This is a genomic window from Shewanella sp. 125m-1 (assembly GCF_052977065.1).
The window spans coordinates 115,343-173,013 of the sequence record NZ_JBRILT010000004.1 but is presented as its reverse complement, the minus strand read 5'-3'; the positions used below and the strand labels follow the sequence as shown (position 1 = coordinate 173,013).

Sequence of the window (57,671 nt, the reverse complement as noted above, 5' to 3'; positions counted from 1 at the left end):
TACGTTAAAATTAACAGTGATATTTGTGCCCATTACCGTCACGGCAATGAAGGCTGTACTCGTTGTTTGAACTTCTGTCCCGCCGATGCGATTACTAGCGTAGGGAAGATGATCGAAATTGATCCTTACCTTTGTCACGGTGCTGGTAGTTGTACTAATGCTTGCCCAACAGGTGCTATTAGTTATGACTTGCCAACGCCGCAAGCTATGCATACCTACCTGAATAAGCTGGTGACGAACTTCCGCTCCCAAGCACAAATTGCTCCAGTGATCCTATTTCATGATATGGGTAAGGGCGAAGAGGCGATAACTGAAGCCCTCGCGGGTGAAATCATCCCGATTGCAATGGAGGAGATCACCGTTGCGAGCATGGACCATTGGTTGTCAGCATTAGCATGGGGTGCGCGTCAGGTATTAATCCTGCAAACGGATGCGACTGCGCCAACATTAACTCAAATGCTTAATGGTGAATTAGCGCTAGCCAACGACATTCTTGATGAAATGGGGCAACCGCGACGCGTGAGCCTTATCACCGAGGCTCATCTTAACGAAGCCGGTGCTAAAGAGCTTTCAGAGTTGCTTATTACCAGTGCAAGCTGGCCAGTGATAGTGCCTGCTGAGTTTGTGGCAACCACTAAGCGTGAAACCATTTACAACGCAATCGATCATCTAAATGAACAGGCTGCATCTGTCGATACGTGTTTGTCACAGAGCAACCTGCCATACGGTCAAGTCAGTGTTAACACTGAAAACTGTACCTTGTGTATGTCTTGTGTGGCGACCTGTCCAACGATGGCATTGACCGATGGCGGTGATCGACCAGCGCTTTATTTTGTTGAGCAAGATTGTGTGCAGTGTGGTTTGTGTGAAACAGCATGCCCTGAGAAAGTTATCAGCTTAACGTCTCAGGTTAATTTTGATAAAGCTGCGCGTCAGGAGCGTAAAACCCTGCATGAGGAAGCTCCCTTCGAATGTATTACTTGCGGCGAACCGTTCGCAACACAATCCATGGTGAAGCGGATGTTAGAAGTGGTAGGAACCCACAGTGCCTTCAGTGCCAACACAGAGCGTTTAAAAATGTGTGGTGACTGTCGAGTAAAAGACATGTTTGAAGACATTCTTCAAGATCCTGAAAAGCAACTGCGATAAGAGTTTAGCCATGACCGAATTAGTAAGAGAAGTTTCAGAAAACGATCAGTTAAGAGCCGATATTTATCAGTTGTTTGCTGCGCTATTACGTCGTCAACCTAGCCCTGAACTCCTTGAGTTCTTAGCGGGTTTAGAAATTGATGCTGATGACGATAGCGACATGACTAAGGCTTGGGTTGGACTTAAATTGGCTGCTCAGCAGTTTAGTTCAGAACAGCTTGAAGATGAGTATTTCAGCGTATTCCTCGGTGTGGGCTGTGGTGAGATCCTACCTTATGGTAGCTGGTTCATGACTGGTTCACTAATGGACAAGCCATTAGCGCTGCTACGTAATGACCTGATGCAGCTTGGTTTTGAGCGTGAAGAAGACGTTAAAGAGCCTGAAGATCATGTGGCAGCACTTTGCGAAGTGATGGGCACCTTGATCTTAGAAGCGCCAGGTTACCGTCAGCTAGCTTTCTACCAACGCCATATGGGCAGCTGGATTGAGCGTTTTTGCGATAACTTAGCTAAAGCGCCAAGTGCGGCGTTTTATGCAACCGTTGCTCAGCTTGCTAAAGCATTTTTCGTTCTCGAAGCGAAAGAGTTTGAACAGTTAAGTTTGAATATTCCGGTTAACTGCCCAGGCAGTGAAGCAGAATCTTCTGAAAAGATTGAGCCTTCTACCAATGAGCTAGCGTCTTAATCGCTATCGGTAGAGGTTTGGATTTATGTCAGTTCAGTGCTTGGGCTCAATTTTGACTCAGCCTGAGCTGACATAGACAAAAACAGGGATTCTTCTCAGCAAGAAGCCCACAAGAACTGGATAGAGCGTTTAAACATAAGCAATTTATCTTAATTTTAGTAAATCTAAGGAGACACTATGAAGAAGCAAGCTTCCGACATGGGCCGTCGTCAACTGCTAAAGGCATTGGCTATCGGCGGTGCGGCTGGCGCAGTTGCAACTGCAAGTGGACAAGCTCTTGCCGCAGAACCTGAAATCGCACCTATTGCGGAAAAAGGTATTGGTTATCAAGAGTCTGACCATGTTCGTAGTTATTACGACACATTGCGCAGTAACTAATTAAAGGAGAGTGTGATGCGATTAACCCGCAAAGCAGACCAAGCTGTCAAAAGCAATAAGCCAGTCTTAGGTCTAAACCGTCGCCAATTCCTCAAGTCCGCAAGCCTCGCGACAGGCGGTATTGCAGCGGCATCTATGCTTGGCGCAGGAATGATGCGTAAAGCAGAAGCTAAATTTATCCCCCACGATGTTCCCACCGAAACTAAACGTACTATCTGTTCTCACTGCTCTGTAGGCTGTGGCGTTTATGCCGGCGTTCAAAACGGTGTATGGACAACTCAGGAGCCAGCATTTGATCACCCATTTAATGCGGGTGGACACTGTGCAAAAGGTGCCGCGCTTCGTGAGCATGGCCATGGTGAAAAGCGTCTGAAATACCCTATGAAGCTAGAAGGCGGTAAGTGGAAGCGTCTTTCATGGGATCAAGCGATTGAAGAAGTGGGCCAACACGCACTAGATATTCGTAAAGAATCGGGTGCAGACTCTGTATTCTTCATGGGTAGTGCAAAGTTCTCTAACGAACAAGCTTATATGTACCGCAAATTTGCGGCAATGTGGGGCACCAACAATGTCGACCACTCTGCACGTATTTGTCACTCTACCACTGTAGCCGGTGTTGCAAACACTTGGGGCTATGGTGCGCAAACTAACTCTTTTAACGATATTCGCAATGCGAAGGCGATGATGTTCATCGGCTCAAACCCTTGTGAAGCTCACCCCGTTGCTATGCAACATATTTTGATTGGTAAAGAGCGCGGCGCAAAAATTATTGTTGTCGACCCTCGTTTCACCCGAACTGCAGCTAAGTCTGATGAGTTCGTGCATATTCGTCCAGGTACGGATATTCCTTTCATTTATGGTCTGTTATGGCACATCTTCGAAAATGGTTGGGAAGACCAAACCTTTATCGACCAGCGTGTTTACGGCATGGAACGTATTCGCGAAGAGGTGAAGAAGTATCACCCTGCTGAAGTTGCTAATATTGTTGGTGCAACCGAAGAGCAAATGCGTCGCGTCGCTAAGTTACTTGCTGAAACTAAGCCAGGCACTATCGTTTGGTGTATGGGTGGTACTCAGCATCACGTGGGTAATGCCAACACTCGTGCATATTGTATCTTACAGCTAGCCCTAGGTAACATGGGTGTATCTGGTGGCGGTACTAACATTTTCCGTGGCCACGATAACGTACAGGGTGCAACTGACATGGGTCTGTTGTTCGATACTCTACCGGGTTATTACGGTCTAAAAACAGGTTCTTGGAAGCATTGGTGTAACGTCTGGGATTTAGATTATGAGTGGGTGAAGGGCCGCTTCGACCCTGAGCCACGTTTAGGTCAAGATCCAATGACTTCGACGGGGATCCCGTGTTCACGTTGGCACGATGGTGTACTTGAAGACAAGTCTAAGATTGCTCAGAAAGATAACATCCACATGGCATTCTTCTGGGGGCAGTCAGTTAACACTGAAACCCGTGGTCGTGAAGTCCGTGAAGCACTGAACAAAATGAAAACCGTGGTTGTTGTGGATCCATTCCCAACGATGGCAGGTGTTATGCACGAGCGTACCGATGGCGTGTATCTACTGCCTGCATGTACTCAGTTTGAAACCTATGGTTCGGTATCGGCTTCAAACCGTTCGTTGCAATGGCGTACCAAGGTTATTGAACCGCTCTTTGAGTCTAAGCCTGATCACGAGATCATGTACAAGCTCGCCAAGAAATGGGGCATTGAAAAAGAGTTCTGTAAGCATATCAAAGTGAACGGTGATGAGCCGTTGATTGAAGATATGACGCGTGAGTTCAACAGAGGTATGTGGACCATTGGTTACACAGGCCAAAGCCCTGAGCGTTTGAAGATGCACCAAGAAAACTGGGGCACTTTCGATATCAAATCGCTTGAAGCACCGGGTGGCCCAGCTAAGGGAGAAACCTATGGTTTACCTTGGCCATGTTGGGGTACGCCAGAGTTTAAGCACCCAGGTACTCAGATCCTGTATCGCACCGGTCGCGAAGTGATGAATGGTGGCGGTAACTTCCGCGCCCGTTATGGTGTTGAGCATGACGGCGTTAACATCTTGGCTGAAGGCTCTTACTCTAAGGGCAGTGAAATCAAAGATGGTTACCCTGAGTTTACCGACAAGATGCTCAAGCAGCTTGGTTGGTGGGATGATCTGACAGCAGAGGAGAAAGTCTCTGCTGAAGGTAAAAACTGGAAGACCGATATTTCTGGTGGTATTCAGCGAGTAGCGATTAAGCATGGCTGTATTCCTTACGGTAATGCGAAAGCACGTTGTATTGTTTGGAACTTCCCTGATGATATCCCACTGCACCGTGAGCCGTTATATACGCCTCGTCGTGACTTAGTGGCTAAGTATCCAACGTACGAAGACCGTATGGTTGCACGTCTGCCTACCCTGTATAAGACTATTCAGGAGAAGGACTTCGCTAAAGATTTCCCACTTATTATTACGACTGGACGTTTGGTCGAATATGAAGGTGGTGGTGAAGAAACGCGTTCGAATCCATGGCTTGCTGAACTTCAGCAAGAGATGTTTATCGAGATCAATCCAGCTGATGCAGCCGATCGCGGTATTCGTAATAATGACACAGTGTTTGTTCATAGCCCTGAAGGTGCGAAAATCACCGTTAAGGCCATGGTCATTCCACGAGTTGTACCAGGTGAATGCTTCATGCCATATCATTTCGCGGGTGTATTTGAAGGTAAGAGCCTAGAGAAGAACTACCCAGAAGGAACGGTTCCTTACGTTATTGGCGAAGCTGCTAATACCGTAATGACCTATGGATATGATGTTGTGACACAGATGCAAGAGACGAAAGCGAGCTTGTGTCAGGTCAGTAAAGCCTAATTAACTTGATGAGGAGATAAGCCATTATGGCAGTCATGAAATTCTTATGTGACACCAAACGCTGCATCGAGTGTAACGGTTGCGTCACAGCATGTAAAAACGCCAATGCTTCTGCTATTGGGTGGGGGATTCAACGTCGTCGCGTGGTTACGCTCAATGACGGTGAGCCGGGTGAAGCATCAATCTCAGTGGCATGTATGCACTGTACCGATGCACCTTGTATGGCAGTTTGTCCTGCAGATTGCTTCTATCGCACTGATGAAGGCATCGTCTTACACAACAAAGAAACCTGTATCGGTTGTGGTTACTGTTTCTATGCATGTCCTTTTGGAGCGCCTCAGTTCCCTAAGAAGGATGCATTTGGTAGTCGCGGCAAGATGGATAAATGTACCTTCTGCGCGGGTGGTCCTGTGCCCGATTTCTCTGAAGAAGAGCAGAAATTATACGGTGCGAACCGTATTGCAGAAGGGAAACTACCTTTATGTGCAGAGTTTTGTTCGACTAAGTCACTACTTGCGGGGGATGCTTTAGTCATTTCTAACATCTTCCGTGAACGTTCTGCCGCACGAGGTGCACCAGAAGCGCTTTGGGGTTATACCCCAACCACTGGCTAGTCTGGCTGAATAGGGCTGCAAGCCTTGGCTTGCGGTCCAATAAAGGAGTGAATATGTTTATGAAATCACTGCGCAGCCTGTTTGCACTGCTAGTTATTCCATTGGTACTTTCAATGGGGTTAGGGCTTAGCGCTTCTGCAATGGCAGCGGATGGTCAAACGAATCAGCAAAAAGTTGCAACCAATGACGTCGATCTTTGGCGTGCCGTTAAGGCTGGTGATTCGGGTTACACCACTGCAAAAGGTATTGAGACTGGTGTTCTAATTAACGTTGTAGGTAATGAGGGCGAAATCGTTCGCAATAAGTACTTAACCCCTGTGATGGGTATTACTGTTGTTGGCGTATTTGCAGCATTTCTATTTTTCTATTTAGTGAACGGCCCTTCTAAATTGAGTAAAGGCTTTTCAGGAAAAATGGTTCTACGTTGGTCTAAGGCAGATCTCTGGATCCACTGGGTATTAGCGACGTCTTGTTTGGCGCTAATCTTCACGGGTCTAAATATCATGCTGGGTAAACACGTATTACAACCTTATATCGGTGAAGGCCTGTGGGCTGCACTGATTTATGGTAGTAAGACAATACACGACTGGGTTGGACCGATATTTATCGTGTCTTGGGTCTTGTGTGTTGTTAAGTGGATGCCGATGCAGACCTTCAAGATGTATGACTTAAAATGGTTCCTCGTAGTTGGTGGTTACATCAACTTTGGCCCATTTAAAGGTAAGCATCCTGACAGTGGATTTGCTAACGCTGGTGAGAAAATGTGGTTTTGGAGCTTAACTCTTTTCGGTTTATTTATCGCCGCATCTGGGTTAATGCTTGTATTACCAGGTTTAGATTTACCACGTGAAGCCTCGATGGCCGCGTTATTAATCCACTCTATCAGCGCGATTATTATTATCGCATTTACTATCGTGCATATCTGGATGGCAACGGTATTAAGTGAAGGTGGTATGGAGTGTATGGTATCGGGCTATTGCGATGAAAACTGGGCAATCCAACATCACAATGTTTGGTACGATGAAATGAAAGATGGTAATAGTATCGTTTATAAAGACTAACGCTAGATCCATTATCATATGAAAAATGCCTCGACTTAGTCGGGGCATTTTTTTTGCTGTCTACTTCTGCGTTGAATGAGTTTGCCAAACACATTCTGAGTCGTTCACTTTTCTATACTGATGGATTTTAATTCGGACGGGTTAGACAAAATGCGATTGTAACGACTTTTGTTTAACGCCCGTTTTCCCCCATTTAGCAAAGTGCGTCAGCGATAGGATTGGGAGGGGTTGTTTTAAAAGGTAAAAGTTTTACTGCAGTGGTTAAGAGATATTAACGTTTTGTGTATGGACAGATTTGTAGTCTGTCTTTATTGCCGAACCCGCTAATGATTTCTTGTCTTAAATAGTCAGTTTAGTACAAATAACCAGCACCAAGGGCTATATATGTTAATAGTTGCTATTTAGCTTATATATCGGCTTTAAAGTACTGTAGTTGCTAAATTTTTGTTAACTGTTTTATTGCCGTAACTGCGGATTTATTAGTGCTCTATACCGTCTTTAGTTCTGTAAACATGCGCTGCTTAACACTTCCGGTAAAATTTGTCCCAAAGTAGAAATTTAACCAGATTCAGATCAATTTTTCCTGACATAAAATTCTTTATATTACGCAGGTGATTTGAATGGATACCTTTAATAAGTAAACACTTTTTACAATGTTGATCACTTTATTTACAAATGATTCAGTTGAAGTGTATGCCGTCCAATTTTTAAACGTATCTTAAGTTTTTATAACCAGAGTATTCCTTTCTACCAGGAGTAAAAATGAAGAAGCAACAGCCTGATCTGAACCGCAGATCTTTGCTGAAAGCACTGACCATTGGTGGCACTGCAAGTGTTGCTATCGCCGCTACGGGCGTGAGTGTTGCTCAAGCAAGTGAAAGTAAAGTCAGCTCGAACAATGACAATGGCTATCATGAAACTGCGCATATACGCAGTTATTACAATAGCTTACGCGGCTAGTTTAGGAGAATTTAAGCGATGAAGTTAACTCGCAAATCCAACGCGGCATCTACGGTAGAGAAAAAGTCTCTAGGTATTAGCCGTCGTCAGTTTATGAAGCAAGCTGGTATCACCTCTGGTGGTATTGCTGCGGCTTCTTTGTTGGGTACAGGCATGATGCGCAAAGCAGAAGCCAAAGATATCCCACATGATGTACCAACTGAAATCAAACGTACTGTATGTAGTGCGTGTGCGGTAGGTTGTGGTCTTTACGCAGAAGTTCAAAATGGCGTATGGACAGGTCAAGAGCCTGCTTTCGATCACCCATTCAACGCGGGCGGTCACTGTGCTAAAGGTGCTGCACTTCGTGAACACGGTCACGGTGAAAAGCGTCTTAAGTATCCAATGAAGCTTGTTGATGGCAAGTGGAAGAAAATCTCTTGGGAGCAGGCTTTCAACGAAGTTGGCGACCAAATGCAGACCATTCGTAAAGAATCAGGTCCAGACTCTGTTTACTTTATGGGTAGCGCTAAGTTCTCGAACGAAGGCTGTTACATGTATCGTAAATTTGCGGCTATGTGGGGCACGAATAACGTCGACCACTCAGCACGTATTTGTCACTCTACCACGGTAGCCGGTGTTGCTAACACTTGGGGTTACGGTGCGCAAACTAACTCTTTCAACGATATCCAGAATGCAAACGCAATCTTCTTCATCGGGGCAAACCCTGCTGAAGCGCATCCTGTTGCAATGCAGCATATCTTGATCGCTAAAGAGAAAAACAACGCTAAATTAATCGTTGTTGATCCACGCTTCTCTCGTACAGCAGCTCACTCTGATCTTCACTGTGCACTGCGTCCAGGTACGGATATCCCATTCATTTACGGTATGCTTTGGCACATCTTTGAAAATGGTTGGGAAGATAAGACGTTCATTAAAGAGCGTGTATTTGAGATGGAAAGCATTCGCGCTGAAGCGAAGAAGTTCCCACCAAAAGAAGTTACAGACATCACTGGATGTAGCGAAGAAGAAGTTTACCAAGCCGCTAAGCTTATGGCCGACAACCGTCCTGGCACTGTAGTTTGGTGTATGGGTGGTACTCAGCATCACGTGGGTAACGCGAACACTCGTGCATACTGTATCCTTCAGCTAGCCCTAGGTAACATGGGTGTATCTGGTGGCGGTACTAACATTTTCCGTGGTCACGATAACGTTCAGGGTGCGACTGACTTAGGTCTATTGTTCGACAACCTTCCTGGTTATTACGGTTTGACTTCAGGCGCATGGGATCACTGGACTAACGTTTGGGAACTAGATCCTAGCTGGGTTAAAGGTCGTTTCGATCAAAACTCATACTTAGGTCGTGTTCCGATGAACACACCTGGTATTCCTTGTTCACGTTGGCACGACGGTGTTTTAGAAACACCTGAAAAGCTAGCTCAGAAAGATCGTGTTCGCATGGCATTTTTCTGGGGTCAATCAGTTAACACTGAAACGCGTCAGCGCGACGTACGTGATGCATTAGACAAGATGGACACTGTTGTTGTTGTGGATCCATTCCCAACTATGGCGGGTGTTATGCACCGTCGTAAGAATGGTGTTTACCTATTGCCTGCTGCAACTCAGTTTGAAACTGAAGGTTCAGTATCTAACTCTGGCCGTAGCCAGCAGTGGCGCGAAAAGGTTATCGAGCCATTATTCGAATCTAAGACCGACCTTGAGATCATGTACCGTCTATCTCAAAAGCTTGGTTTTGCTAACGAATATACTAAGCGTATCGCTAAAGATGCCAACGACGTTCTTGTTATCGAAGACATCACTCGCGAAATTAACCGCGGTATGTGGACGATTGGTATGTCTGGTCAAAGCCCAGAGCGTATTAAAGAGCACACAATGAACTGGGGTACCTTCAGCAACAAGACTCTTGAAGCTGCTGGCGGTCCTGCTAAAGGCGAAACTTATGGTCTACCTTGGCCATGTTGGGGTACGCCAGAGCAGAAGCATCCTGGTACACAGATCCTTTATAACACAAGCAAACATGTTCTAGACGGCGGTGGTAACTTCCGTGCACGTTATGGTGTTGAGTATAAAGGCGAAAACATCTTGGCTGACGGTAGCTTCTCTAAAGGCGCTGAAATCCAAGACGGTTACCCAGAATTCTCTGCCGCTATGCTTAAGCAGCTTGGCTGGTGGGATGAACTGACTGCTGACGAAAAAGCGCAAGCAGAAGGTAAAAACTGGAAGACCGATCTATCTGGCGGTATCGTTCGCGTAGCGATGAAGCACGGTTGTATCCCATACGGTAACGCTAAAGCGCGTTGTATCGTTTGGACATTCCCAGACCAAGTGCCTGTTCACCGTGAGCCGTTATACACGCCTCGTCGTGATCTTGTGTCTAAGTACCCAACTTATGACGATATGCAAGTTCATCGTTTACCAACTCTGTACAAGTCAATCCAAGAGGTGGACAACACAGATAAGTACCCACTAGGTCTGACTTCTGGTCGTCTAGTTGAGTATGAAGGTGGTGGTGAAGAGTCGCGTTCAAACCCATGGTTGGCTGAACTTCAACAAGAGATGTTTGTTGAAATCAGTCCTGCTGATGCTGCTGACCGTAACATTCAAGACGGTGACACAGTATGGCTAGAAGGTGCTGAAGGCGGTCGCATTAAGATTAAGGCTATGGTCACTCCACGCGTTAAGCCTGGTGTAACTTGGATGCCTTACCACTTTGCGGGTGTCATGGAAGGTGAAAGCTTAGCGCCTAACTATCCAGAAGGTACTGTTCCTTACGTTATCGGTGAATCTTGTAACACTGCAATGACTTATGGTTATGACCCTGTGACTCAGATGCAGGAAACCAAGGCAACGCTGTGTCAGATCACTAAAGCGTAATAGCAGAATTAGCTAGGAGAATTGCCAGAATGGCTACAATGAAATTTTTATGTGATACCAAGCGCTGCATCGAGTGTAACGGTTGTGTCACAGCATGTAAGAACGAAAACGACTCTGCTCTAGAGTGGGGTATTCAACGTCGTCGCGTTGTGACTATCAATGATGGTGAGAGAGGCGAAGCGTCTATCTCAGTAGCATGTATGCACTGTAGTGATGCACCTTGTATGGCTGTTTGCCCTGCAAACTGTTTCTACAAGACTGAAGATGGCATCGTATTGCACGACAAAGATACTTGTATCGGTTGTGGTTACTGCCTATATGCTTGCCCATTTGGTGCTCCTCAGTTCCCTCAAGGCGGCGCTTTCGGTGCTCGCGGTAAGATGGACAAGTGTACTTTCTGTGCCGGTGGCCCAGAAGAGAACTTCTCTGAAGCAGAGCGTCAGAAATACGGTGCAAACCGAATTGCTGAAGGCAAGCTACCTATGTGTGCTGAGTTGTGTGCAACTAAAGCGCTACTTGCGGGTGATGCTGAGATTGTTTCTTCAATCTTCCGTGAGCGTGTTGCATACCGTGGTTCTAAAAACGCAGCTTGGGGTTAATCAACTTAGGTTGACTAACATCCAACATACCCTGAGTGGTTCATTGACTTGAACCACTTAGTGGTAACAGAGGACGTATTATGAACAAATGGTTAAAACACATAGGCGTGGCAATTGCACTGTTTTTCAGTGTGTCAGTATTTGCCAATGCTTCAGACAAACTAGGTGACACTGTTGATATCAACAACGGCCAAGTTTGGGCTCAGCTTAAAGCTGGCGAAGAAGGTCGTACAACATCAACAAGCGAGTTTCACGGTCAAGCAATCAACACGTATGACTTACGTGTTTTAGAGCTACGTAGTGATATTCTTGCTCCAGCATTAATGGCTGCCCTTTTCGGTATGATCATTATTTTTGTTCTGTTTATCAAAGTGAATGGCATTTCTAAGCTTCACGGTGGTTACTCAGGCAAGCTGGTTTACCGTTGGTCTAAGTTTGACGTATCAATTCACTGGTTAGGTGCTATTCCTTGCCTGCTATTGATCCTGACAGGCTTAACGCTACTTGCTGGTCGTTATTTCGTCCAGCCGTACATCGGTGAAGGCCTATGGGCTGGTATGGTAAACGCTGCTAAGCAAGTTCACGACATCATGGCGATCCCGTTCATGTTGGGGTGGGCGCTTATGGTTACGCTATGGGCTAAAAATCAGATGCCTAAGATGTACGACATTAAGTGGATGATGGTTGTTGGTGGTTACATCAATTTCGGTCCATTTAAAGGTAAGCATCCAGACGCTGGTTTTGCTAACGCGGGTGAGAAATTATGGTTCTGGGCATTCGCTGCCTTTGGGCTACTGATTTCTGCATCAGGTATGTTATTGCTATTCCCGAACTGGTTCGAGCCTAGCCGTACATTAAGCCTAATTGCGTTAGTACTTCACTCTGTCAGTGCTATCATCATTACTGCTTTCTCAATCGTGCATATCTTTATGGCAACGGTTATGTCTGAAGGTGGTATGGAGTGTATGGTTTCTGGTTACTGTGATGAAACTTGGGCAAGCCAACACCACAATCTTTGGTTCGATGAAATCAAAGAGAACGGTACGCTTAAGTACAAAGAGTAATCCTCTTTATGCTTAACGCCTAAACACCCTAGCTATTCGTAGCTGGGGTGTTTTTATATTAAGTACTCGTCGTACAATTTATGCGCAATCGCTAAAGTATGATCTGCTTAACAAAAAAAACTACATTTCATTGATAGGAAACGCTAAGTTATAACCTAATCACGTTTTATGCTCATTTAACGTGCTAATTTTGTTCACCTCAATTGCATTCCAATTTCCGATTCTTTTGTCATTAGCATTCTTCTTATAGGAACTTTTATGTCTTCAATTATTTTGCCTGGAACTGCTCAACCCTATAGCGCCAATATCACCACGCCTAACTGGATGATTAGCGGTATGGAGAAAGTCATGCAGTTTTATGTTGATCGCAATTTAAGACTGGACACCGTTTCGGCTGAAATGATGCCAAACCCAATTGAGGGTAAGAAGTACATGCTTTATGCGCATGTGCCTTTCTGTCACACCTTGTGTTCATTCTGCACCTTCCACCGCTTCCTATTTAAAGAAGATAAGGCACGCGCCTATTTTATCTCTCTGCGTAAAGAGATGGATATGGTTAAAGCGTTAGGCTATGACTTCGAGTCTATGTATATCGGTGGCGGTACCACAACCGTATTAGAAGATGAGCTTGCCCGTACCATCGAGCACGCAAAGAAGTTGTTCCCAAGTATAAAAGAAGTGTCGTGTGAATCAGATCCACAGCACTTAGATAGCCCAGGCTTTAAACAGCTAGAAGGCTTGGTCGATCGTATGTCGATCGGGGTGCAGAGCTTTAATGATGATATCCTCGCGATGACAGACCGTCTTGATAAGTTCGGTTCTGGACAAGAGACTTTCGATAAGATTATGGCGGCTAAAGAGCTGTTTCCGATCATTAACGTCGATCTTATTTTTGGCTTCCGTGGCCAGACCGATGAGGTGATCCAGCATGACTTGGATATGGCCTCTCGTTTGGACCCTCGCCAAATTACGACTTATCCGCTGATGATTACTCACCAAACACGTAAGAGTGTCAAAGGTAAGTTAGCAGCCCCCCATGGTGATATGGCGCGTCAGTATCGTCAAATCCTGAATAGCTTGAATGGTCAATATAACCAGTTATCAGCTTGGGCGTTTGGTAAGGCGAATAACGAAGGCTTTGATGAATACGTTATCGATTATGATGAGTATCTAGGTGTCGGTTCAGGTTCATTTAGTTTCTTAAATGACACGCTTTATGTGAATACATTCTCACTCAGAAATTACCAAGAACGCATTGCTGATGGTCGTATGGGTGTTGATCAACAGAAGAATTATGGTCGTAAGGAAGTGATGCAATATCGTTTCTTACTCGGTATGTTCTCTGGCCGTTTATCGCGTAAATATTTCCGCGATACTTTTGGTGTAAATCTTGATACCGCTCTGTTTAAAGAGATGACATCGATGAAAGCCATCGGTGCGATTAAGAACGACCCAACTGACCCTGATAAGTTGATTGTGACCGATAACGGTAAGATGATGGGCTTACTGATGATGAAAGAGTTCTATTCAGGTATGGATAACGTACGAGCTCAGTTGCGCAAGCCGCTGAAAGCCTGCGACATGTAAACAATCTCGCGAGTCCCGTTATATGCGGTTCAGCAACAAAAAAGGGTGAAGCTATATAGCTTCACCCTTTTTTTCTATAAGGTACTGTAACTTCTTAATATCTTCTTTGATCTGCAAAACATAGTCATCGGTGTACTGCAGTTGTTCAAATTCACATAAACACGCTTGATAACGAGCAAGCTGTGCTTCAGGTGTCGTCCCAAATTCCATTTGGTCGTGGATGCCAATAATTGAGTCCATTCAACTATCCTGTAAGTAGGCTTACCAATATCATAAATCGTAAATTTGATTTGCATAGCGCAGTATCAACTCAGATACGATAAGGGTAGCTTATACCCAGTGAATTACTCTGTATGGAGTGGATTTTTTTCAATAAGTTACCCGTAAATTGAAAAAACAGGGCTAAAGCCACTGGCTATAAGCTCTCACATTAGTTTAAGAGATCGCTTACATCACTGGTAATAAAAGCATTACAGAGGCTTTGTTTGTTGATTTCTTGGCCAGAGCTTGGAACCCTGAATAAAATCTCTTACTATCGAGTGAACTCTTGCTTATATCGAGCTGTTATGGCGAATATCTTGTTGGTAGCAAACCTCAACTGCGATCGTATTTTTAACCTAAATCAACCTATCAAGCCCGGTGGGCGATTCCATTATCAAGATGGTGGTCAGCGCTTAGGTGGCGGCGGAGCTAACACGGGCATAGGTTTAGTGTGGGCGGGTAACCAAGTCACCCTTGTCACCGAGGTGGGCCGTGATGATGTTGGTGATTGGTTGATAGCCGAAGCCAGTACTCAGGGGATTAACTGCAGCTTGATCCAGCGCCGCGCGGGTAATACTTGTGAGATGCTACTGATGATGACGCCGGATGGTGAGCGAACCATTATCCGGCCTGAGCGACCTAAGTTTGAATTACCATTACCACCGAACTGGCAAAATATTGATGCCCTTTATATTAACTCTTCAAGCGAAGGGGCGGTGAGTTGGGCCAAAACTGCAATGCAGCATTGTTGGGTCGTCGCCCAACTGGCTAAAGATCAACGTCCGCGCCCATGCCACGTATTAATCGCATCCTTAAGTGATATGCAGGGCCGTTGTGATGGAGATCTTTGGCATTTTGCAACATCGATAGCGGGTGACAATCTCAAATATTTTGTGGTTACCGACGGCGAAAACGGGGCGATCTTATATAGCGCAGCAGAGCCTGTAACGATTGCGGCAGTCCCGAGTAACGTTGTGGATACAACTGGTGCAGGCGATGCCTACGCGGCAGGGCTGATTCACGCCTTAGTGAGTCATAAAGATATTATCGAATCGATGCAAGAGGCCGCTATTTGGTCCGGCTTTGCAGTGGCGTGTCATAGCTCTATTCCTGGAAAAGGCTTAAAGCAATATCTCACTGAAGCGCCATGAGCTTGTCATATTGGTGTCATGTCACAGTCATCAATTCAGCCTAGAATTGGTATTGAATCATCTCTGAACGTAACTTTTTCACTTCCTTTTGCCCTGTCACTGCGACAGGGCTTTCTTTTTCTAGCCTCTATCAAATCGCTATAAAAAGACTAAAAGTCGATGCGAGCCCATGGGTTTTCAGTTACGATTGAGAAAATTTAACAAATAGTTAACGCTGGCTAGGTTTTATTGACTGTGGCTTTAGATGTTAAGCAAGGACGGTTTATGGGCGATAGGTTTTTTAACGATAAGAAACGCTTTATATGGATTTTATCCTTATTGTTATTAGTTGCCTTCGTGGTGACCAGTGGGATCAGTTATCAAGTCGCCCACGATTCACTCAGTGAACAGGTTAAAGATAATAACCTGCCACTGACCAGTGACAATATCTACTCTGAAATTCAACAAGATCTGCTTAGGCCTATCTTTATCTCGTCATTGATGGCGCAAGATACTTTTGTTCGTGATTGGACCCTTAACCAAGAAAAGAATCCAGAAAAACTTATTCGCTATTTGAAAGAGATCCAAGAGAAGTACGGCACAGTCACTAGCTTTTTTGTTTCCGAAGCCTCACGTAAGTATTACCACTCAAGTGGCGTGCTCAAACAGATTAAAGATATTGATCCTGAGGATGCTTGGTATTTTAGAGTTCGCTCTCTACCTGAATCTGAACATTTTGAGGTCAATATTGATCCCGATTCAGCAGATCTAAATCGAACCGTTATTTACGTTAACTATAAGGTGTTTGACTTTGAAGGTAACTTTATCGGCGTGACAGGGGTAGGGTTAGCGGTTGAAAGTGTAAAGCATCTCATCGAGCTCTATCAGACTCGTTATAATCGCAGCGTATATTTTAGTGACAGGCAAGGCAACATTACTCTGCAGAGTGAGCAGTATAGTGGCGCGTCGACGCTGCAAACGAGTCCTGGGCTTGAAAAGCTTGCAACAAGAATACTGACCAGCCCAAGCACCGCATTTTCGTATCAAAAAGATGGCAACACCATCTTCCTTAATAGCCGTTTAGTGCCGGAGTTTAAGTGGTACTTAATTGTGGAACAGAATGAGGCGCGGGGAGAGCAAAAGCTGTTAACCACCTTTTGGATAAATATTGGTTTAAGTTTGTTGGTGACTATTGGGATCCTGATAATCGCCAATATGACTCTGGGGAAGTATCAACGTAAGTTGGAATTGATGGCATCAACCGACAAGCTCACTGGCGCGGCTAATCGACAAGCTTTTGAAGAACATTTTGCTCATTCATTGGCAAGATCAGTGCTTGATAATAGGCCGATATCGCTATTATTAGTCGATATCGATCATTTCAAACAGGTCAACGACTCTTACGGACATAATATTGGTGACTTGGTTATCCAAACCGTTAGCCATATGCTCAAAAGTCAGCTTAAAGAGGATGACTTGTTGTGTCGTTGGGGCGGCGAGGAGTTTTTAATCTTGCTGCCTAATAGCAGTTTAAGCCAGAGTAGTGAGCTAGCCGAAAAGATAAGACAGCAGGTGGCTGAGCGACTATTACGCGTCAATGGTTGTGAAATCAATGTCACCTTGAGTTGTGGTGCTGCGCAGCACCGGGCAACAGAAAATGCCGAAGACCTGATTAATCGTGTCGATATCGCGCTCTATCAAGCCAAAGAGCAAGGACGTAATCGAGTCGTGCTGTCTTATTAGCGCGTGCCCTAGGCTACAGAAATGTGGGGGGTCTTCTATTGCTTAGCTCTGGGGGCCTCAGCCTAAATTAAGTTACTGCATCTTTTGCTGACGATGTTAGGATAGTTCAAGTTTTTCAGCAGAGTAGATATTAATGGCACCTCAAACATTAGTGGAGCAGATCTCAGGCTTATACCAGGGTGAAGTCATCGTTGGGCTAGGTAGCGTGACCTCTGGGATTAATCACAAGCGCCGTGCGGTTCAATTGCAAGTCGGTATCCAAGGCGTTGCCGGAGATGCTCAGGCCGATGTTAAGCACCATGGTGGACTCGATCGAGTGTTGCATCATTTCCCTCGGGAGCATTATGGTCAGTATCGTCGCTGGGACATGATGGCGAGCTTTAAAGATGCCCCAGCTATGGGGGAGAATATCAGTACTGTTGGCTTAGATGAAACCGAGGTGAATATTGGCGATATCATCAAAATCGGTGAGGTCGAACTGCAAGTAACTCAGCCGCGCTCTCCCTGTTTTAAGCTCAATTTACAGTTTGGTCATAATGAGTTTGCTTTGGCGATGCAGCAAAGTGGACGATGTGGTTGGTTTTACCGAGTATTAAAGCCCGGCACGGTTGTTGAAACCGATACCATCGAGCGGATTAAGCGCTTAACGGATATCAGTGTGGCAGAGGCTATGCATATCTATTTCTTGCCAGAATTTAACGCAGAGCAATATCAACGTTTGCTTGATTGCGAAGGTTTAGCGGCTGCCTGGGTCAATAGTTTACAGCGACGAATAGAGAACAATGCCATCGAAGATTGGCAAATGCGCCTGTATGGCCCACAAACTCCTTAAGGCTTTATCTGATAAGGGGCTAACTAATGGCCACAATTAATGCAAGGAGTGGTGTGTATGACGCAAGATGAAAAAAATATGGGGATTATTGTACAGGTTGCTAGTTTTTCTGGTTACCTTGTCCCGTTTGGCAGTATTTTAGGGCCCTTAATCGTTTGGTTAATGAAACGTGATGAGTTTCCTCTGGTTGAGAGCTGCGGTCGTAACTGTTTAAACTTTAAAATCAGTATGCTTATCTATGTCACTGTGAGTGCCATTTTGATGTTGGTGGGTATTGGTTTTATTCTCATTGCGCTATTCGCAATAGCCGATATCGTCTTTACTATTATCGCGATAATTAAAGCAAGCGAGGGTGAGAGTTATAAATATCCGCTGACGATTAACTTCATTAAGCCTAGGGTTTATTAATTTCTTTACCGCCTAGGTAAGATACCTTAAACAAAAATGCCTATTGGAAATATCCGATAGGCATTTTATTTGGCTCTTTATTTAGTTCTGCAATCAAACTATATATTGGATGCTACATATTAGGGTAGTTTGGTCCACCGCCACCCTCAGGGGTTACCCAGGTGATATTTTGGCTTGGATCTTTAATGTCGCAGGTCTTGCAGTGAATGCAGTTCTGAGCGTTGATAACAAACTTCTTCTCACCTGCTTCTTCGACAATTTCATACACGCCAGCAGGGCAGTATCGCTGGGCAGGCTCATCAAATTTAACCAGGTTCACATCAATTGGAATACGAACATCTTTTAAACGTAGATGACATAACTGATCTTCTTCATGGAAGGTATTTGAGAGATACACTGAAGAAAGCTTATCAAAACTTAACTTACCGTCCGGCTTAGGATAATCAATTTTGCTGTATGCACTCGACTCTGCCATCTGCGCATAATCAGGTTTCTCGTCCCTTAGGGTGATAGGCAGCTTACCGCCAAACCAGTTTTGGTCGACAAAGTTAAATGCACCGCCAAGATAGGTACCAAATTTATGCATAGCTGGGCCAAAATTACGGGAAGAATATAGCTCCTCTTTAAGCCAGCTTTTATCAAGTCTGTCTTGTAAGCAATCGAGATCTTTACCCGCTTCAACCCCAGCCATCATGGCCTGTGCTAGTGTTTCAGCAGCTAGCATGCCGCTCTTCATTGCGGTATGAGTGCCTTTGATCTTAGCAAAGTTGAGTGTGCCAGCATCACAACCGATAATCATACCGCCCGGGAAGGTCAGTTTAGGGAGTGAGTTTAAACCACCTTTAGTGATAGCTCTTGCGCCGTATGCAACACGCTCACCACCGGTTAGCGTTTGAGCGATAACTGGGTGAGTCTTATAACGCTGGAATTCATCGAACGGACTTAAATGTGGATTCTTATAGTTAAGGTCGACAATTAAGCCCACTGCAATCTGATTATCTTCCATATGATACATAAAGCCGCCGCCAGAGGCGCCTTCAGTTAATGGCCAGCCGCCAGTGTGCACCACTTTACCGAGCTCATGTTGCTCGCTGGGTACGGTCCAGATCTCTTTAAAGCCTAGACCGTAATGTTGTGGGGTTTTGCCATTGTCGAGGTGGTACTTGTCGATGAGCTGTTTACCTAAGTGACCACGACAGCCTTCAGCAAATACGGTGTATTTGGCGTGCAGCTCCATGCCTGGCTCATAGCCATCTTTGGGCTGACCGTCTTCGCCAACACCCATGTCACCAATTTGAATGCCTTTAACGCTGCCATCCTCGTTGAACAGCAACTCGCTTGCAGGGAAACCAGGGAAGACTTCGACACCTAACTCTTCAGCACGCTCAGCTAACCAACGGCATAGGTTGCCGACGCTGATGATGTAGTTACCTTGGTTGTGCATGGTTTTTGGTACAAACGCATTTGGCATGGCTCGCGCGTCGATTGGCGAGTTAAGCATGTGAATTTCATCATGGGTGACAGCGGTAAGTAGAGGGGCATTTTTATCGCGCCAATCGTTAAATAGCTCATCAAGTACTTTGGGTTCGAATACTGCGCCAGATAAAATGTGCGCACCCACTTCGGAGCCTTTTTCGACTACGCAGACGGTTAGCTCTTGGCCACTATCTTGAGATATTTGCATTAAACGACATGCTGCAGCTAATCCCGAGGGACCCGCCCCCACGATTACAACATCGAATTCCATCGATTCGCGTTCCATCAGATCACCTTTCCTTCTTTCTCCCCCGATGACAATAGCGCTAATTGAGTCAACAACACTATAAACGGGTGTTTTAATGTTTTAGTTCACCTTACCTGAAAATCGCTCAAGGGCACAGTGTTTCCACGATAACAGTGCAGATATTTTAAGCAGCTCATTGCATGATCGTTGTCACAAAATCTTTGCATTTGGTGCTTTTGGCCAGCAATTCTGGCTCTTGGGGTATGGTTTGTCACAGAAATACGCCTATAATCAAGGTTGACGGTTCTCCGAGCTTCTTACCCTACGTCGAGACAGATACGGGTTTTTAGCCGTGGCAATAACGCCACCGGGGTGAGAAAAGAAATGCTCTCACCTCCCCTTACTTGGAAAGGTGATCATGTCCCAACTACAAGACAACTTTGGTCGACGGTTTCATTATTTACGTATGTCAGTCACTGACGTATGTAACTTTAAGTGTACGTATTGCCTCCCCGATGGCTACCGCCCAGACGGTAAGCCTAAATTTCTCGATCTCAACGAAATCGAACATTTAGTCTCGGCTTTTTCAAAAGTCGGAACTCAGAAGATCCGTATCACAGGTGGCGAGCCATCTTTGCGAAGAGACTTCACTGATATTATTCGTATCGTTAAAGATAACGATAAGATTAATACCATTGCGACTACGACAAACGGTTATCGCTTAGCTAAGCATGCCCAAGAATGGTATGACGCAGGGCTAAGACGCATCAATATTTCGGTCGATAGTTTAGACCCGAAAATGTTCTACCAGATCACTGGTGAGAATAAGTTTGATGAAGTGATGCGTGGTGTGGATGCTGCTCTAGAAGCGGGCTTTGAGCGGGTGAAGATCAATGCGGTATTACTTAAAGGTCTTAATGATAAAGACTTACCGCGCTTCTTGCATTGGATTAAAAACACGCCTATTGATTTGCGTTTTATTGAGCTAATGGAAACGGGCTTAGGTCACGACTATTTCAAGGCGCATCATCTAGCGGGTAACGATATCAAGTTGCAGCTTGAGCAGGCGGGTTGGCAGTTTGATACGCCAGCGGTTGACGATGGCCCAGCGCAAAACTTCAGTCACCAAGATTACCAAGGTCGTATTGGGCTTATCATGCCTTATGCGAAAAATTTCTGTGCCAGTTGTAACCGTTTGCGGGTATCGGCCAAAGGCAAATTACACCTTTGCTTGTTCACAGAAAACGGTGTCGATCTGCGTGATTTACTGCAAACACCAGATCAACAAGCTGAATTAATAGAGCGCTTACACGGTCAACTTGCGCAGAAGAAAGAAACGCACTTCTTGCATGACGGCATCACTGGTGTGACACAGCACCTCGCTTCTATTGGTGGCTAATTAAATTCTGATCTGACGCAACTTAGTTGCGTCAGAAGCTAGGTATAATCGTCGCTAGACTCTGATAAATAAGAGACCATAATGGGACACTGCACTCCAAGCCAATTTACGGCGCTAAACATTGCTGTTTTAACCTTATCTGACACCCGTGATTTTGAATCTGATACATCAGGTGCTTTTCTTGAAAGCGCACTGTTAGCGGCGGGGCATAAGCTTGCCGAACGCCAGATTATCAAAGATGATAAATACCAAATTCGTTCGGTGCTTTCTCAATGGATTGCATCCGATAACGTACAGGTGATTATCACCACGGGGGGCACCGGTTTTACCGATAGAGATAATACCCCTGAAGCGGTAAAGCCGTTATTCGATAGAGATATCGAAGGCTTTGGTGAGCTCTTCCGTCATATCACTTATACCGAGCTTGGCACCTCGACAGTGCAGTCGCGTGCCTTAGGTGGCATTGCCAATAAAACTGCGGTTTTCTGTCTTCCTGGCTCAACAGGTGCCTGCAAGACTGGCTGGAATAAGCTGATTAAAGAACAACTTGATGCAACTCATCGTCCTTGTAACTTTGTGATGCATGTGAAAAAAATCACCGAATAAGCCTCACTAGAGGCCAATGTTACGGTACTCTTTTTGATTCATATTCTATGACCCATATTTTATAAAAGGCGTAAACCCAATGACCAATGCTTTTACCCATATCAATGCAGATGGTAATGCTCACATGGTAGATGTGACAGATAAGTCTGTTACCGAGCGAGAAGCACGAGCTGAAGCCTATATTGAAATGGCGAGTGAAACCTTAGAGATGATCATGAGCGGCAGTCATCACAAGGGTGATGTGTTTGCTACCGCACGTATTGCGGGCATACAAGCGGCGAAGAAGACCTCTGATCTTATTCCACTTTGTCATCCGCTGATGCTGACCAAAGTTGAAGTTGAACTAGAAGCGCAACCTGAGCATAACCGCGTGTGGATCCGCAGTCTTTGTAAGCTTTCGGGCAAAACAGGGGTTGAAATGGAGGCGCTTACAGCCGCTTCGGTTGCGGCGCTGACTATCTACGATATGTGTAAAGCGGTGCAAAAAGATATGGTGATTTCTCAGGTGCGTTTGACTGAGAAACGTGGCGGTAAGTCTGGGCACTTTAAGGTATAGAGACCAATATGATTAACGTATTATTTTTTGCACAAGTTAGAGAACTACTTGGCACCGCTGGCGTAAAAGTTGAAGCCAGTGAGCACACGCAAACCGCTGAAGGTCTACGTGCAACGCTAGCCGCTACCGACGATAAATGGGCCAAAGTGTTGGCGTCTGACAAGCTATTGGTGGCTGTAAACCAAACCATTAGCCAGTGGGATGCGGCGATTGTAGATGGTGATGAAGTGGCATTCTTCCCACCGGTTACCGGAGGTTAATATGATCCGTGTTCAGACCCAGGACTTTAATGTTCCAGAGGAATACCACTTAATCAGTCAAGACAATAGCGATGGCGCCGTGGTGACTTTTGTCGGTAAAGTACGTGACTTTAACGATGGCAGTGCGGTGACCGATCTCACCCTTGAGCATTACCCAGGCATGACCGAAGCGGTATTGAACCAGATTGAAGCGCAGGCGCGTGAGCGTTGGCCGCTCAATAACGTCACGATTATTCACCGCGTGGGTGCTATGGCGCTGGGTGAGCAGATTGTCTTTATCGGCGTAACCAGTGCTCATCGAAAGGCAGCTTTTGCTGCTTGTGAGTTCTTGATTGATTTTCTTAAGACCAAAGCGCCGTTTTGGAAATTAGAAGCCGGTGACAAAGGCGCTAACTGGGTAGAGGCCCGTGACGCCGATGAACAAGCTGCAAAAATGTGGGATAAAAAAGCGTAGCAAACGCTTTAGCAAGGAGATCGGCTCAATGAAGTTTAGGGTTATGGTGCTTGCTCTATTGCTGCCATTTTTAGCAATAAGCAAAGGTGCGCTAGCAGCACAAGATGTGCCCGCGATAGCGGCTGCATCGAGTATTAAGTTTGCACTGGATGATATCGCTAAGCAATTTACTCAAGAGACTGGCCGTAAAGTCAGGATCTCCTATGGCTCTTCTGGCAATTTTGTTGCGCAGATTAGGCATGGTGCTCCCTTTGAGCTGTTCCTTTCTGCTGATGAGCGTTATATCAAACAGCTAGCCAAAGCTAAGCAGACGCTCGATGACGGGGTGATATACGCAGTGGGTCAACTCGCCATTGCAGCGCCTAAGTCATCGCCACTAACGCTTGACCCTAACTTAGAGGGGCTTAAGCAGTTGCTGGCTGCAAATAAGCTTAAACGCTTCGCCATCGCTAATCCTGACCATGCTCCCTACGGTGAGCGCGCCAAAGAAGTGTTGCAAAAGCTGGGACTTTGGCAACCGATTCAACCCTATCTGGTGTTTGGCGAAAACGTGTCTCAAGCGGCACAGTTTGCACTTAGTGGTGCCACTCAAGGTGGCTTAGTTGCCTTGTCGCTAGCCTCGGCGGAACGTTTTAAGGCGCGTGCAAATTATGTGGTTATCCCACAAGAATATTATACGCCATTGGATCAGCGCATGGTGCTAACCCTAAAAGCGGGTGAAACTGCCAAACTATTTTATAGCTACCTGCTGTCTGAACCCGCTCAGGATATCTTTGCCGATTACGGCTTTGCGAGAGCGACACAGTAATGGATTGGGAAGCGCTATTGCTATCAATTAAGCTCAGTAGTGTCACTGTACTGATCTTGATCCCACTGGCGATTCTAGCGGGACGTTTTTTGGCTTATCGACATTTTCCCGGTAAGTCCTGGGTAGAAGCCTTAGTCATGGTGCCGCTGGTGTTGCCACCTACGGTTATTGGTTATTACTTGCTGGTGGGGCTTGGCAGTGAGTCTTGGCTAGGTCGCATGCTAGAGCAACTGCTTGGGCATCAGCTGGTATTTCACTTCTCTGGCTTAGTCGTAGCCTCCATCTTAGTCAATATCCCCTTTGCTATTCAGCCTATTCAGCGCGCATTTGAAGCCGTGCCTGAAGATGTGCGTGATGCGGCTGCCTGCTGCGGTATGAGTCGCTTTAAAGTGCTGTTCAAGATTGAGCTTCCTATGGTGTGGCCGGGCGTATTAACGGCTATAGTGTTGTGCTTCTCCCATGTGCTGGGTGAGTTTGGCGTGGTGCTGATGATGGGCGGTAATATTGCCGGTGAAACCAAAACCATTGCTATCTCTATCTACGACAGCGTGCAGGCATTTGATTTTGCCAGTGCGGGTAATATGTCGCTGGTATTACTGCTGTTTGCGATAACGGTATTGGCATTGACCACGAGTTTGTCGCGTCGTGTTGGAGGCCAGCATGTCGCAAACCGTCGCTGATCTATATTGCCGCATTAAACAGACCAAACATATTAAGTTAGATGCCGAGTTCAGCTGTAAGGCTGGAGAGGTCTTGGCCGTTGTTGGTCCCTCAGGAGGCGGTAAGTCGACGCTACTGCGGATGATAGCAGGTCTGACTCAGCCAGAAGATGGCGAGATCTGTTACGGTGATAAGCAGTGGTTTAATCGCCAGCAGAGCATACAGCTAACGCCGCAGCAACGTCACTTAGGTTATGTACCACAACATTTTGGACTGTTCCCTAATTTAACCGCGTTAGAGAACGTGGTGGCAGCGCTGGACCATATACCTAAAGCCGAGCGTGAAGCGCGGGCAAAAGATTGGCTTGAGCGAGTGAACTTACATGGTTTACCCGACAGACTGCCTGCGCACCTTTCTGGCGGACAACGTCAAAGGGTGGCACTGGCTAGAGCATTGGCGCGAGAGCCGTCAGTATTACTACTCGATGAACCTTTCTCGGCAGTTGACAGAGAAACCCGTGAGCGTCTTTATCTGGAGCTCGCTAGGCTTAAAGAGCAGTTAGCGATTCCGGTGATAATGGTGACCCATGATCTGAATGAGGCGATGTTATTAGCTGACAGCATGATTTTGATTAGCCAAGGAAAAATGTTGCAGCAAGGCAGGCCACGTGAGGTATTAACTCGTCCACGCGATGAAGCCGTTGCCAAACAGATGGGCCTGCGTAACATCTTCGACGCCGATGTGATTGCGCAAGAAGCGGAGCGACAGATCACCTGGCTTAAGTTTGGTGAGCACCTCATTGCGAGTACCTATTTTGAAAGCTTAGATGTCGGTGCTAAAGTCCGCTGGGTGATCCCCAATCAAGGCGTGCGTTTCAATTCGATTAAAAAAGGCCGTTTGTGCCGTAGCTTCAATAAACTGGATATTACTATCGACTCGATGTTGATCATGGGGGAGACAGTGCGAGTGCTGGCAAGTGTCGTTGGCGTGCAGCATAAAATTCATGCCGAAGTACCACTACATTTAGCACAAAAGTTAGCCCTAAGCGTCGGCACGCAAACAACGGTGGCGCTAAAATCTGAGTTAATCCATATACTGGAAAAGTAACTTATTTTCAGACAATTTAGCCAAGTTAGATTCGGCTTCACGCATATGATCAAAGTTTAATCTTTGCACCATCTAGATGTTATATAGCGTGTCATATCATGTGCTCCTACATGTAAGAGGAGTATTATGTTATGTCAAAAAAATTAACGGGTTTAATCATGTTGTCTGCAGTGTTAACCCTTCCTGCTATGGCCGCATATAATGGTCCAGGTCCAGTAAGTCAGATTAAAACCGCTTCTGACGCAGCGACAGCAAAAGACGATACTCCTGTAGAGCTGACAGGCTATTTAGTGCAAAGCCTAGGCGATGAAAAGTACCTTTTCCGTGATGACAGCGGTAATGTCGAAGTTGAAATCGATAATAAGCTGCTGCGTGACATCGAAGTTTCTAGCGACTCGAAAGTGAAGCTTGTCGGTGAAGTTGATGATGAGTGGAGCGGTATTGAAATAGAAATTGACAGCATACGTCTGATTTCTGAATAATCCTTTATTGAAAGTGGTTTAGCGTTTATTTTTCGGAGGAGCCATGGCTCGCTGGCTAATTGGTTTATTGTTAGTTTCTGGTAGTTCGTTTGCTGGACAAGGCTTGTATTCATTGCTGTCTACGGGAGATTATCCCTCGCCTACAGAAATGGTGCAGAAGCTTGAACAGCAACATGTGGGCGTGATCTCTGAATTTGAAGCGAATATCGAACATGGTGAATTGGTTTATGAATTCAAGATGATCGATCAGCAAGCTAACACCATTACAGAATATGAATATCGAGCCATAGATGGCAGCTTAAAAGAGCGCGAAGTCGGCCGTATTAAAAAAGACGATAACGATGAGCTTGCGGGTGTGGTTATGCTGCAGGAAAATGGTTTATCGCTATCTGATATGCTTACCCTAGTCGGTAAAGAAACCAGCGGCTACATTGTCAAAGCTGAAGTCGACAACGATCTAGGTATTAGCTATATAGAATTAGAAATTCTTGATATTGATGGTAAACGTCAGTTAGCCTTCGATATTGAAAATAAACAATTATTACCACTGCTCAAATGGGACTAAAACATGAAAATACTCATGGTTGAAGATGACGCGACTACCATCGATTATGTCGTTAAGGGATTTGTTGAGCAAGGGCACAATATAGAAACAGCAACAGACGGTCACCAAGGCTTATTGCTGGCTACCAGCATGAAGTACGACTTGATCATTTTAGATCGTATGTTGCCACAGCTCGATGGGCTAAAACTGTTAGCTGCGCTGCGCGCGACCGGCAGTCAAACACCTGTGTTGATCTTGTCTGCACTCAGTCATGTTGATGAGCGAGTCAAAGGGTTGCGAGCGGGTGGCGATGACTACATGACTAAGCCGTTTGCTTTCTCTGAGTTGTTGGTTCGTGCTGAAAAATTAATGCAACGTGGTGAATCTCAGCCCACTATTACCGACTTGACTGTTGGTCCGCTTAGCATCGAGCTGCTGACACGCAAAGTGACCTTAGATGGACAAGAGATCATGCTGCAGCCAAAAGAATTCCAGTTACTTAAGTACCTGATGGAGCATGTAAACCAAGTGATCAGTCGCACGCTACTGTTTGAAGCGGTGTGGGATTACCATTTCGATCCACGTACCAATGTTATCGACGTGCATATTGCTAAGCTAAGACGTAAGTTTGAAGAGCTTGGTCATGGCGAATTAATCGAAACTGTTCGAGGTGCCGGATATCGGTTACGCCAAGGGCATTAAGCCCTATCAGAGTAGTGCCTGGCGCATTACCATCATTTTCTCAGCCCTAGTAACGGTCATTATTGGCACCTTGTTACTGGGCATGTATCGCCAGCTGATAAATGAACAAGAGCATCAGCTGGACTTACATCTAGATGCAGAAAAGACCCGTTACCAACAGATGGCGTTAACACTTGATAGGCGCAGTTTTGCGACTCAGGTGCGCGGTGCCGACCCTAAAGTTGCCCTGATTGTTTGGCGTGACTCCCTCGATCTGGTTGGTTCGCTAAGTATGATCCCCAAAGATATGCCTATGCTTCCCGAGAAACGTGAGTTTCCGGTATTTACCGGTGGGCCCGAAAAGCTGCATATCTTAACGGGTGGCATGGTGATGACTCGCTATGGCCCTATGCTCATCGCAACCCGTGTCGACCAGCTTGGCGCGTTAATCGACAAATTCACTAATGCGGCAATTACCGCACTGATGCTGACCGTAGTGCTAACGCTAGCACTGGGCTATCTATTTTCTAAAGCTATTTTACGCCGCCTAGTACAGTACAACCGCTTGAGTAAGCGGATTGAGCGGGGACAATATTCGACTCGATTACCAGTGAGCTGGCGTCAAGATGAGTTTGATATGCTGGCACGCCAATTTAATGGGGTACTCGATGCCCTAGAGAAGAACTTAGCGGCAGTGCGTGGGGTTACCGATAATATCGCCCACGATCTGCGTACGCCCTTGTCTCACCTACGTATTGGGCTTGAGCAGTTACCGAGTAAGCCAGAGGCTGAGCTTGCTGAAAGTTGCGCTATTCTCACTGAAGAACTCGATCATTGTTTGGCGACGTTCGACGCCATGTTGTCATTAACACGCATCGAAGAGGGGCAGCAAACACTCGAACTGCAAGATGTTAGCTTAATTAATATCAGCCAAGATCTATTTGAAATGGCCGATGCGATGGCCGAGTTTAACGGTCAGTCGTTGAAGCTCAGCACGGGTGAAGAGTTTCAGGTCAGTGGCGACAAGTATCTATTATTTCAGGCACTGTTTAACTTGGTCGATAACGCGATTAAATATTCGGGTGAGGGCGCTGAAATTAGCATTTCTCAGAACCGTAATGTTATTTCAATTCAAGATAATGGCCCCGGGATCCCTGAGACTTCTCGTGAGAAGGTATTCGAGCGCTTAGTGCGGTTAGATCCGAGTCGTCACCATAAAGGCACGGGCTTAGGTTTATCTATGGTGAAGGCGATTCTGTCGCGTCATAATGCTAAAATAGCCTTAACCGATAATCAGCCTGGTCTAAAGGTTATTATTACGTTTTAATCTTTGCGCTAGCCGAGCTACTGCCAATTCCTGGAAATCTCAATCTATGTATCAAGTCATTGCCGATGAACGCGACTTTATTGTTATTAATAAGTCCGCCGAGGTGCATTTCCATAGCCAAGACGGTAGCGCTGGCGTAGTTGCTCAAGCCGAGGCCGATCTTGGGATTAAGCTCTACGCCGTCCATCGACTCGATACCATGACCTCTGGGCTTATTATCCTTGCTAAATCTAGTGCTGCTGCGGCTGAGTTTACTCGCATGTTTTCAACGCATTTAGTGCAAAAGTATTATCTCGCACTGGCAAAGGGAAAGCCTAAAAAGAAGCAAGGCTGGGTGATTGGTGACATGGCCAAATCTCGTCGTAGCATGCATAAACTCCTTCGCACGACAGACAACCCGGCAATTACCCAGTTCTTTTCTCATTCTATTGCAGAGGGCGATCGTTTGTATCTGCTCAAGCCCCATAGTGGTAAAACGCATCAACTTAGAGTCGCACTCGCTAGCATAGGTGTGCCTATCTTAGGCGATAGTCTTTACGGCGGAGCGGATGCTGATAGGGGCTATCTGCATGCTTACTGCCTGCAGTTCGATTACTTAGGTGTGCAGTATCAATATATTGCAGCACCAACCTCCGGAGAGTTCTTCCAACAGTCCGCAGTCAGTGCGCAACTTAACGTTTGGCAGCAGCCTCATGATTTATCTTGGCCTAAGCTAAAGAAAAGCTAGATGCGTTAGCACGTTTTTATTTATGTTTCGTCTTGTGGGTTTAAGTGTCAATAATCGGTAAGTATTGTGGCTTATATTGGCTTTTGCATTCACAATTCAGGCGATAACGAGTAGGATAGTGCCCCTAAAAAGTCCTTATCATTGGGCTATGAATTTTATGGTCGCTCATATCACTGAGTGACAATACTAAGGGTAGACTTAAACGTGCATAAGCGAGCCATATATCCTGGAACATTTGACCCAGTTACCAATGGTCATGCCGATCTTATTGAGCGTGCCGCCAATTTATTTGAGCACGTGATTATTGGCATTGCGGCGAATCCCTCTAAACAGCCTAGATTTACCCTTGCAGAGCGTGTCGATTTATTAAAAATAGTCACGGCTCACCTCGATAACGTCGAGGTGGTCGGCTTTAGTGGCTTATTAGTGGATTTTGCAAAGGAACAAAATGCTAGCGTCTTGGTCAGAGGATTGCGCGCGGTTTCTGATTTCGAATATGAATTTCAGCTAGCCAATATGAATCGTCGTTTGAGTCCTGATCTTGAAAGCGTGTTTTTAACACCTAGCGAGGAAAACTCGTTTATTTCATCGAGCTTAGTCAAAGAGGTTGCGCTTCATGGTGGCGATGTGAGCCAGTTTGTTCACGCTGAAGTCGCAAATGCATTAACGGTTAAGGCTAAATAGTTGTCCATGCTTAAATTTATTAAAATATCTGCCATTCAGCTTTTATCGGTATTAGCACTGGTTTACTCAAGTGTTAGCATTGCAGCACCTTGGGTCGACACCTCAGATATCTACCTTAGAGCCGATATTCAAGCGCTAGCCGATGCGGGTGTGATTACGGTTCCGGTTAATACCTATCCATTAATGTGGTCAGGTATTGGGGCGGATCTAGCAAACACTGAGCCATCAACGCTCACACCTGCATTAATCGATGCCTATTCGCGGGTGAATTATTACTACCGTAATGCGGTCGATAATCGCGGTAATACCAGTATTAAACTGGCCGCAGCGAGCGATCCCGCCCGTTTTCAACACTTTGGTTCCGATTACCGTGAGCAGGGTGAACTGGGTGCATCTTACGAATATGTAGGCGAGAGATTTGCGTATAAGCTCTCTGCCTCAGCCAATTACAAGCCGAGTGATGACGAAGAGTTTCGTTTTGATGACTCTTATCTTGCCATGGCTCTGGGTAACTGGATGTTTACCTTTGGCGCCGTTGAACAGTGGTGGGGGCCGGGATTTGACTCGGCGCTGCATAAGTCGAATAACGCTAGGCCGATGCCGTCGTTAATGCTGAGCCGTAATAATGCACAGGCTTTCGAGACGCCTTGGTTATCTTGGCTCGGCCCTTGGACCTTTACCGCAGGCATTAGTCGATTTGAAGAGGAGCGCTATGCTCCTAATGCACTGTTATGGAATTTCCGAGGCTCGATTCGCCCCTTTAGACAACTTGAAATGGGGCTGTCGTGGACCACTCAATTTTGTGGTGATGGTCAAGAGTGTACTTGGGACAGCGCCTTTAAATCGATAACGGGTCAGCGCGATTGCCGTGCAGATAACGTCGATGAAGTGGGCTGTAGTAACTATGGCAACCAGATGGCCGGATACGACATCCGCTTTAGCGATACTTGGTACAATGTGCCGTTTGGTGTGTATTACGAAAGAACCTGTGAAGATGCTAAAAGCTCTGCACCATGGGATATCGTCGATTGTGGTTCAATGTTCGGTGCCGATACGCGTTTTAACTTAGATGGTCAGCAGTATAAGTTGTTCCTCGAGTACACAGATACTATGGTGTTCTGCGGTGAAGATGAAAATGCCTTTAACTGTTTCTATGAGCATTCAACCTATAGAAGTGGTTCACGTTATTACGGCCGCGCATTGGGTAGCACCTATGACAGTGACGCTAATGTGTATGTTTTAGGCTTAATCGGTCAGTTTGCTGATAGCAAAGGTTTTACCTCGTTACTGCGTTATGCTCAGCTTAATAAAGATGGTAAAAGCCCTAGCCACGGATGGGCACCACAGCCGAAAAAAGAGGACTTATTGATGCTGGAGTTGAGCTATCGCATGCCATTTTGGCATGGCATGATGAGTGTGGGTGGCACTGTGTCTCAATCAGAATTTGAGGTGCAAGACAACGAAACCAATGCCACCGTATTTGGTACATACGAGTACAAATTCTAGATGATTAAATAGAGCCAACGCCAAAAGCGTTGGCTTTTTAGTATTTAAAGCAGATGAGGTTGGCACTGCAAAGATGCAGCTTGTACTGATCTCTATCGAGCCTACTAACTAAAAATTACATAATAGTGGGTTAAAGTACGTTTTTATTTTTAAATCTTTATCTTTTTCTGTAGGTTACAGCAGAAGCTTAATCAGTTTCTGTATAGAGAGGTTTGGTGAGGATCATAGAGGAAAGCCTGAATTTCCCAGTGCTCGCCGATAGTGAATACACCTCTTTGGTAGTGGTTTCAGTCAAAGATTGAACAGGGCTAAGTTTAGCTCTAACAACTTTTTTGGAGTACATATTTTGATTTCAGTCGTTATCCCAGCAAAAGACGAGCAAGCTAATATCGGTCCCTTAGTCGAAGAGATCCATCGAGCCCTAAAAGATAAAACGCCTTTTGAAGTGATAGTTGTTGATGACGGCAGCAGTGATGATACTTTTGGTGAGTTGCTGCGCACCGGCGAGCGACTCGGTTGTGCGACGAAAGCAATTCGTCATCAAAAAAGCACCGGCCAAAGTACCGCGCTGCATACTGGCGTACAAAACGCCAGTGGAGACATCATTGCCACCTTAGATGCCGATGGTCAAAATGATCCAGCCGATATTCCCGCGATGTTAGATCTTATTCCCACCATGACCCATAGTGATTTTTGTATCGCCGGTTACCGTAAAAACCGTAAAGATACCGCCTGGAAACGCTTTCAGTCTCGTGTCGCCAATAAAATTCGCGACGCCCTACTCGGTGACGGCGTGCCAGATACTGGTTGTGGTTTAAAAGTCTTTCCAAAAGCCAGCTTTTTAAAGCTGCCATATTTCGATCATATGCACCGCTATATACCTGCGCTTATTCGTCGTCATGGCGGTGAGATAAAAGTCTCGGTAGTCAATCACAGAGACCGCATGGAAGGTGAGTCAAAGTACACCGCATGGAACCGTGTGTGGGTGGGCATTGTCGATATCATGGGTGTGATGTGGCTTAACCGCAGAACGCGTTTACCCAATGTAGTTAAAACTGAGACCACACAGGTCAAGTAGTAATGAAACGCTTAGCTAAAACATTATTCGTTATCGCAATACTGATATTGCTGATGTTTGCTGCCCAGCAAGGTCTATTTGAACACCTAACCGATAGTAACTGGGTGGCTAACTACGTAGAAAGTAATGGCAACAGCGCCTTGGCGGTACTGTTTGTGATGGGAGCGGCATTCACCAGTGTTGGTGGGCCTCGTCAGGTCATCGCTTTTGTATTGGGCTTTGCCTTAGGCGGCGTTTATGGTGCATTACTGGCCACATTGTCTGCACTGCTCGGTTGCGTGATCACCTTCTACTTTGCCCGGTTAACCTTCAGAAGCAGCCTTAAGAAACGCTTCAAAGATAAACTGTTTCGTTTCGAGAGGTTGATCATTCATCGTACTTTCTTGAAGGTACTGATGATTCGATTGTTACCTATTGGCAGTAACGCTTTAACCAACTTATTTGCAGGCACGACTCATGTGAGTGCGTGGAAATTTTTTGCCGGTAGCGGTATAGGTTACCTGCCGCAGATGCTTATCTTTAGTTTTGCAGGTGCAGGCATTGGCCTGTCAGACCACAACAACTTAATCATTAGTATTGTGCTGTTTATTTTCTCCTCTCTGATCGGTGCATACCTGTATAAAACGCGCTTGCGTAAACAGGTAGATGAAATTGTCACCGATGAATAATAAGTTTTAATAACTAGTTTTAACAACTGGCTTTAACAACAAGGTCTAATAAAATGGTATTGAAATCGCTACAACAACGATTCAATAGTGATGACTATTATCAAGTGCTGAGCATGCTGCTGCTGTTTGCAGCAGTGATTTTGCTTGTCGGCATTGGCTGGCGTTCGCCTTGGCCTGCTGATGAACCCCGTTTTGCCGAAGTCGCCAGAGAGATGGTGGATTCAGGTCAATGGTTTTTCCCCCAGCGCGGAGGGGAGTTTTACCCTGATAAACCGCCCGTATTTATGTGGGCAATCGCGCTGTTTTATGGCTTGACAGGCAGCTTAAAAGTCGCCTTCTTGCTACCCAATGCATTAGCAGGGTTTTTAACACTATTCCTCGTTTATGACCTAGGTTCAAGACTGTGGAATGTACGTGTCGGCCGTAATGCCGCTCTGCTGTTGATGTTGGCACCGCAGTTTTTAATTCAGAGTAAAAACGCGCAAATCGATGCCATGGTGATGTGTTGGATCACCTTGGGCTGTTATGGTTTGTTGCGTCACTTTATGACGGGGCCCCATTGGCGCTGGTATTTTGCTGGCTGGGCATTTATGGGGCTAGGGGTTATTACCAAAGGTGTGGGTTTCTTACCACTACTTATGCTGATCCCGATTATCGCTTATGCGCTGATCCAAAAAGATCTATTTAAAGGCCGCCTTAAATGGTGGTGCCTGGCAGGGCCATTGGCCATGTTGGCGGTGATTGCCTGTTGGCTGGTGCCTATGGTGCTGATTGTTCAAAGCCAAGGCACCCCGGAGCTAATTCAGTATCAAAACAATATTTTGTTTAAGCAAACCGGTGAGCGATACGTTAATGCTTGGCACCATATTGAGCCTTGGTATTACTTCTTGATGAGTGTGATACCTGTAATGTGGTTCCCGTTGCCGCTATTGATAGTGGCTCACTGGCAACGCTTTGTCGCCAAGGTTAAAGCCGAGCCTACCATTGCCATATTGTTGGTCTGGGTGGTACTCGTAATCGTGTTCTTCAGTATCAGTCCGGGTAAGCGAGGCGTGTATATCTTGCCTGCACTGCCAATGCTCGCACTCGCGTTATCGGCGATTATTACAGGTACAGAGCCTAAGCGTTGGTTTGAGTGGGGCCTAACAGGCTTACTTTGGTTGCTTGGCTTAGTGTTTACCACAGCGGGTATTTTGGCGCTAATTCATCATCCCGTCGTTGTTAAGGCGATGGCCGATTATTCGGCTGACTTAACGCATATGGGCTATCTGTTGCTGACGGTTGGTTTTATCTGGTTTGCTGTGCTCATTACGCTGCGCCGCTCACAAGCCATGGTGAGAATGGGGATTAGCCTAGCGCTGACATGGATTGTGATGAGCACATGGGGTTATAGCATTTTAGAGCCTATGCGTACGCCGCAAGCCTTAATGGCTAACGCTGCTAAGGCGATAGGCCCAGATGGTCAACTTGGCTTAGTTAAATTTAAAGAACAGTTTATCTTGTTCTCTCCTGTTGATATTACCCACTTTAGCTACCTTGCCCCGCTTGAGCAGCAAGAGCGAAATGCATGGCAGTGGATGCATGAAGGCGATAAGCGCTTTATCTTAGTCGGCGATCATCAACAGCTTAACTGTTTTGATTTTACTGGTGCGAAAAGCATGGGCGTCGCTCATCGCGATGATTGGGTATTGTTAAGCAAAGATAATTTGCTACCGACATGCGCCGAGCCAGATAGACGTTATCAGTATTTCACCCCGACGCCAGGGCGGTGGATGGATTGATCTTTGGTTCTAGGTCCTAGGAAAGACAGGTCCTAGGATTTAGAGCCTAGGTCCTAGGAAAAGCTGAGACGGTTTAAATAAGGTCCTAGGATTTAGAGCTTAGTTCCTAGGTTCTAGGAAAAGCAGGTCCTAGGATTTAGAGCTTAGTTCCTAGGTTCTAGGAAAAGCTGAGACGGTTCAAGCGAAGACGGAAAAGCCGGGAAAGTATGTTCTCTATATGTAGGTTGGGCTTTAGCCCATCAATTCTGTTTTATATAGGATTTGTCGGCATAAATGCCGACCTACGGAAAGGCTAAGACGGTTTAAAAAGGTCCTAGGAAAAGCTAAGACGGTACAAGTCAAGATGGAAAAGCCGTAAAAGCTAAGCAAAGCTAAAGCTACGGTTTTGGCTTTTGCATTTGCTTTTCCTCGCAGGGCGCAGCCCGTCCTAGAACCTAGGTCCTAGAAGTGAGCTTGCGAACGCTCTCGTACCTTCTTATAAAGCTTTTGGCAAAGGCTACAGAAAACCGTCGCCCGCTGGCCAAGCTTTATTTCACTCAGCATATGTCCGCACTGAGTGCAGGTCTCGCCGCCACGCCCATAAACATGCAGCTTTTGCGCAAAGTAGCCCGGTTTGCCATCGGCATTAGTAAAGTCTTTTAAAGTCGTACCACCTTGCTCTATCGCCCTTGCCAAGATCTGTTTCACTTCGCTAACCAAAATAGTAATACGCTCTGCATCGACTTTGCCAGCTTCAGTCTGTGGATGAATGCCTGCGGCAAACAGCGCCTCATTCGCGTAAATATTACCCACGCCAACCACGATATGATTGTCCATTAAACACAGTTTTATGGCCTTTTTCTTATTGGCCAAGGCTGCAAGTAGGTAGGGGGCATTAAAAGCATCAGTGAGTGGTTCAGGGCCCAGTTTTGATAATAACGGGTGAGCTTGTTCAGGCAGTTCACACCATAGCCAAGCACCAAAGCGCCTTGGGTCATTAAAGCGCAGGGCTTTACCGCTCGCGAGCACCAGATCAATATGATCATGCTTTTCCACTGGCGTGGAGGCGGGCAGAATACGAAGGCTACCCGACATGCCTAAATGCACTATGGTGGTTCCCGCATCCGTATCAATCAGCAGATACTTAGCACGGCGGCGTACATTACGAATGGTCTGGCCGATAATCTGCTTAGCAATGTCGGGGACTGGCCATCTAAGTGAAGGGTTACGGATGATTAAGTCAGTCACTTCATTACCAATAAGGTAAGGCGATACACCTTGCCTGGTGACTTCAACTTCGGGGAGTTCCGGCATGTATTCTCTCTTTTATGGTTATTTAGTGATGGCTTGAATTTCGCGATACGACGAACTTACTTTACGTTCAGGATTCGAGCCTATATTACGCACTTAGATTGCTAGCCTAAATTACTAGCTTAGTTTGCTTGAGCACGAACAATAGGGATTAAGCTTTCACGTAAACTTGCTGGGATCTGATACCAATTCCCAGCAGGTGACTTTAGCAAGCCTTGCTCACTAAATAAAATCCACAGCTGTGCATCAATCAGGTCATCGACCTGGATCACCAACTCTATAGGCTCGCCTGAAGTTTCAGGATTATCGGTGAGTGCCGAGATATGCACTTGTTCCCACGCATTAGACCACTCTAAACAGTTGAGCACTTCGCTGCTACATTGCCAACCAGACTGGCGTTTTTGCAGCCAAAGCTCACCGTATTGTAACTGGGATAGCGGCGCAGCTTTGTCGAAGAGTGCCTGAGTCTGCAGTGGCGTTATTTTGCTGTTATCGTCAATGACGGTAAGCACTGAAATCATCAAAATAGATGCGAGGATGATGATGGTGTTCCACTTTTTTCGAGAGAAAGCCATGTTGGGAATTCAGCTTTTTGTTTTATTTAGGGGATCTGATAAGTGTATCTGCAAGTGGGTGGAACCACAAATTATGCTAACGGTGGGTGTACCGTCATTTACCACTTTTTGGTGCATCAGGCTGCACCTGACTTTTAAGTTAGACTGCGTCTAACTATTAAATCAATCAAGCTTCGCTTGATAAAAGTCGTGAGCTTCCAGCTCACACTCGGCCAAGAGGGGATCAACAGCAATCCCCTCTTGGATCGCCCCTGCCGCCCCGACGAAGTTACATGCATTAGATACGGGCCTCGTACTTATTCGAAATAGCCTAACGCTTCCGATGGGACATCTGATGTGAATGGATTCACAAATGCCGTGAAGGCATGAATGCCTAGGAACGGCCTGTCCCGCGAAAGCTATGCCCACATCCGTGGGGGCATTACGACTATTTCTTCAACGTATTTCGGCAACTTCGATGGGGAAATAGTGGTTTCTGCTTGTTAATCTATTTCATTTTTTTCGATGGATAGTCGCTTAATAAACATGAAATCAGCGACCTAGCTGATACTTGCAGAGAACAATCATGTTACCTAAAGAAATTGCTCAATTGGCTGTGCAGAAGCTAAATAAGAAGTTATCTAACGAAATTTTTTTGATTATTCAGAATGACCGTGAATTAATGCAGGCTTACCTAAAAGCTGTTGAGGCGAATGGTGTTGAATCGGTAAACCAGCAAATTGGTAAAGAGATTAAAGCGTCTTACCAATTGGTTAATATCAATAAGCGGGAAGATGATCCGTCTTGTACTTTGATTAAGAGTCATCAGATGTTTGAGTAGCGAGACTCTTGCTCGTTTTTGCTTAATCTATCAGGCTACGCCTGACCTCTAAGTTAGACTTCGTCTAACAATTAAAGTCGTGAGCTTCCAGCTCACACACGGCCAAAAGGGGATCAACAGCAATCCCCTCTTGGATCACCCCTGCCGCCCCGACGAAGTTACATGCATTAGATACGGGCCTCATGCTTCAATAAAAATCGCCTAACGGCTCAGATGGGACATCCATGTCCCGCTGAGCCTGAACCATCATCCATGATGGCTCCACGGCATTTTCATTTCCGTATTTCGGCAACTCCGATGGGGAGTTGGCGTTTTCTGTAACCTTTGAGTCGTTGTTGGTCTTGCAGTGTCTTTGTTTTTTCTTTGTCTTTTTATAGGTCTAACGCAGAGGTTGAAAGGTTGTGCTTTTCGAACCCAGTGCAGATGCGGCCGTGACCGTCCATGACATGGACGTCATGGTCGAGCTTCCATGGATGGACTTGCAGCGTGTCGCGGCAGTGTCTGCACATACGCTGACCGCAGGTCATTGGAACCACAGATGGTGGATTTCAAGCTGCGCTTGATAAAGGTCGTGGTGCTTCGCTTCACATTGGTAGTGCATCAGGCTGCGCCTGACTTCTAAGTTAGACTTCGTCTAACAATTAACGTCGTGGGATTCCATCCCACACCCGGGCAAGGAGGACTGCTCGTCCTTATCCTCCTTGCATCCACCATGACGCCCCGACGAAGTTGTTGATCCTCATACTCCAATAAAAATCGCCTAACGGCTCAGATGGGACATCCATGTCCCGCTGAGCCTGAACCATCATCCATGATGGCTCCACGGCATTTTCATTTCCGTATTTCGGCAACTCCGATGGGGATCTAGTGTTTTCTGTAACTACAGGTGAGCCTCTTGGTTTTTTGTTTTTATATTGAGAACTCAGAACTGAAAGTTTCCAGCTTTTCTAACCCGGTGTAGATGCGGCTGAGGCCGTCGAAAACATGGATGTTTTCGTTGAGCGGTCAGGGATGACGACAAGCGAGCCTCAGAAGTATCTGCACATACGCCTGCTGCAGGCAATTGGTTACATCAAATTCAGGCTGAGAGTAATGACGATATGAGGTCATTGATAGTCCAGGTTAAGCTACTGTAATCGTAATTTAAAAAGATTTTAAGATGTATCTGTTATGAGGCTATTAATATTATTCTATATTTTAAAACAATAGGTTATATTCTTTAAACGTATTTTGTTTAGACGCAAAAGTAGTACTCGAAAAGTGAGACGAGATAACAACACTATTCAATTTATTGTTCAATAAGATCTTAAGTTTCCCCAAGGATATATATGGAATTTATCATTGAGTTTATTTCGAAAGTTCCTAATGTAATTTGGAGCGCAATAATTGCTTCTGTTCTCACATTATTAGGTGTTTTATGGACAAATAGAGGTAATGAAAAAAGACAAACCTCTTTACTTGAGCATGAACAACGAAAGTATCAATCTGAACAAAAACTAGCTTTAAAGAAAGAGGTTTTTTTAAACGTAGCAAGATCTTTTGCTGATGTTCTTGGGGGCGTCCCCAAATTAATGAATTTGGATTTCACACAAAAAGACATTGAAATTCAATTGTCTGAACATAGTGGAATTGTTGCCAAGTCCTATTTAGTCGCTAAAGAAGACTCAGTTGCAGCTATTTTAGATTATTCAGCTGAAACGGCTGAATCTTTACTCAAGTTAATGAAAAGTAGAACGTTGGTTTTAGACCACAGCAAAGCAATTGAAATATATCAATCAACTATCGATACCGCTAACGAAGAGAAAGATAGACTAATTTCGATAATGAAAGAGCTCAATCTTCAAGGAAATAATAATCAGGCAACTTTTGATTACTTACAGAAGAGTTATGAAGCACAAGAAATTATTGTTAGGCGGAGCAAAGACAGTCAAAAAGAGCAGGAAGAAATACTAAAGCCTTTATATATGGCATTCGCAAAAGAGTGCATTAGCGAGCATAGTCGCCTTTTATCATTGTTGCCTCCTATGGCAATAGCCCTTAGAGCCGAACTTGAAAATGACCAAAACTCTCAAACATTTGTTGATGCATTAAACAATAATATTCACAGAATGAATGTGGCGTTTGACAGCCTATTTGAGAGTAAATAAGCCAACCAAAGTTTTTCGTTAGCCCCATAACTACGTAATGTGACTTTAAAAACAAAACCCGACATTGCGTCGGGTTTTTTGTGTCTAACGTATAGCTAACTCCAAGCTAATAGTCAAACTATGTGGCTGCAGAAAACATCAAACCACCAACAAGCGAAAACTAACTGTTCAAGCAACAGTTAACCGCCCGTTGCATTCATAAACCGCAGGATCTGGGTTTCGCCGTTGGGGTCAAAATGGTGTTCCTTGGGCTTGTGTTGGATGCCGTCTAGAATCGCTACTTTAAGCTTTTCGATGTCACCGGGGAACTCGCGTACAATCGCTTTTAAGTCGACCGAGTTTTCGTTGCCTAAGCAGAGTAACAGTTTGCCCTCTACGGTGACGCGGACGCGGTTACATTCGTGGCAAAAGTTGTTGCTGTGTGGCGAGATAAAACCTACGTGGATGTCGCTGCCGGGCATGGTGAAGTAACGCGCAGGTCCACCTGTACGGCGGTTTGAGGCGATAAGCGGGTAACGCTCGGTGATAATGTCCTGGATCTCTTTACTGCTGCAATGGCGGCTGCGCTTGCGCTCGTCGATAACGCCAAGCGGCATCTCTTCGATAAAGGCGATATCTAGGTCTCGCTCGCGGCAAAACTCGATTAAATCTAAGACTTCATCATCGTTTTGACCACGCAAAATCACCGCGTTGATCTTAATCTTTTTAAAGCCCGCTGCAATGGCGGCGTCGATACCCGCGATAACGCGGTCAACTTTGCCGTTACGGGTCAGCGTGGTAAACAGATCCGGCTTTAGCGTATCTAGGCTGATGTTGAGTCGGTTTAACCCTGAATCATGCATCTCTGCCGCGAAGCGGGTTAAACGCGAGCCGTTGGTTGTCATCGACAACTCTTCAAGCCCAGGTAACTTACCTAATAGCTTCACTAGCTGATCGCAGTCGGTGCGCACTAACGGCTCACCGCCGGTTAAGCGGATTTTCTTTACGCCAAGTTCGGTAAAAGCTTGGGCAACCCAAGCTAATTCTTCCAGACTTAACACATGCTCTCTGCCTAAAAAGCAGGGATCTTCGCTCATGCAATACACGCAGCGAAAATCACAGCGATCAGTGACTGATAGGCGCAGGTATTCTACCGTGCGACCAAAAGTGTCAACGATTAAACTCATACTAACTACCTACATGACCTCTATAGAAGGTCGGCAAAAGGTTGAATATAAACTGTGTCACCTGGATTTAACTGGTCATCTTTCTCGCCTATTACGATGAGACAGTTTCCTTTTACCATTGAGCTAAGCATCCCTGAGCCCTGAGCACCTGTTGTGGTTACATGTAACTTGCCGTCAGCAGCTAAATGATAGATGCCGCGGGTAAACTCTGTTCGGCCAGTACGGCTGCGCAGCGGTTTGTCGGTAATCGCGGGTACCATAGCCGGTGCCCAGTTTTGCTCGCCTGCAAGCTTACGAATTGCTGGCTGTACAAATTGTAAGAACGACACCATTACTGCTACTGGGTTACCCGGTAAACCGAAGAATAAGCTATCGTCGATTTGGCCAAAGGCTAGTGGGCGACCCGGACGCATATTGATGCGCCAGAAGTTAATTTGTCCGACCTGTTCAAGTACGGTTTTAATATAATCGGCGTCGCCGACTGATACACCGCCTGAACTGATCACAATATCTGCCTGCGCGGCGCCATCTTTTAACGCTTGCGCCAGTGCCGCTTCTGAATCTTGAATAATGCCTAAATCGATCACTTCACAACCTAGCTTTTTCGCCATCGACTTGATGGTGTAGCGGTTAGAATCGAATATGCAGTTAGCCTTTAATGGCTCCCCTGGCTGGCAAACTTCATCGCCAGTTGAGAACACGGCAACTTTTGGACGTTTAAATACCGGTAACTCACCAAAGCCAAGTGAGGCGAGTAAACCTTGCTCTGCAGCGTGCAAGCGAGTGTGGGCTGCAAGGGCTGTTGCACCTTGAGCAATGTCTTCACCCGCTTGGCGTACGTGCTGGCCTAGGCTCATTTCACCTTCAAAACGCACTTCGCCATCTTGCTCGTTGGCAAGCTCGCGTAGCTGAATCGTGTCTGCTCCTGCTGGCAATGGTGCGCCTGTCATAATGCGCACGGCTTCGCCAGCGGCAATGGTGCCGTTGTAAGCGTGGCCAGCCATCACTTCGCCAACCATCTTGTACGCTGCGCTGCTGTCATCACTCAGTTTAAAGGCGTAACCGTCCATTGCTGAGTTGGTGTGCTGTGGCACATCGACAGGTGAAATGGCGTCGCTTGCAAGGATACGGTTCTCTAGTTCATCAAGCTCAACCGCTTCTGTTGCGGTTACCGGCTTAACGTAAGATAAAATCTTATCGATACCTTGTCGCACTGACAGCGTGCTGCTGTTATCTAACTCGCAGCCACAGGTTGGCGCCATCGGCAAATCAACCGGGCATGGCTTCCATGCGGCAATGTACTCACCCACATAGTCAGCGATTTGCTCAATATTATTGATGTCTAAGCGGCGTAGTTCGCTGGGTAATTCTGTGTCATCACAGCAGGCAATGGCTTGAATATTATCATCATTGGTATGGATGAAAGGCTTGCCATGAGCGGCGCGGTGCAGTTCAATTTTAGGCAGTTCGAGCTTTTTAAAACCTTCAACGAGGACGATATCAACCTTGTCGGCTTCAATCTGTTTCAGCAAATGTGGTAGCTCAGGGTCGCCGTCTTTGGCGTCTTCAGTCATTAACGCCCAGCGTACATGAGAGGCAACCAGCATCTGCTTTGCGCCTGCTTTGCGCATTTCATAGCTGTCTTTACCTGGAATATCGACGTCGAAGTTATGATGAGCATGCTTAATGACTGCGAGTCGCACACCTCGGCGATTAAGCTCAGGGATTAATTGCTTTAACAATGTGGTCTTGCCTGTGCCACTGTAGGCGCAGAATCCGAGTACAGGAATCGATAACGGATTAGTAAAAGGTATGCTCATTTACACCTCTAGTGATTTTTTTCATTAGCTATGGCTTCACCTAGCTGCTGTTTTTGTTCTGGTGTGTTCACGTTTACAAATGCATTTGGCTGATCTGAAAACTCGGTGACCACATAGTGATGCTTGGCGTACCAAAAATCGATTTTGCGTTCGCCAGCATCTAAAAATGCTTTCATGGATGCACGTAAACTTGGCTTGAGCAGCATGACGACAGGTTGCTCGCGTTTACCGTCACTCGCCACAGCGAGCTCGGCATCTTCAGCCGTTAATTTCGCTAGCATTCTAGCGACTAAATCTGTTGGTAACAGTGGGCAATCGCAAGGAACGACCAGTAAATATTCTGCATCGGTATTGCTCATTGCGGTGATCATGCCAGCTAGTGGGCCTAAATAGCCGCTATCTTGGTCACTGATCACTTTAAAACCAAACTCAGAATAACGGTTTTGGTTTCGATTTGCGTTGATCAGGATCTCCTTAACTTGAGGTTTTATCCGATCAATAGCATGTTTAATCATCGGCTGATTTTCTAGCTCGACTAAACCTTTGTCGTTTCCACCCATGCGTCTGGCCATACCGCCAGCAAGGATTACTGCATCAACTCGTGCTGTCATCACTGTTACCCTATTGTTTATTGCAGTTTTACTTAAAACTTGCTCATTTAAGTTACCCAAGCGATACGTTCAAATTAGCTGAAAACTCAGCCTGCGCATCATTACTGCTTTTAAGTGCGCAAAGTGTATCGGTGGTAATGGTTTTATCGCTAATCAGCCAAGCATGATCGCATACTTTGGTTAACATACAAGTCTGATGGCTACTAATTAACATGCCAGTTCCCTGCTGTTTTAAGTCGCTAATCATCTGCAAAACTAAATGTTGCGAGTGTTTATCCATATTAGAGGTCGGTTCATCTAGCATCAGTAGCTTGGGCTGGATAATCCAAGCTCTAGCAATCGCTAAGCGCTGCTTTTCTCCGCCAGACAGGCTAGAAGCGGCTTGGGTCAACAGGTGGCGCAACTGCGCTTTGTCGATCGCTTGCTCGGTTCGAGCTTTGAGAAGCTGTGTATCTGCGTGTAAGAATCTTAACGGGTAGGTCAAGTTATACAACACGCTACCTTCAAACAAGTAAGGGTGCTGGTGCAAATAAATGGCCTTGCCGGTGATAGAGTTGCTACGCCACCAGGGGGCAATGCTAAAGCCTTGGGCTTGAATCGTCCCCGATGTTGGCTGAATAAAGCCTGCGAGCAATTTCATCAAGGTGGTTTTACCGCAGCCGTTGTCACCTTGTAGATGAATGACACGGTTTTGTTCAAACACTAATTTAGCAGCGCTAAACAGATGCTTGCCTTCAAAACGCATCTCAAGATCCTGTGCAATGATCCTCGCACCCGCTTTTGTATTATTGCTTGCTGTTTTCGCTGCCATGATAGATGCCATTTGTTTAATGACTCCTCGGCTCGGCTTTGCCTCTAAGTGTACCTAGAGCAAAGTTTAAAATGAGTGCTAGAACGAGTAGTACAAGTCCGAGTGCAATCGCTTGGGCAAAGTCACCTTTACTGGTTTCCAGTGCAATTGCGGTGGGAATATTACGTGTGACGCCAGCAATATTGCCGCCGACCATCATCGAACAACCAATTTCAGTCAATATACGACTAAACGCGGCAACAATAGCTAATAATAGTGGAACTTTAAGTTCTCTGCAGACTGCCCAGATGGCACTTAATGCTGGTGCACCTAGTGTTCGAGAGGTTTCCCATGCACGGCGATCGACACTGGTAAAAGCCGCTTGGCTCATGGCAACTAATACTGGAGCGCAAATTAGCATCTGGCCTAAAATCATGCCTTTTTGGGTGAACAGCCATTTGAGATCGCCAAGGGGACCCATGCGGGTTAGCAGCAGATAGACCAGCAGGCCGATGACAACTGTTGGAATAGATTGCAAGGTTTGGATTAGATTGGTGACTAACCAGCGGCCAGGAAAGCGAGTAAAGGCCAACAGAAAGCCCAGCACCATAGAAGGCAATAGCGTGATCGCTAAAGCCGCAAATGAGACTGAAAAAGAAACAGCTATAATGGACCACACTTCTGGGTCCAATGAAAACAGCAGGCTTAATGCCTGCTGTATAAGGGCTAACCAGCCTTCATTCATTCGCTATATGTTGCCTTGAACAATTGTTCTCCCTGAACTTTATAATTGTTGATCATGCCTTGCGCTTCAGCGCCGATCAGCCAGTCGCTCAATGCTTTAGCACCCTTGTGGTTTAGTGTTGGGTACTTAGCTTCACTGATGAGTATGATTTGGTATGGATTAGCCAGTGCTTTACCGCCATCAAAATCTACTGCTAGATCTATTTTACCTGAATAAGCAACAAAAGTGCCACGGTCAGATAGTGTATAACCTTCTAATTCGCTAGCCATTAGTAGCGTTTTGCCCATACCTTGACCAACTGCAGTGTAACCTTTGAATTCTGGAGTAATATTAGCATTCTTCCAAATAAGCAGCTCTTTCATGTTGGTGCCGGAGTTGTCACCACGTGAGATAAAAGGTACACCTGATTTAGCGATTTTAGCAAAGGCTTCTTCAGCGGTTTTGCTTGAACGAATTTGAGCAGGATCGTTCTTTGGGCCTAGCACTACGAAGTCATTTTCCATAATGCCACGTGGTAGACGGCCGTAACCCTCTTCAACGAATTTTGCTTCAGCGCCTGGCGCATGAGTCATCACAACGTCCACGTCACCCTGGCGAGCAAGCTTAAGGGCTTTGCCGGTACCTGTTGCAATAACTTGTACTTGGTAGCCTGTTTCAGCTTCAAATTTTGGTAATAAATTCTTCAGTAGACCTGAGTTTTCAGTACTAGTCGTGGTAGCAAGCTTAATGACTTCGTTAGCTTGAGCTGGCATACCAACAAATAGCGCAGCGGTAACCGCAAGACCAATAACGCGTTTAAGGTTTAGCATTTTTACTCCTTGGAAAATAAAATGGGCTACTCGATACCTGAGCACCTGATTGAAATCGAATTCAATCGACTTAAAAGCAAGTTTGATGCCATGCTTGGTTTGCGTTATTTCAGTTCACATTTGTAACTCATGTGTGATCTTGGTCGCGTTGATGGCAAAAAAAGCACAGACATTATGTCCCAAGATCGCGATTACATGGTTCATAGTGACCTATTTGAACGGGTTAGATGTTAGACTTGATGCATAATGAGTCAAATTGTCCCTCAGACAGACAAGGTGGGACAGAGAATAAATAATATGAAGCCACTTCCTTCTGCAGTATCTGTACTGATCGTTGATGATGAACCCGGCATGCGCAGCTTTTTAAAGAAAGCGCTTGCTAAAAAGTTTGCTTTAGTCGAAACCGCGTCCAGCGTCGAAGATGCTGAGCAACTGCGTTCGCGCTGTCATTTTGATCTGTTAATTGTTGATATTCGTCTACCCGGTCGTTCAGGTATTGAATGGCATGAGGCGCTCAACGATCAAGAACGCCGCTCTGATATCATCTTTATGACGGGCTATGCCGATATGGATGTGGCGATCAAGGCACTACGAGCTGGCGCGTCTGATTTCATTATGAAGCCTTTCCATTTAGAGCAGATGATGAAGGCGGTTGACCGCTGTATTGAACGTCGCTTGCTTAAGCGTGAAAATCTGATGCTGCGCCGAGAGGTGTCATTTAACCAATCCTCGACCATCATTGGTCAAAGCGATGCGATGACGGAAGTGAAGCATATTATCGAACGCGTCGCGCCAACCAACGCCGTGGTGTTGATTGAGGGCGAATCGGGTACGGGTAAAGAGCTGGTCGCCAGACAGTTGCATATTCTTAGTGGTCGCCAGGGGCCGTTTGTGCCCGTTAACTGTGGCGCGATTGCACCAGAGCTATTAGAAAGTGAGCTGTTTGGTCATTCAGCGGGCGCATTTACCGGTGCAAAAGGTAACAGAGAAGGCTTATTTAGCTTTGCCTCAGGTGGTACAATTTTCCTCGACGAAATCGGTGAAATGCCACTTAAGATGCAAACGGCATTATTGCGCGTACTTGAGCAACGCACCATTCGTCCTGTGGGTAGCGAGAAAGAAATTAATATCGATGTGCGCGTGTTGGCGGCAACTAACCGTAAATTGTCGGAAGAAGTTGAAGCCGGCAACTTTAGACGTGACCTGTACTACCGTCTTAACGTGCTCGATATCGTGATCCCGCCACTGCGCGATCGCCCTGAAGATATCGTTGAGCTAACCCATCACTTTACTTGCCAGTTGGCAGCAGAGTTGGGGGTAAAAGAGGTGGTCTGGAGTCATGAAGACCTATTAAAGCTGCAACAACACGAATGGCCAGGTAATATTCGTGAATTGCGCAATATGATTGAACGCTGCATTTTGTTAGGTAAGCCACCCGCCGAGTACTGGAAAGCACAACCTAAGGCTGAAATGCTGGTTGAGTCGGGTTATCCATTACAATGGGCGCTTAAAGACGTTGAGCGTGACCATGTGACACGTGTTGTTGATGTGCATGGTGGTAATAAATCAGCCGCCGCGCGCGATTTAGGTGTGTCACGTAAGACGCTAGATAGAAAATACAAAGAGTGGTTCGGCGGCGAAGCCGATAAAGAAGAATAACAATGAGATCGCTCTAGGGGAGTAGCTGTGTCGTTTTTTTCCAATATGTTTGGTGTGAGTTGGCAGCAAATGCAGGCTAAGGTGCGTTATCGCATCTTGATTTTAACCTTGTTGCCTATCTTACTAACCTTAGTCAGTTTGGTTTTTATTACCATATATTGGAATATAAGCTACACAGGTAAGCAGCTGTTTATGAAGGTCAAAGCCGATTTGACCGTGGCAAACAGCACTCTAATTACCGTCCAGGATAATCAAGAAAAACAGCTTGAGTTGGTGATGGAGTCCTGGCCGTTTCAGAATGATTTTCGCCAAATTGGTAATGACTCCAAGCAACAGCGCAATAATCTGCAGCAGGTTTTAGACCAGGCCAAAAAAGATCTTAACTTAGATTTTTTACGGCTGATTAGTGTGTCTGAAGCCGCGGCCGATCCCGATTTAAGGCAGATGCTTCCCCACATCGAAGGCGTGGCACCTTTCTCTGGCTTAATGGTACTCGAACCAAGCCGTTTAGCCCGCATAGACCCTGAACTCGCCGACAGAGCCCAAGTGACTGTAATGAAGACATTGCGGGCACAAGAACCCAGTAAACATTTAGAAAAACGTGGCCTGTTAAGCAGAAGCTTGCTGCCCGTTGCTGATACCAATGGCAACGTTTCCTGGTATTTAGATGGCGGTATCATGCTTAACCGTGACACCCGTATCGTCGATCACATTCGCGACTTAGTGTACGACAAGGGCACATTACCAGAACGCTCAATCGGTACTGTCACCATCTTCCTCGATAATATCCGCATCAGTACCAACGTTCCGCTGCATTTCTTCCCTCAAGGGGATGACAAACAAGGTCGAGCACTCGGCAGTTTGGTGTCATCTGAAGTGCGCGAAAAGGTGCTTAATCAAGGCCTACTCTGGGTCGATAGAGCATTTGTTTTCAACGATTGGTTTATTTCAGCCTATTCACCACTAGAAGATATTAACGGTAAGCGTATCGGTATGATCTATACCGGATTTTCTGAGTCGCCGTTTATCCATAATTACCTGCTTAACATTATTGAGCTCGGGACTATCTTGATGTTGGTGTTGCTGGTCTCTGGTTGGCTGGTTTATCGCGGTGCCTACAGCTTATTGCAACCGATAGAGCGTATTCACCATGTGGTAAAGGCGGTGCAATCGGGTCGTAATTTACGCATAGGATCATTGGGTCTAGACAGTGGCAATGAGCTGTCTAACCTCGCAGAGCAGTTTGATCGCATGCTGGATCTTCTGCAGCGACGCAACACCCAAATTCAAGCCGCAGCCGAGCAGTTAGAAGTTAAAGTTGAAGAGCGTACTCGCAGCTTGCAAGAAAAAACTGAAGAGCTACAAGCTAATGTGGCACTGCTTAATGAGACTCGACAACAGTTGGTGATCAATGAAAAATTGACCGCGTTGGGTGAGCTTACAGCGGGTATTGCTCATGAGATCAATAACCCGACAGCGGTGATCTTAGGCAATATGGAATTGCTTAAATACGAGCTAGGCGATAGAGCTGATGACGTTGAAGAAGAGATTGAGCTAGTGATCCAGCAAGTGGGTCGTATTAGCACCATTATCCGCAGCTTGTTGCAATACAGCCGTCCAGGGGAGTTTAACGCCCCGTTAGAGATGCACCAGATCACCCCCATTATCGAAGAGATGCTGGTATTAGTGCGCCACTCGATTCAAAAGCAGCAAGTGGTGCTTAACCAAGAACTCAATGCGAGTTATCCCATTCAGGTGAACCGCCCGCAACTGCTGCAAGTGCTTATTAATCTCGTGGTAAACGCCGCCCATGCAATGAACGGTAAAGGCCAAATCTGGATCCGTACCTATGACTGGGTGCAGCATGGCGAGCCAGTTGGAGTGAAAATTGAAGTCGAAGATGAAGGTAAGGGTATTCCAGAGGAAGAGCTTAACCGTATTTTCGACCCTTTTTACACCACGCGTAAAGATGGTACTGGATTAGGCTTATCGCTGAGTTACGGCATTATTAAGCGTATTGGTGGCACCATTGAGGTGAGCTCTACAGTAGGCAAGGGCAGCTTGTTTACTATTGGTTTGTACCATAAGGCCATCGAAGACCAGAGTAATACTCCCTATGAAGGCTTGCAGTTTAGCGGTAAGCATAGCGATATGTCGAAAGACTAGCTGCTTAATCAGATCGCTTAAACAAGAGCTCTTGCTCAGAGCTCTTAAACAAGAGTGTTTCAGTAGAACGCTTGAACAGGGCCTTTTAAAGAGTATGGCCAATGCGGTGTTGCTTGCCTACATGCAGGTATTAATCTCAGCACAACTGAATGACAGATAAAAAAATAGCCAGGAAATAATCCTGGCCACAAAGAGTGTGTGAGCAATGTCGTGCTTAATAAAACTCAAACTTTAAGGAGATGAGATGCCTTTAAGTATTAGCGAGTTTCGGAACGCATGCAAATAGTAATCATTATCATTTGATCTTGCAAGTACAATAACCAATCAAATCGTAATTATTTCAAAAATAAATATTACTTAATTTAAAACAGTGTTTTAGCTTTCGTTGTTTACATTGAAAACCCACTCAGTTCCAGACTGAAATATGTATTTCTTTGAACTTAACTCAAAAAAATAGCCAGGAAATAATCCTGGCCACAAAGAGTGTGTGAGCAATGTCGTGCTTAATAAAACTCTATTGCAGATAAAGATGATGAGAACTTTATGTGTTAATCCGAGTTTTGGAACGCAAGTTAACAATAATCATTCTCATTTGGGTTTGCAAGTTTTATTACGCACTTTTAGCCAATTTACTCACTTATTTCACTAACAGTTATACCCAGCAGTATTAAAAATGCTTTTGTAAGTGCAGCTTATTCTGGCTGTGATTTTGAGCATCGCTAACCATAGCGGTGATCTGATATTGATTACTGATCAGCATGTTTAGCATGCTAGGGAAGCAGTTACGGGTTTTAACGTCGATACGTTGATAGCCTTGCTCAGTCGCCCAGCGTTCTTGATACTCAAGTAAGCTCTTAGCTAAACCTAGACCACGAAAATCAGGTGTTACTCCACCTAGCCAGCTGTAAAATACCTGGTCTTCAGTTTGGTAGCCAAGTTTAAAACCGGCAATTTCACCTTCGACTTTAGCAACAAGCAATAACGCAGGGCCAGCAAGCAGGCGCTGGCTGATCTCTTGGCTAGCGTAACCTTGTTCAAATTCAGGAATGGCAGAATAGACAGTCTGGATCAGCTCAAGCACTTCAGGCGTAAACTCAGTTACGGCTTCAATTTCAATGGTGTACATTTCTAACTCTCAATAACTTCGCCAGTTCACCCTGTAATACAACCAAACCATTGGCTGAAAGGTGAACGAATTGGCGAAATTATAACAGGTCAGTCCAGTTGTTGTTAAGCGTTAACTGCCGTTAGCTGGCGGTTTTGCGAGCCGAATCTTGTAAGATCTTATCTTGTAAGAACTTTAATAACAGACCGTATACGGGCAAGAACAGGCCTAAACTAACAATTAGCTTAAATCCGTAATCCACAGTGGCGATTTCTGGCCAGTGTGTTGCCATAAACTCGTCAGTTGAAGCGTAGAAGGCTAGGCCGAAGAACACGATAGTGTCTATCAGGTTGCCGACTATGGTAGATGCTGAAGGTGCAACCCACCAAGACTTGGTCTCTCTGAGCTTGGCAAAAACAAAAATATCCATCAGCTGCCCAACCAGATAGGCCGCGAAGCTTGCAAAAGCGATTCGGAACACAAAACTGTTGAACTCAAGTAGTGCTTCAGCGCCTTGGAAGCTACCTTGGTGGAACACCACGCCCATCAAATAAGAGATGATCAGTGCAGGTACCATGGCGAGGAAGATAATTTTTCTTGCCGCTTGCTGGCCGAATATTCGAACCGTTAGATCGGTAGCTAAATAGACAAAGGGAAAGCTAAATGCACCCCATGTGGTATGGAAGCCAAATATCTGAAAGGGAAGTTGTACAAGGTAGTTACTCGCACAAATAATAACAATATGAAAGCCTGCTAATAGCAGTAATGCACGGCGAACCTGTGCAGGGGGTAACATCAACATCTTGTGGCCTTTTTAAATAAATCGGGCGGGGTTAGGGAACCCGCAATAGCGAACATCGCTATAATTTTACAATTTTTGGTTAAACAGAGTGGTTCGTCCCCTACTGAATATAGGGGGCGCAAATTATAGAGCAGTTTTTTATTTGAGCAAGCGTAAATCTCAGCAGCAGCATAATTTCTGCGTGCTGAGTATGATTAGCAATAGGGATTAAGCGTTACAACTCAGTCAATATCGATAAAATCGTAGTGAGTTTGTTCTCAAGCTCGGTCCACTCTTTATCGGCTTCTGAGCCCGCAACAATACCAGCGCCAGCAAATAAATTGATGCGGCCTGGTTCAATCAGTGCACTGCGTATTGCCACGGAAAATTCGCTTTCATGCTTATTAAAATACCCACATGCTCCCGCATACCAGCCTCTAACGTAGCCTTCTTGCTGACGAATAAAGTTCATCGCCGACTCTTTAGGCAAGCCGCCTACGGCAGGTGTTGGATGCAGCGCCTGGATCAGCTGAAAGTCATTCACACCGGGCTTTAGCTCGGCACGAATAGAGCGGTGCAGATGCTGAATGTGGCTTAGTTTGAATACCGTTGGTGTTTCATCAGCGCCGACATAATTACTGAGTGGGTTAAGAACATTAACGATATGCTGTCTAACAAGTTGGTTTTCGTGGCTATTTTTAGTGTCATCCAGTAACGCCTGCGCCAGTTCTTTGTCTTCTTCTTGGTTTAGCCCGCGCACAGTCGTGCCCGCTAGCGCCTCGGTAAATAGTTCACGTTGACGACGGCGATATAAGCGCTCAGGGGTGCAAGAGATAAAAGTACTGTCTGGGCTAAACTGAAAGCCAAACTGAAAACTGGTTGGATTACGTCCTTGCCAGCAGGCCAGTAACATCCAAGGGTCAACGACTTCATTGATCTCAAGTTGAGTCAGTCGAGACAAAACCACTTTAGGGGTGTCTTCAATAAATTTAGGATGGGTGACACGATTAACCAATTCGTTCCAACGATACTTATCAGGGCGATCGCTACGGCTCATCAGTGCCACTTTGTTAGGTGGTGCTAATGGTTTAGGTGCATCTAATGCTTGCAATGACTGTAGCGCATCATCAATTTCTTGAGCGAAAGCTTGCTCGGTAAAATTGAGGTTAACTAATAGTTTGAATTCGTTACCACTGCGGCGAAGCTCGATGCGCGGCAGAATAAAATGTGCTTTACCAAACTCAGGCCAGCTTTCATTGCGGCGATCAAAAGCCACGCCACCGTAATAGCGTATGTCTTGATTGTTGGTAAGGGACCGCTGTTTTTGATACTCAGCAGAGAGCTCACTATCATCAACGTCATCGCCAAAGAAAAAATCTTTGCAACAGCCAATGGCTGCAACTTCTTCCTGGGTATCACGGCCTTTCCAATACACTCTAGGGTAAGTGGTTTGCGCTGCCAGCCAGGCAATCACCGGGATCGGCGAAACCACCACAGACAGCTGCACAATCGGGTCGCTGTTTGGTTGAAGAGTAAAGGATTTGATTTTGTCGGTTAAAGACTTAATAGCTTGAGGCAGCAAGGGGATGGTCAATAAGTACTCCAAACAAATATCATTAGGGCTTGCTTAGAGGAGCTGCCTCTAATTGGGATACACCCATCGCACATTGGTAATAAGAATCTTTACCACAAACTAATAGTCTGAGCATGCAGTGTCAAGTCGATTACTCTACCTGTGTGAGCTTCCACTGACTATTTTATCAGCATGGTTTAGATTTAACCGAAATCATTTCCTTATTCTTTAGTAATAACCTTAGTTATAGCCACTTAGCCATTACCGATACCCAGTGTGCGTTTTTTAATCTGTGACATTCGTGCCCCCTTTTGTCCTTTGCACACAAAGTATGGGTCAATTTGTCCGTCATTGAGTTTCCATTCTTACCTTAAAGTTCAAATTAGTCGATCTAAGTTTGTTTTATGATTTTATTTACTTGAGAGATAGGCGCAGCTTTTTGAGAATAGCGAAAAACAGATCGTTAGGATGATGAAACTAGATGAAAATGAAACAAAAAGTGCTGAAAGTATCCACATTAGCATTGGCGATGAGCTTAGCTTATCAAGTTCAAGCTGATGAGCTCGAGCGAAGCCCTATTTTAGATGTAACAGACGTTATCGTGGTGCATGGTGAACGTGCTTCTGTGACTGAAGCGGCCACTACTCACTGGAGCATCGATGCTGACGAGATTAAGGCATCAGGCGCGCAAAGCTTAGATCAAGTACTTCAAAATGTACCAGGTATCTATGTAAGAACAGGGGCTGCAGGCATTCCAAGAGTTGATATTCGCGGTTTGAAAACTCGCCATATTACGTTCTTAATTAACGGTGTACCTGCAAGTAGCACTGAAGATGGTCAGTTTGATCCCACTGTTATTCCAACCAATCAAATCGCCCGGGTTGAAGTTTCGGTTGGCCCTACCTCGGTGCTGTACGGGCCTGGCGGAAGTGCCGGTGTCATCAACATTATTACCAAGCAAGGTGATAATGCGCCGGCTCTTTCTGGTCGTTTAGAGGCTGCGCATGACAATACCTTTAATGGCGACTTAAGTGCAGCGGGTAGCGGCGATAACTGGCAAGGCATTATGAGTGTGACTCATCAAGAAACAGATGGCACACCAATGGCAGATGATTTTGAAGATACTAGAAATCAAACCGGTGACGTACGTTTTAACTCTGATAGAAAACTAACTAACTATTATGCTCAAGGTAGTTATTTCATCAATGATTCAACCAAACTGATGGCTAACTACAGCCAACGTGATGGTAAATGGGGACTATCACCCACAGTAGATCGTAAGAAACCGCCATCAAGAGTTGAAGATTATAACGAGCAAAGCATGCAGTTAGGTGCGGCGCATGAAATAAACAATGCTCAGACTCTACGTGGCTTTGTTTATTATAATCAAACAGATATGGTTGAAAAATTTTATAACCATAGAATGAATAATGTAAACAGTATTGTGGACAGTACCTCGAAAGTCAGTGGTACCAACATACAGTTTATCAATGAATTTGATTATGGCGCGGTATTAACGACGTCAGTGATTGTAGAAAAGCAAGATTGGTTCTCTTATACCAACAAATTGCGCAGTGTTAGCGTTAAAAGTGGTGGCAACGGCACTGGTGGCGGGCAAGCTGGCCAAAGCGATATTGACGAAAGCATTGTTATTTATACCGGCGCTGCTGAGTATCAATATCAAGATGACGGTAAATATGGTTACAGCTTAGGCGCAGCTGTACATAATTATGATCGCGATATTAATAGTGAAACAGACTTTTCAGCACAAGCGTCAGCATTTTATCAAGTAACAGATTCAAGCCGTATTCATACCGGTATCGCACAAAAAGTACGTTACCCATCAATTAGTGATTTATATGCGGCTACTAGCGGTAATGTGGATCTTAAGGCTGAGGTAGCTCACCAGTTTGAACTTGGTCTACAACAATCTTTACCTTTTGATAGCCAATTAGACATTAGTAGCTATGTTACTGATGCCAATGATTACATTGCTAAAGATGATCTTGGTCAAGAACAAAATATAGGCGACTACCGCTTTATGGGTGTTGATCTACAGATGACTAACCAATATTTCGATGATCTGGGATTAACGTTCGCCTATAGCTACATAGATACAGAAGACCGTGCTACCAATGAGCGTTTGCAATACCGCCCAACTCACAACCTTCGCTTACAAGCGAGTTATGACTTCTCCTTTGGTTTAACGACGCGTTTAGATGCTGAGCGCATCATAGATCAAGTCAACGGCAAAGGTGTTCAATTAGATAATTACACCTTAGTTGATCTAAGTTTGAGCCAAAATATTTGGCATGAAAATTTAGAGTTATATGTTCGAGCAACGAACTTATTTGATGAGCTTTATTATCAAAGCGACTTTATGCCACAAGCGGGTCGTCAGGTATTCGTCGGCATAAACTGGCAGATCTAGGTTTTCGGGGGAAAGTATGAAACTCATAGCGCTAGAAGGGATTCAATTTGGCTATGGCTCGCACCAAAGTGAGATCTTGGATGATCTCAATTTGGTGGTTAATCGTGGGGAATGCCACTGTATTAACGGCCCGACAGGATGCGGAAAATCAAGCTTACTGCACTTGATGGCTTCAGAGCTGACTCGACCCCATGGTGGGGAGGTGTACCGTGCCCCCTCATTGCTGGTCGGCTTAGTCATGCAAGATCCCAATGTACAAATTCTGCGTAAAAGTGCCGGAGCAGAAATCGCTTTTGCGTTAGAAAACCTCGGTGTTGATGCCGAGCAGATGGTTGAAAAAGTTCAGCAATCACTAAGGCGAGTAGGGCTTTACATCAGTTTAGATACGCCTGTAGAGGTGTTGTCATTAGGGCAGAAATATCGGCTTATGATGGCAGCGCAGCTGGTGTTTAAGCCCTCTTTATTACTGCTTGATGAACCTTGGGCGCAGCTCGATGACGGTGGCGTACGTGAATTGCACAGTGTTCTCGAGTCCCTGTTAGATGAGGGCGTTGCAATTGTCATGGTTGAGCATAACCCTAGTGCTTTTGCTGGCATAGTTAACTACCTATGGCACTTAGAAGATGGCGTGCTGAAAGAGGGAGTGTTAACCGCTGCAAGGAGCTGCACAGAGAAAACCGCTACAGGCAAAGGCGTATCAGGTGACGGGCAAGAGAGTGCTTTTAAGCTAGCCTCGGGATCGGATAAAGACGCTGTCATTGGTATCAAGTCTGGTTTTAAACCTGAGAGCTGCGAATGCCTCATCAAAATACAACCACATCACTTTCGATTCATCGATCAAGATTGTCTGTTTGACTGCCAGCAGAGCTTGTCACTGTTTAGTGGTGAGGTCATTGCCTTAGTCGGTGATAACGGCGCAGGTAAAAGCAGTTTGCTTAAAACCTTGGCAGGTATTCAGGCCAATATCCCTAACTTTCCTATTACTGTGCTGGGCAAGCGGCCGCAATTGGGGATTTATGGCGCTAACTTAGGTTTATTGATGCAACGGCCAAATCGTCAGTTATTTGAGCAAAATGTCCTCGCTGAGCTGCAATTTAGCTTAAAGCGTTTCAAGCTCCCCTTAGTGCGTGCAGAGCAGATGTTAGACACCTTGGGCTTAACTCATCTGGCTAAGTGCTCACCGCATAAATTGTCCTATGGTCAGCAGCATCTTATCGCTCTGGCTTCTTTGGTTTGTTTGCAGCCTAAGATTTTACTGCTTGATGATCCATTTGCCGGGCTTGATAAGCGCTATGTCGACAAGGTGGTGAACTTACTACAGCAATTGAGTAAGCAAGGCTGCGGGATCTTGCTTACGAGTCATCGTGCGATCCCCGCTTTCGAGGTTGATCGCTACTGGTTGATAGGCTCTGGCAAGCTGGTTGATGGCGCAGAACAAATAGAGTCGCGTAATGTGGGCTAAGCACCGCATAGGACGGCGCGCCAATAAGCATTCAGGCTTGAGTTTGAGTGCGACTCAATACTGCGCGCTGGCGTTAGTACTGAGCTTAGTCTTATCGAGTAGCGCTTTTTTTCTTCCCAACACTGGGCTCATTTGGCTAGTGCTGGTGGATCTAATACTGGTTGCTCATGGTTTATATCTTAAGAACAAGATCATCGCCTTACTGAGACTCGGTCTCGTGCAGTTGGCATTAACGTTACCGCTCTATTATTTACTACATGGCGAAGCGCAACTGCTAGAGGGGGTGATTGTGGTGCTGCGAGTATTCCTGGCCATGTTACCAGGCTGGTGGCTATCGAGTACTCAGAGCCCGGAGCGCCTTGGTGAGGTGTTGAGTTGGGGGCTCCCCGCTAAATGGGCTTTTGTCATCGCCGCTTCCATTGGTTTGTTGCCCTATATGCTGCAAGAAACCAAAGAAATA

At 45.6% G+C, this 57,671-nt stretch carries 54 protein-coding genes and 1 riboswitch (2 of these 55 running past the window's edge); of the genes, 41 read left to right on the top strand and 13 right to left on the bottom strand.

What is annotated here, in order from left to right; all coding sequences use genetic code 11:
- The 11 genes from ACVBIK_RS03730 to ACVBIK_RS03680 form a co-directional block, all read left to right on the top strand.
- Positions 1–1,149, top strand: partial view of a 4Fe-4S binding protein gene (locus ACVBIK_RS03730; RefSeq protein ID WP_447169128.1) — the 3' portion only. 570 nt of this gene lie to the left of the window's left edge; the window shows 1,149 of its 1,719 coding nt (coding positions 571–1,719); the start codon falls outside the window, past its left edge; the stop codon is at positions 1,147–1,149.
- Positions 1,150–1,159: 10 nt separating this feature from the next.
- Positions 1,160–1,834, top strand: coding sequence for a TorD/DmsD family molecular chaperone (locus ACVBIK_RS03725; protein ID WP_447159097.1), 675 nt, complete (start codon positions 1,160–1,162; stop codon positions 1,832–1,834).
- Between the two features lie 177 nt (positions 1,835–2,011).
- Positions 2,012–2,212 carry a twin-arginine translocation signal domain-containing protein gene (locus tag ACVBIK_RS03720; RefSeq protein ID WP_447163106.1) on the top strand — a complete coding sequence of 67 codons (201 nt, stop codon included), beginning with the start codon at positions 2,012–2,014 and terminating at the stop codon, positions 2,210–2,212.
- A 15-nt stretch (positions 2,213–2,227) separates the two neighbouring features.
- Positions 2,228–5,077 (top strand): formate dehydrogenase subunit alpha, encoded by a 2,850-nt coding sequence (locus ACVBIK_RS03715; protein WP_447159095.1) that lies wholly within the window; start codon positions 2,228–2,230, stop codon positions 5,075–5,077.
- Positions 5,078–5,103: 26 nt separating this feature from the next.
- On the top strand, positions 5,104–5,691 hold the full coding sequence (gene fdh3B / locus ACVBIK_RS03710; protein ID WP_447159094.1) for a formate dehydrogenase FDH3 subunit beta: 588 nt from the start codon (positions 5,104–5,106) through the stop codon (positions 5,689–5,691).
- A gap of 53 nt (positions 5,692–5,744) precedes the next feature.
- Positions 5,745–6,752, top strand: coding sequence for a formate dehydrogenase subunit gamma (locus ACVBIK_RS03705; protein WP_447159093.1), 1,008 nt, complete (start codon positions 5,745–5,747; stop codon positions 6,750–6,752).
- Positions 6,753–7,514: 762 nt separating this feature from the next.
- Positions 7,515–7,712 (top strand): twin-arginine translocation signal domain-containing protein, encoded by a 198-nt coding sequence (locus tag ACVBIK_RS03700; protein ID WP_447159092.1) that lies wholly within the window; start codon positions 7,515–7,517, stop codon positions 7,710–7,712.
- An 18-nt stretch (positions 7,713–7,730) separates the two neighbouring features.
- A complete protein-coding gene (locus ACVBIK_RS03695) occupies positions 7,731–10,586 on the top strand; it encodes a molybdopterin-dependent oxidoreductase (protein ID WP_447159091.1) in 2,856 nt (951 codons plus the stop codon).
- Positions 10,587–10,615: 29 nt separating this feature from the next.
- Complete coding sequence (gene fdh3B / locus ACVBIK_RS03690) at positions 10,616–11,185, top strand: formate dehydrogenase FDH3 subunit beta (RefSeq protein ID WP_447159090.1); 570 nt, start codon at positions 10,616–10,618, stop codon at positions 11,183–11,185.
- 80 nt (positions 11,186–11,265) lie between these two features.
- Entirely contained in the window at positions 11,266–12,249 is a 984-nt protein-coding gene (locus ACVBIK_RS03685) for a formate dehydrogenase subunit gamma (protein WP_447159089.1), read from the top strand.
- Between the two features lie 258 nt (positions 12,250–12,507).
- On the top strand, positions 12,508–13,836 hold the full coding sequence (locus ACVBIK_RS03680; RefSeq protein ID WP_447159088.1) for a coproporphyrinogen III oxidase family protein: 1,329 nt from the start codon (positions 12,508–12,510) through the stop codon (positions 13,834–13,836).
- A 51-nt stretch (positions 13,837–13,887) separates the two neighbouring features.
- Here the strand turns inward: ACVBIK_RS03680 and ACVBIK_RS03675 are convergent, their stop codons facing one another.
- On the bottom strand, positions 13,888–14,076 hold the full coding sequence (locus ACVBIK_RS03675; RefSeq protein WP_447169127.1) for a hypothetical protein: 189 nt from the start codon (positions 14,074–14,076) through the stop codon (positions 13,888–13,890).
- A 326-nt stretch (positions 14,077–14,402) separates the two neighbouring features.
- Between ACVBIK_RS03675 and ACVBIK_RS03670 the strand changes: the two genes are divergently transcribed.
- The 4 genes from ACVBIK_RS03670 (at position 14,403) to ACVBIK_RS03655 (ending at position 18,210) form a co-directional block, all read left to right on the top strand.
- Entirely contained in the window at positions 14,403–15,248 is an 846-nt protein-coding gene (locus ACVBIK_RS03670) for a PfkB family carbohydrate kinase (protein ID WP_447169126.1), read from the top strand.
- Between the two features lie 264 nt (positions 15,249–15,512).
- Positions 15,513–16,970, top strand: coding sequence for a sensor domain-containing diguanylate cyclase (locus ACVBIK_RS03665; protein WP_447169125.1), 1,458 nt, complete (start codon positions 15,513–15,515; stop codon positions 16,968–16,970).
- A 133-nt stretch (positions 16,971–17,103) separates the two neighbouring features.
- Positions 17,104–17,802, top strand: a complete 699-nt coding sequence (locus ACVBIK_RS03660; protein ID WP_447159084.1) for an MOSC domain-containing protein — start codon at positions 17,104–17,106, stop codon at positions 17,800–17,802.
- A gap of 57 nt (positions 17,803–17,859) precedes the next feature.
- Positions 17,860–18,210 (top strand): DUF4870 domain-containing protein, encoded by a 351-nt coding sequence (locus tag ACVBIK_RS03655; RefSeq protein ID WP_447159083.1) that lies wholly within the window; start codon positions 17,860–17,862, stop codon positions 18,208–18,210.
- 112 nt (positions 18,211–18,322) lie between these two features.
- On the opposite strand, the gene ACVBIK_RS03650 is transcribed toward ACVBIK_RS03655, so the two are convergent.
- A complete protein-coding gene (locus ACVBIK_RS03650) occupies positions 18,323–19,972 on the bottom strand; it encodes an electron transfer flavoprotein-ubiquinone oxidoreductase (protein ID WP_447163101.1) in 1,650 nt (549 codons plus the stop codon).
- 255 nt (positions 19,973–20,227) lie between these two features.
- Positions 20,228–20,364, top strand: a riboswitch (molybdenum cofactor riboswitch).
- Between ACVBIK_RS03650 and moaA (ACVBIK_RS03645) the strand changes: the two genes are divergently transcribed.
- The 18 genes from moaA (ACVBIK_RS03645) to ACVBIK_RS03560 all read left to right on the top strand — a co-directional run bounded on the left by moaA (ACVBIK_RS03645) (position 20,352) and on the right by ACVBIK_RS03560 (position 35,261).
- A complete protein-coding gene (gene moaA, locus ACVBIK_RS03645; RefSeq protein ID WP_447159081.1) occupies positions 20,352–21,332 on the top strand; it encodes a GTP 3',8-cyclase MoaA in 981 nt (326 codons plus the stop codon). Its footprint overlaps the riboswitch before it by 13 nt.
- An 81-nt stretch (positions 21,333–21,413) precedes the next feature.
- Positions 21,414–21,938 carry a molybdenum cofactor biosynthesis protein B gene (gene moaB, locus ACVBIK_RS03640; protein ID WP_447163100.1) on the top strand — a complete coding sequence of 175 codons (525 nt, stop codon included), beginning with the start codon at positions 21,414–21,416 and terminating at the stop codon, positions 21,936–21,938.
- 79 nt (positions 21,939–22,017) lie between these two features.
- Positions 22,018–22,494, top strand: a complete 477-nt coding sequence (moaC, locus tag ACVBIK_RS03635) for a cyclic pyranopterin monophosphate synthase MoaC (protein WP_447159079.1) — start codon at positions 22,018–22,020, stop codon at positions 22,492–22,494.
- A gap of 8 nt (positions 22,495–22,502) precedes the next feature.
- Positions 22,503–22,754 (top strand): molybdopterin synthase sulfur carrier subunit, encoded by a 252-nt coding sequence (moaD, locus tag ACVBIK_RS03630; RefSeq protein ID WP_447169124.1) that lies wholly within the window; start codon positions 22,503–22,505, stop codon positions 22,752–22,754.
- A gap of 1 nt (position 22,755) precedes the next feature.
- Positions 22,756–23,208: a molybdopterin synthase catalytic subunit MoaE gene (gene moaE / locus ACVBIK_RS03625; protein WP_447159077.1), complete on the top strand. Its 453-nt coding sequence runs from the start codon at positions 22,756–22,758 to the stop codon at positions 23,206–23,208.
- A gap of 28 nt (positions 23,209–23,236) precedes the next feature.
- Entirely contained in the window at positions 23,237–24,016 is a 780-nt protein-coding gene (modA, locus tag ACVBIK_RS03620) for a molybdate ABC transporter substrate-binding protein (RefSeq protein WP_447163099.1), read from the top strand.
- Positions 24,016–24,696: a molybdate ABC transporter permease subunit gene (gene modB / locus ACVBIK_RS03615; protein ID WP_447159075.1), complete on the top strand. Its 681-nt coding sequence runs from the start codon at positions 24,016–24,018 to the stop codon at positions 24,694–24,696. Before modA ends, modB begins: the two co-directional genes overlap by 1 nt.
- Positions 24,677–25,783, top strand: a complete 1,107-nt coding sequence (locus ACVBIK_RS03610) for an ABC transporter ATP-binding protein (RefSeq protein ID WP_447159074.1) — start codon at positions 24,677–24,679, stop codon at positions 25,781–25,783. Before modB ends, ACVBIK_RS03610 begins: the two co-directional genes overlap by 20 nt.
- A gap of 131 nt (positions 25,784–25,914) precedes the next feature.
- Positions 25,915–26,265 (top strand): NirD/YgiW/YdeI family stress tolerance protein, encoded by a 351-nt coding sequence (locus ACVBIK_RS03605; protein WP_447159073.1) that lies wholly within the window; start codon positions 25,915–25,917, stop codon positions 26,263–26,265.
- 43 nt (positions 26,266–26,308) lie between these two features.
- Positions 26,309–26,830, top strand: a complete 522-nt coding sequence (locus ACVBIK_RS03600; protein ID WP_447159072.1) for a PepSY domain-containing protein — start codon at positions 26,309–26,311, stop codon at positions 26,828–26,830.
- A 3-nt stretch (positions 26,831–26,833) separates the two neighbouring features.
- Complete coding sequence (locus ACVBIK_RS03595; RefSeq protein WP_447159071.1) at positions 26,834–27,511, top strand: response regulator transcription factor; 678 nt, start codon at positions 26,834–26,836, stop codon at positions 27,509–27,511.
- An 82-nt stretch (positions 27,512–27,593) separates the two neighbouring features.
- Complete coding sequence (locus ACVBIK_RS03590) at positions 27,594–28,817, top strand: sensor histidine kinase (protein ID WP_447159141.1); 1,224 nt, start codon at positions 27,594–27,596, stop codon at positions 28,815–28,817.
- A gap of 46 nt (positions 28,818–28,863) precedes the next feature.
- Positions 28,864–29,544 carry a TIGR01621 family pseudouridine synthase gene (locus tag ACVBIK_RS03585; RefSeq protein WP_447159070.1) on the top strand — a complete coding sequence of 227 codons (681 nt, stop codon included), beginning with the start codon at positions 28,864–28,866 and terminating at the stop codon, positions 29,542–29,544.
- Between the two features lie 204 nt (positions 29,545–29,748).
- Entirely contained in the window at positions 29,749–30,228 is a 480-nt protein-coding gene (gene coaD, locus ACVBIK_RS03580) for a pantetheine-phosphate adenylyltransferase (RefSeq protein ID WP_447163097.1), read from the top strand.
- 6 nt (positions 30,229–30,234) lie between these two features.
- On the top strand, positions 30,235–31,734 hold the full coding sequence (locus ACVBIK_RS03575) for a capsule assembly Wzi family protein (RefSeq protein WP_447169123.1): 1,500 nt from the start codon (positions 30,235–30,237) through the stop codon (positions 31,732–31,734).
- A gap of 346 nt (positions 31,735–32,080) precedes the next feature.
- A complete protein-coding gene (locus tag ACVBIK_RS03570) occupies positions 32,081–32,812 on the top strand; it encodes a glycosyltransferase family 2 protein (protein WP_447159067.1) in 732 nt (243 codons plus the stop codon).
- 2 nt (positions 32,813–32,814) lie between these two features.
- The gene (locus tag ACVBIK_RS03565) at positions 32,815–33,480 is read left to right on the top strand and encodes a TVP38/TMEM64 family protein (protein WP_447169122.1); all 666 of its coding nucleotides are present in this window, start codon (positions 32,815–32,817) and stop codon (positions 33,478–33,480) included.
- Positions 33,481–33,539: 59 nt separating this feature from the next.
- On the top strand, positions 33,540–35,261 hold the full coding sequence (locus ACVBIK_RS03560) for an ArnT family glycosyltransferase (RefSeq protein ID WP_447163142.1): 1,722 nt from the start codon (positions 33,540–33,542) through the stop codon (positions 35,259–35,261).
- Positions 35,262–35,702: 441 nt separating this feature from the next.
- On the opposite strand, the gene mutM is transcribed toward ACVBIK_RS03560, so the two are convergent.
- Together mutM and ACVBIK_RS03550 are read right to left on the bottom strand one after the other, a co-directional pair.
- A complete protein-coding gene (gene mutM, locus ACVBIK_RS03555; RefSeq protein WP_447169121.1) occupies positions 35,703–36,554 on the bottom strand; it encodes a bifunctional DNA-formamidopyrimidine glycosylase/DNA-(apurinic or apyrimidinic site) lyase in 852 nt (283 codons plus the stop codon).
- Positions 36,555–36,673: 119 nt separating this feature from the next.
- Complete coding sequence (locus ACVBIK_RS03550) at positions 36,674–37,126, bottom strand: hypothetical protein (RefSeq protein ID WP_447159064.1); 453 nt, start codon at positions 37,124–37,126, stop codon at positions 36,674–36,676.
- Between the two features lie 565 nt (positions 37,127–37,691).
- On the opposite strand from ACVBIK_RS03550, the gene ACVBIK_RS03545 reads away from it, so the two are divergent.
- The 3 genes from ACVBIK_RS03545 to ACVBIK_RS03535 all read left to right on the top strand — a co-directional run bounded on the left by ACVBIK_RS03545 (position 37,692) and on the right by ACVBIK_RS03535 (position 40,093).
- Positions 37,692–37,946, top strand: a complete 255-nt coding sequence (locus tag ACVBIK_RS03545; RefSeq protein WP_439267530.1) for a hypothetical protein — start codon at positions 37,692–37,694, stop codon at positions 37,944–37,946.
- 401 nt (positions 37,947–38,347) lie between these two features.
- A complete protein-coding gene (locus tag ACVBIK_RS03540) occupies positions 38,348–38,509 on the top strand; it encodes a hypothetical protein (protein WP_447169120.1) in 162 nt (53 codons plus the stop codon).
- 765 nt (positions 38,510–39,274) lie between these two features.
- Positions 39,275–40,093 carry a chromosome partitioning protein ParA gene (locus tag ACVBIK_RS03535; RefSeq protein ID WP_447169119.1) on the top strand — a complete coding sequence of 273 codons (819 nt, stop codon included), beginning with the start codon at positions 39,275–39,277 and terminating at the stop codon, positions 40,091–40,093.
- A gap of 179 nt (positions 40,094–40,272) precedes the next feature.
- Here ACVBIK_RS03535 and moaA (ACVBIK_RS03530) read toward each other — a convergent pair whose 3' ends face one another.
- The 6 genes from moaA (ACVBIK_RS03530) to ACVBIK_RS03505 are packed head-to-tail and all read right to left on the bottom strand — an operon-like array spanning position 40,273 to position 46,034.
- Complete coding sequence (gene moaA / locus ACVBIK_RS03530) at positions 40,273–41,259, bottom strand: GTP 3',8-cyclase MoaA (protein ID WP_447159060.1); 987 nt, start codon at positions 41,257–41,259, stop codon at positions 40,273–40,275.
- A gap of 20 nt (positions 41,260–41,279) precedes the next feature.
- Positions 41,280–43,079 carry a bifunctional molybdopterin-guanine dinucleotide biosynthesis adaptor protein MobB/molybdopterin molybdotransferase MoeA gene (locus ACVBIK_RS03525; protein WP_447159059.1) on the bottom strand — a complete coding sequence of 600 codons (1,800 nt, stop codon included), beginning with the start codon at positions 43,077–43,079 and terminating at the stop codon, positions 41,280–41,282.
- A gap of 8 nt (positions 43,080–43,087) precedes the next feature.
- Entirely contained in the window at positions 43,088–43,690 is a 603-nt protein-coding gene (mobA, locus tag ACVBIK_RS03520) for a molybdenum cofactor guanylyltransferase MobA (RefSeq protein ID WP_447159058.1), read from the bottom strand.
- Between the two features lie 52 nt (positions 43,691–43,742).
- The gene (locus ACVBIK_RS03515) at positions 43,743–44,501 is read right to left on the bottom strand and encodes an ABC transporter ATP-binding protein (RefSeq protein WP_447159057.1); all 759 of its coding nucleotides are present in this window, start codon (positions 44,499–44,501) and stop codon (positions 43,743–43,745) included.
- A gap of 16 nt (positions 44,502–44,517) precedes the next feature.
- Entirely contained in the window at positions 44,518–45,225 is a 708-nt protein-coding gene (locus tag ACVBIK_RS03510; protein WP_447159056.1) for an ABC transporter permease, read from the bottom strand.
- Complete coding sequence (locus tag ACVBIK_RS03505) at positions 45,222–46,034, bottom strand: substrate-binding domain-containing protein (RefSeq protein WP_447159055.1); 813 nt, start codon at positions 46,032–46,034, stop codon at positions 45,222–45,224. The genes ACVBIK_RS03510 and ACVBIK_RS03505 overlap by 4 nt, the downstream gene beginning before the upstream one ends.
- A 276-nt stretch (positions 46,035–46,310) precedes the next feature.
- Between ACVBIK_RS03505 and ACVBIK_RS03500 the strand changes: the two genes are divergently transcribed.
- Positions 46,311–47,693, top strand: coding sequence for a sigma-54-dependent transcriptional regulator (locus ACVBIK_RS03500; protein WP_447159139.1), 1,383 nt, complete (start codon positions 46,311–46,313; stop codon positions 47,691–47,693).
- A 27-nt stretch (positions 47,694–47,720) separates the two neighbouring features.
- Positions 47,721–49,859: a sensor histidine kinase gene (locus ACVBIK_RS03495; protein WP_447159054.1), complete on the top strand. Its 2,139-nt coding sequence runs from the start codon at positions 47,721–47,723 to the stop codon at positions 49,857–49,859.
- A gap of 667 nt (positions 49,860–50,526) precedes the next feature.
- Here the strand turns inward: ACVBIK_RS03495 and ACVBIK_RS03490 are convergent.
- The 3 genes from ACVBIK_RS03490 to ACVBIK_RS03480 form a co-directional block, all read right to left on the bottom strand.
- Positions 50,527–50,985 (bottom strand): GNAT family N-acetyltransferase, encoded by a 459-nt coding sequence (locus ACVBIK_RS03490; protein WP_447159053.1) that lies wholly within the window; start codon positions 50,983–50,985, stop codon positions 50,527–50,529.
- Between the two features lie 121 nt (positions 50,986–51,106).
- Positions 51,107–51,766: a 7-cyano-7-deazaguanine/7-aminomethyl-7-deazaguanine transporter gene (locus ACVBIK_RS03485; protein WP_447169118.1), complete on the bottom strand. Its 660-nt coding sequence runs from the start codon at positions 51,764–51,766 to the stop codon at positions 51,107–51,109.
- A gap of 214 nt (positions 51,767–51,980) precedes the next feature.
- Positions 51,981–53,339: an isochorismate synthase gene (locus ACVBIK_RS03480; protein WP_447169117.1), complete on the bottom strand. Its 1,359-nt coding sequence runs from the start codon at positions 53,337–53,339 to the stop codon at positions 51,981–51,983.
- A 460-nt stretch (positions 53,340–53,799) separates the two neighbouring features.
- Between ACVBIK_RS03480 and ACVBIK_RS03475 the strand changes: the two genes are divergently transcribed.
- The 3 genes in view from ACVBIK_RS03475 to ACVBIK_RS03465 are tightly spaced (at most 16 nt apart) and all read left to right on the top strand, a layout consistent with a single transcriptional unit that may run on beyond the window.
- The gene (locus ACVBIK_RS03475; RefSeq protein WP_447169116.1) at positions 53,800–55,749 is read left to right on the top strand and encodes a TonB-dependent receptor; all 1,950 of its coding nucleotides are present in this window, start codon (positions 53,800–53,802) and stop codon (positions 55,747–55,749) included.
- A 16-nt stretch (positions 55,750–55,765) separates the two neighbouring features.
- Entirely contained in the window at positions 55,766–57,211 is a 1,446-nt protein-coding gene (locus ACVBIK_RS03470; protein WP_447169115.1) for an ATP-binding cassette domain-containing protein, read from the top strand.
- Positions 57,201–57,671, top strand: partial view of an energy-coupling factor transporter transmembrane component T gene (locus tag ACVBIK_RS03465; RefSeq protein ID WP_447169114.1) — the 5' portion only. Its footprint extends 210 nt past the window's final position; 471 of the gene's 681 nt are visible here — the first part of the coding sequence; the start codon lies at positions 57,201–57,203; its stop codon lies beyond the right edge, outside the window. The genes ACVBIK_RS03470 and ACVBIK_RS03465 overlap by 11 nt, the downstream gene beginning before the upstream one ends.

Excerpts from the sequence above, each read along its gene's own strand:
- ACVBIK_RS03535 (WP_447169119.1), top strand. The coding sequence starts at position 39,275 with ATGGAATTTATCATTGAGTTTATTTCGAAAGTTCCTAATGTAATTTGG.
- ACVBIK_RS03585 (WP_447159070.1), top strand. The coding sequence starts at position 28,864 with ATGTATCAAGTCATTGCCGATGAACGCGACTTTATTGTTATTAATAAG.
- modA (WP_447163099.1), top strand. The coding sequence starts at position 23,237 with ATGAAGTTTAGGGTTATGGTGCTTGCTCTATTGCTGCCATTTTTAGCA.
- mobA (WP_447159058.1), bottom strand. The coding sequence starts at position 43,690 with ATGACAGCACGAGTTGATGCAGTAATCCTTGCTGGCGGTATGGCCAGA.
- ACVBIK_RS03605 (WP_447159073.1), top strand. The coding sequence starts at position 25,915 with ATGTCAAAAAAATTAACGGGTTTAATCATGTTGTCTGCAGTGTTAACC.
- moaD (WP_447169124.1), top strand. The coding sequence starts at position 22,503 with ATGATTAACGTATTATTTTTTGCACAAGTTAGAGAACTACTTGGCACC.
- ACVBIK_RS03550 (WP_447159064.1), bottom strand. The coding sequence starts at position 37,126 with ATGGCTTTCTCTCGAAAAAAGTGGAACACCATCATCATCCTCGCATCT.
- ACVBIK_RS03490 (WP_447159053.1), bottom strand. The coding sequence starts at position 50,985 with ATGTACACCATTGAAATTGAAGCCGTAACTGAGTTTACGCCTGAAGTG.
- ACVBIK_RS03595 (WP_447159071.1), top strand. The coding sequence starts at position 26,834 with ATGAAAATACTCATGGTTGAAGATGACGCGACTACCATCGATTATGTC.
- ACVBIK_RS03485 (WP_447169118.1), bottom strand. The coding sequence starts at position 51,766 with ATGTTGATGTTACCCCCTGCACAGGTTCGCCGTGCATTACTGCTATTA.
- ACVBIK_RS03590 (WP_447159141.1), top strand. The coding sequence starts at position 27,594 with ATGTATCGCCAGCTGATAAATGAACAAGAGCATCAGCTGGACTTACAT.
- ACVBIK_RS03650 (WP_447163101.1), bottom strand. The coding sequence starts at position 19,972 with ATGGAACGCGAATCGATGGAATTCGATGTTGTAATCGTGGGGGCGGGT.
- ACVBIK_RS03680 (WP_447159088.1), top strand. The coding sequence starts at position 12,508 with ATGTCTTCAATTATTTTGCCTGGAACTGCTCAACCCTATAGCGCCAAT.
- ACVBIK_RS03575 (WP_447169123.1), top strand. The coding sequence starts at position 30,235 with ATGCTTAAATTTATTAAAATATCTGCCATTCAGCTTTTATCGGTATTA.
- mutM (WP_447169121.1), bottom strand. The coding sequence starts at position 36,554 with ATGCCGGAACTCCCCGAAGTTGAAGTCACCAGGCAAGGTGTATCGCCT.
- ACVBIK_RS03705 (WP_447159093.1), top strand. The coding sequence starts at position 5,745 with ATGTTTATGAAATCACTGCGCAGCCTGTTTGCACTGCTAGTTATTCCA.
- moaB (WP_447163100.1), top strand. The coding sequence starts at position 21,414 with ATGGGACACTGCACTCCAAGCCAATTTACGGCGCTAAACATTGCTGTT.
- ACVBIK_RS03475 (WP_447169116.1), top strand. The coding sequence starts at position 53,800 with ATGAAAATGAAACAAAAAGTGCTGAAAGTATCCACATTAGCATTGGCG.
- ACVBIK_RS03660 (WP_447159084.1), top strand. The coding sequence starts at position 17,104 with ATGGCACCTCAAACATTAGTGGAGCAGATCTCAGGCTTATACCAGGGT.
- ACVBIK_RS03695 (WP_447159091.1), top strand. The coding sequence starts at position 7,731 with ATGAAGTTAACTCGCAAATCCAACGCGGCATCTACGGTAGAGAAAAAG.
- modB (WP_447159075.1), top strand. The coding sequence starts at position 24,016 with ATGGATTGGGAAGCGCTATTGCTATCAATTAAGCTCAGTAGTGTCACT.
- ACVBIK_RS03545 (WP_439267530.1), top strand. The coding sequence starts at position 37,692 with ATGTTACCTAAAGAAATTGCTCAATTGGCTGTGCAGAAGCTAAATAAG.
- ACVBIK_RS03655 (WP_447159083.1), top strand. The coding sequence starts at position 17,860 with ATGACGCAAGATGAAAAAAATATGGGGATTATTGTACAGGTTGCTAGT.
- ACVBIK_RS03675 (WP_447169127.1), bottom strand. The coding sequence starts at position 14,076 with ATGGACTCAATTATTGGCATCCACGACCAAATGGAATTTGGGACGACA.
- ACVBIK_RS03565 (WP_447169122.1), top strand. The coding sequence starts at position 32,815 with ATGAAACGCTTAGCTAAAACATTATTCGTTATCGCAATACTGATATTG.
- moaE (WP_447159077.1), top strand. The coding sequence starts at position 22,756 with ATGATCCGTGTTCAGACCCAGGACTTTAATGTTCCAGAGGAATACCAC.
- moaA (WP_447159081.1), top strand. The coding sequence starts at position 20,352 with ATGTCCCAACTACAAGACAACTTTGGTCGACGGTTTCATTATTTACGT.
- ACVBIK_RS03610 (WP_447159074.1), top strand. The coding sequence starts at position 24,677 with ATGTCGCAAACCGTCGCTGATCTATATTGCCGCATTAAACAGACCAAA.
- fdh3B (WP_447159094.1), top strand. The coding sequence starts at position 5,104 with ATGGCAGTCATGAAATTCTTATGTGACACCAAACGCTGCATCGAGTGT.
- moaA (WP_447159060.1), bottom strand. The coding sequence starts at position 41,259 with ATGAGTTTAATCGTTGACACTTTTGGTCGCACGGTAGAATACCTGCGC.
- ACVBIK_RS03725 (WP_447159097.1), top strand. The coding sequence starts at position 1,160 with ATGACCGAATTAGTAAGAGAAGTTTCAGAAAACGATCAGTTAAGAGCC.
- ACVBIK_RS03525 (WP_447159059.1), bottom strand. The coding sequence starts at position 43,079 with ATGAGCATACCTTTTACTAATCCGTTATCGATTCCTGTACTCGGATTC.
- ACVBIK_RS03515 (WP_447159057.1), bottom strand. The coding sequence starts at position 44,501 with ATGGCAGCGAAAACAGCAAGCAATAATACAAAAGCGGGTGCGAGGATC.
- moaC (WP_447159079.1), top strand. The coding sequence starts at position 22,018 with ATGACCAATGCTTTTACCCATATCAATGCAGATGGTAATGCTCACATG.
- ACVBIK_RS03715 (WP_447159095.1), top strand. The coding sequence starts at position 2,228 with ATGCGATTAACCCGCAAAGCAGACCAAGCTGTCAAAAGCAATAAGCCA.
- ACVBIK_RS03720 (WP_447163106.1), top strand. The coding sequence starts at position 2,012 with ATGAAGAAGCAAGCTTCCGACATGGGCCGTCGTCAACTGCTAAAGGCA.
- ACVBIK_RS03665 (WP_447169125.1), top strand. The coding sequence starts at position 15,513 with ATGGGCGATAGGTTTTTTAACGATAAGAAACGCTTTATATGGATTTTA.
- fdh3B (WP_447159090.1), top strand. The coding sequence starts at position 10,616 with ATGGCTACAATGAAATTTTTATGTGATACCAAGCGCTGCATCGAGTGT.
- ACVBIK_RS03470 (WP_447169115.1), top strand. The coding sequence starts at position 55,766 with ATGAAACTCATAGCGCTAGAAGGGATTCAATTTGGCTATGGCTCGCAC.
- ACVBIK_RS03505 (WP_447159055.1), bottom strand. The coding sequence starts at position 46,034 with ATGCTAAACCTTAAACGCGTTATTGGTCTTGCGGTTACCGCTGCGCTA.
- ACVBIK_RS03600 (WP_447159072.1), top strand. The coding sequence starts at position 26,309 with ATGGCTCGCTGGCTAATTGGTTTATTGTTAGTTTCTGGTAGTTCGTTT.
- ACVBIK_RS03700 (WP_447159092.1), top strand. The coding sequence starts at position 7,515 with ATGAAGAAGCAACAGCCTGATCTGAACCGCAGATCTTTGCTGAAAGCA.
- ACVBIK_RS03685 (WP_447159089.1), top strand. The coding sequence starts at position 11,266 with ATGAACAAATGGTTAAAACACATAGGCGTGGCAATTGCACTGTTTTTC.
- ACVBIK_RS03510 (WP_447159056.1), bottom strand. The coding sequence starts at position 45,225 with ATGAATGAAGGCTGGTTAGCCCTTATACAGCAGGCATTAAGCCTGCTG.
- ACVBIK_RS03670 (WP_447169126.1), top strand. The coding sequence starts at position 14,403 with ATGGCGAATATCTTGTTGGTAGCAAACCTCAACTGCGATCGTATTTTT.